We start from the raw sequence: 57,274 nt of genomic DNA, 5'->3' as shown, positions 1-57,274 counted from the left end.
GGCACCCTGCTGCTGATCCGCCAGCCTGCCGACGCACGCCGCGCACTGTGGCAGGCCGAGCAGGTACGGCCCGACGCCGCTGCCCGCAAACGCCTGCGCCGGGCCGGTGCCGAACACCCTGATACCCCGGTCCGCTACATCACGCTGCGCCAGTCCATCCGGCCCGCCCCCAACGACGATCGCGGGGCCCGCGACACCGCCGGCCGCGTCTACCGCCACCAGTGGTTCGTAAAGCCGCACCGCCGTACCTACCCCGACCAAGACGACCCGACAGGCTACTCCCGCAAGTGGGTCGGCCCCTACCTCGTCACCCCCGAAGGATGCGAGGACGCCCCGATCCTGGGCAGGGAACGCGTCGTAAACGTTCTACGCCGGTGACGGACCACCAACCGACACTGATCCGCGCAACGTCTATGTCGCGTGATAAGTCGAGACGTTAAATCTCAAGGTGAGATCACCCGCGGCGGCGCTCGCCCCACCACGGCAGGATCGGAGGCAGGTCGCCGAGCCCGCGCGCTGGGCGCTTCGGCATTGGCGACTCACCGTCGTCCTCGTCCCAGCGGCGTGCGTACTGGTCCGGAAGGTTGCCCCAGCCCCAGTAGGGAACCGGGCGGGCAGGTGCCGCGCCGAGTTCGTCGAGAGGATCGATGCGTTTGTCTGCCACCGTGCACAGGTGGGCCCAGTCGTCGCCCATGTCGAAGACGTAGGCAAACTGCTCGCCGGCCTGCAGCCTGCTCAGCGTGGTGGCACGGCCATCGACGGTGCCATTCGGGGCCTCGTCGTCCCACCAATCAAGGGGACTGATCTCGGCGCCGTCGGACAACGTGAACAGGTGCAGGTGGGCCAGATCCCAGCGGCCGAATGCGAGATCGATGGCCGTGGCGAACTGAGCGAAGGAGTGCGAGCGCGCGGCGGCGAAGACACGGCCAGGGCGAGGCCACAGGTCCACACCGTGCCCAGAGACCAACTCCACCCTGATGGACAGCCAGGTACGTGCCACGATCGCAACCTCTTCAATCGTCAGGTCCCCGGTTCGACTCCGGGGAGCACACGTAGACCCGCCGCATCATGTGATGCGGCGGTCAGCAGTGAGGGAACACTATGCAAATGGTTCACCCCTGGCTCGTAGTCGGGTGCGTTGGTGTTTCCGTCCCCGCGCACGGACCGGACTGTAGGCCGTTCGTCATAGCTCCAACGCTAACGATGCCGATGGCGCCTCGTACCGCACTGCTGACACGTTCGGGGGCAGTGACCAGGGCTCACTGCGAGGGGGCACACATGCGGTGTATTGACTGCACGGAGCCGGCGACGAGCCAACCCGTGACGCTACGGCACGGCTCCGCCGACGCGTGCCGTGTCCCCAGCCGAACTCAGGAGCCGAGCTGAAGCGATACGCGCCGGCGTACCCCATCAACTTCGAATCACCGTGGCATGAGCCGTTGCGTCCACGTGGCCGCTTCGGCTCGCTGGGAACGGGGTGTATCTCCCCATCTGGCGTGGTCGAAGACAGGGGTGGTTGTGGGAGGCAGTGGGCAGCACCACCTGAGACCTCCAACGCCCAAACCTCAGGCAGCAGTTGTCCCGGCCTGCCCCTCTTCCGGAGTCAGTTCGGAGCCAGAACAACGTGTGCTTTGCGTGAGCGCGAAAGTCGGAGGCTGCACCATATCCGTGCCGTTGAGGAATACCGTGGCCGCACGGTGCCCATGGGTTATGAAAGAGGAGAGGGGCTCAAGGCGCCCCTCTTCGGCGAGTTCGATGCGAGGGAATCGTGCGAACAACTTAGGAAGTGCAATCGATGCCTCTGCGCGAGCCAATGGTGCTCCTAGGCAATAGTGCACGCCGTGACCGAAGGCCAAGTGACCGGTGCGCGCACGCCGTATGTCAAAGGCGGCGGCTCCTGCGCCGTGCTGGGCGGGATCCCAACCGACGGTACCGAAGGTAGACAAGATTGCTTCGCCAGCTCGTATGGTGCGTCCTGCGACGGCGATGTCCGTAACGGCGAACCGCAATGGAAGGTTTGCGATGGATGGTGCCCACCGCAACGTCTCGTCGATGGCGGCGCTCCACGGAAGAGCTCCACCTCGGACCAGTGTGAGTTGGTCGGGGTGCTGCAGCAAGGCGATGACGGCATTGGCGATCAGATTGACCGTTGTCTCGTGGCCGGCGACAAGGACGAGGATCAACGTGTCGACCAACTCCTCCTCGGTAAGTTGATCCCGACCATCGCGGGCGTCAATCAACACAGTGGTCAAATCATCGCCGGGGAAAGTGCGCTTGCGGGCAACCAGCCGAGCGAGGGCGGCCCGAGCGGCCTCCAACGCCTCGATCGCGGTGGTCTGAAGAGCGGAGGTGTCCATCATCGTCGAGGCGAGGGCAGCAACGTCAGCGCGCTCGCCTTCGCCAAGCCCATAGAGGTCACAGATGACCTCCATGGGCAAGGGGTGAGCAAACGCCGCCCGAAGATCTACCACTTCCCCTGCCGGTCGCCTGGCGAGATGAGTGATCAATTCTGCAGTTATACGCTCTATCGCTGGATGGAGCGCCTTGATTCGCCCTGCCGTAAGTGCCGGAGCGACCAACTTGCGTAGCCTAGTGTGATCAGGTCCGAATGCGGTGAGCATGTTACGGACCCCGCACCACGCGTATATCCATTGTGCTTCAGGGTTTTCCTGAAGCCAGCCGCTACGCCAAGCGTCCCAGTGCTGCGTGGCGTCCTTGCTCACCCGGTCATCAGTCAGAAGGAATTTGAGTACGCTGTGGCGAGTTGGTGCCCAAGCCTTTATGCTGCCAGGAAGTTCAACTGCAATGAGGTCCCCCAGTTTTCGGAGATGGGCCGCCTCCTCCTGAATGGCGCGCCCATACGGGTCGATTCGAATGCAGAACTCTTCCTGCAGCGATGGGGTTGCCATTCGGGATCTCCTCGCATGGTGAGTGAAAACGGATCAGGCAGGGAAGCCGCGGTGCATGCAAGCGCGAAGCCGGCAGTTCGGGGCGTGATGAGGCCGAGTCGGTCCGCTCCGCGTGGCAGTAGTGGGCACGAAGGAACAGTGCATCAGGGTGGATCGCAGAGAATGGGTTTGGTTTTCCCACCTGAGCTATGGGTCGGGCATGGCGGTCGCATCACCTTGCAGAACGTTGGTCGCTGGCTGCCCGCTGACCTCTTGCAGATTTGATTTGAGTGCTCCCGCTCAGAGCCCAACGGAACGAAATTTATTGCAATTTGGCAGAGGGAACCACCTAGCCGTCCGGAAGCATCTAAGAGCTACGCCCAGGTCAGACTCGGTCATTGGAGATGTGCAGAGCAACAGTTGCCCGTTGTCGTCGACGGGTGCTCTTCGTTCACTGAAAAACGGCATGCTCCAGTTTCGCCAGTCGAAAACCGGAGGGATCTCGACGCGCCGCATTGTTACAGCCCTCACGAGATCGCCGAGTAGATCAACCGTCAGGAGTCCACAGAGGAATGCTGTAATGTCATCCGTTGACCTGGGCTACCAATTCCAACGGGCCCTGGTCTATGGGCCGAGGGGGTCCGATACGCGTCCTCGTAGCTGGTCAAGAGGAAGGGCGACACGACCGAGGGCCTTGACCCAAGGCCGGGTAGGGCTTGCCGATCAATAACTCGCCGTCTTGATCTCCGGTTTGAGGATGCCGAGGTGTGCGGTGAGATCGTCGAGGGTGGCCAGTTGCGTCTCGGCGGGTTCGATGGCGTGTCCGATGTCGTGGAGGAGCCGGCGGGTTTGGCTGATTGCCCGGTTGAGGGTCACGGGTGTCACGGTGAACAGCGGGGCGATGACGACCTGGGGGAGCTTGAACCTCTGGTAGAGGATGGTGGCCAGGAGCCGGTCGACGAGGGTGAGGCCGGGGCGTCGACCGGTGTAGAGGCCAGCGGCAGGGGTCTTCTGCCGGTCGCCGCCGCGTCGCTGATGGAGGTCTGCTTCCCGCTGAGCCGCGCGGGCCGCTGCCAACTCGGTGACCAGCGAGTCCCACTGCTCGTGCGGGATGCCGGTGAGGGCGGGATGGGTAAGCCAGTCACGGCCGGGGCCGGCTTCGTTCTGGGGCGGGATCGGAAGGACGCCGTCCCGGCGGTGTTCCTGGGGGCGGAGGGTGTAGTTCCAGTCGCCGTGCCAGTCATGGCGGCTCAGTGGCAGGGCGTTCAGCTGCCCGTCACTGATGCGGACGCCGGTCTCGTAGCTGGCGGTGTCGAGTTCGGCGCGGACTGTCAGTCCCGCGCGGGTGGTGGTCGCTGCGATGCTGTTCACGATGACTTCATGGCTGGTCAGCGGCCTGCCCCGCCAGTTCATCGTGATGTGGGAGAACAGTCGGTGCTCGATTCGGTTCCACTTAGATGTGCCCGGAGGAAAGTGACACACGGTGATCTCCAGGCCGGTCTCGACAGCCAGCGCGGCAAGCTCGAACTTCCAGGCCCGGGTGCGGTAGCCGTTGGAACCGCCCGCGTCCGCAGTGATCAGCAGACGGTGCGAGCGCGGGTAGGAGGCATGGCCGACCGCGTGCCACCAGCGGCGGACGGAGGCGACTGCGAAGGCTGCGGTGTCGTGGTCAGTGCCGACGTTGACCCACCCCGTGTCCGCGGTCAGGTCGTAGATCCCATATGGGATCGCCTTGCCCAGATCGGCATCGGGAAAGTCGTGGGTGCGAACCCGGACCGGATCACCCTCGCGACGCCACTCGTGGCCGGCGTTCTTGTAGTTGCCGACCAACTCCTTCTTCTTGGTGTCCACGCTGATCACCGGGTCTCCGGCGGCCTGGAAGTCCTTGGCCTGGTCGTTGATGTAGCGGAACTGCGCATCGCGGTCCGGGTGTTGGGCACCTTCGATGGTCTTGGCGTTGCCCTGGAGGCTGAAGCCCTCCTCGCGCAGCACGGCCGCCACGGTGTCCGCCGAGACCCGGTGCCCCTGCCGGGTCAGCTCGGCAGCCAGTTGCCGGGTCGACTTCGTCGTCCAGCGCAGCGGCGACATCGGGTCCCCGCGTACATCCGATTCCACCAAGGCCAGCAGCGCGGGCCGAAGGCCCGGATCCAGGTCCACGGCACGCTTGCGGCCCCCACCGGACCGGCGCACCCGCCCCAACGGCGCCTCGCCGGACTCCAGTTCCGTCACCCCGCACGACACGGTGCCCTCCCGGACTCCGGCCGCACGAGCGACGAGCCTGATGCCTCCATGGCCCAGCGACCGTGCTTCTGCTCCTATGGCCAGCCGCCGCTGCCGCTCGTCGAGATGCGGGAACAGCGTCGCGAACTTCGCGGCCAGGGCCGCCTCGATCCTCTCCGGACTCCCCATACCATGGCAACGAGCCTCGGAGCCGGAAGCGACGGCTTGTTTCCCGGCAAGCCCTTTAAGGGCTTGCCGATCAATAACTCGCCGTCTTGATCTCTGATGGGCAGGTGATGCCTGCCGCCGCTGCGAAAGCCTGGAGGTCTTCGAGGGCGGCGAGACGGGTGTCGGCGGGATGAACGGTGTATCCGGCGGTGTCGAGGAGCTGGCGGATGTCGCGGATGCGCCGGTTGATGGTTTCGGGTGTGACGGTGAAGAGGCGGGCGACGGTGACCTGCGGGAGCCCGTGCCGGTAGTGGAGGAGGGCGGCCAGTAGGCGGTCGGCGAGGGTGAGGATGGGACGACGGCCTGTCAGGGGGCCACCCTTGATGCGGGGTCGGTGGCCACGCCGCTTGTCCAGGTGCGTTTCCCGCTGCTCCTCATGGAGGGCGGTGAGTGTGGAGATCAGCGCATCCCACTCGGCGGGCGGCAGTCCGGTCAGGGCCGGGTGGCACAGCCAGGCAAGGTCGGGACTGGGCTGATCGAACGGGTCCGGGACATCACTGACCTGGGCATACGGCTCGGGTCGGAGACTGTAGTTCCAGTCGCCGTGCCAGGCATGACGGTCCAGCGGCAAGGCTGCCATCTGCCGGTCGCCGATGCGGACACCGGTTTCATAGGTGGCGGTGTCGAGTTCGGAGCGGATGGTCAGGCCGGTGCGGGTGGTGGTCGCCGCGATGCTGTTCACGATGACTTCGTGGCTGGTCAGGGGCTTGCCTCGCCAGTTCATGGTGATGTGGGAGAACAGCCGGTGTTCCACTTTGTTCCATTTTGATGTGCCTGGAGGATAGTGACACACGGCGATCTCCAGGCCCGTCTCCAGGGCCAGCGCGGCGAGTTCGGCCTTCCAGGCACGGGTGCGATAGCCGTTGGAGCCGCCCGCGTCCGCAGTGATCAGCAGGCGGCCTGAGCGCGGGTACGCGGCGCGGCCCACCGCGTGCCACCAGCGGCGCAACGTCTGGACGGCGAAGGCGGCGGTGTCGTGGTCGGTGCCGACGCTGACCCAGCCAGCATCCGCGGCCAGGTCGTAGATCCCGTATGGGATCGCCTTGCCCAGGTCGGCGTCGGGAAAGTCATGGGTACGGACCCGGACCGGATCGCCTTCACGACACCACTGGCGGCCGGCGTTCTTGTAGTTGCCCACCAACTCTTTCTTCTTCGTGTCCACGCTGACCACCGGATCTCCGGCTGCCTGGAACTGTTTGGCCTGCTCGTTGATGTAGCGGAACTGTGCGTCCCGGTCCGGGTGCTGGGCGCCCTCGATGGTCTTGGCGTTGCCCTGGAGGCTGAAGCCCTCCTCCCGCAGCAGCACGGCAACCGTGTCCGCCGAGACCCGATGGCCCTGCCGCGTCAGCTCGGCCGCCAGGTGCCGGGTCGACTTCACCGTCCAGCGCAGCGGCGACATCGGATCCCCACGCATGTCCGGCTCGACCAGGGCCAGCAGCGCGGGCCGCAGCCCCTGATCGAGATCGACCGCGCGCTTGCGCCCGCCGCCCTCCCGACGGACACGTCCCAACGGTGCCTGGCCGGACTCAAGTTCTCTCACGCCGCGCGAAACGGTGCCCTCCCGGACCCCGGCCGCGCGGGCGACGAGCTTGATCCCGCCGTGTCCCAGTGACCGTGCTTCTGCTCCTATAGCCAGCCGCCGTTGACGCTCGTCGAGATGCGGGAACAGCGTCTCGAACTTCGCGGTCAGTGCGGCTTCGATCCCCTCCGGTCTCCCCATACCACAACAACGAGCCTCGAAGCCGGAAGCGACGGCTTGTTTCCCGGCAAGCCCTAACTACCCGGCCTTGGGTCAAGGCCCGGTCTTTCGCAGGGTGCCGTGCCCTTCAAGCATCAGCTGGGCCCGGTGGCCTGCTGCCCCAAGGAGAGCGAAGCTGTCGTACCCGGCGACTTTTCCGGCCGGGTCAGGGGCGTTGCCGGTGGCTTGATCGTGGTCGGTGATCAAGGCGATGAGACGCAGGTTGTCGGGGTGGGGTTGAGTCATGTGGTTCATCATGGCGTACTCCTCCATCCGGTTGTGGCTGCGCCGAGGTCCTGGGCGGTCCGGCTCGGTCTGTTCGATGTCGTCAGGCGTTGCTCCTGTCGGCTTCACGCTGCCGGCCTCCGGTCTGTCTTTGTCCCTGTCACACTGGGTGTGGGACCTGTTTGTTGCTGCGATGAGGTCGAGTGTTCTCAGCGACGACTGAGCGCCCCATGCGGGCACCGAGCCTTCCCCTCCTGCGCACGACCGCTGCCGCATGAGCAGGACGTCGGCGGCCGCGGCAATGCGCCGGACGTAGCCCTCCAGTCGCTCACTCGGGCGGGAGAGGGGAGCGGAAGGGATCCGGTCGGGAGGCGATGCTGTCGGCCGGAGCGGGCGGCGGCCGGGCTGGCGGGCGGTCTGGCCTCCCTTCCGGCCATTCTGGTGCATTTGCTGGTCACGGTTCTGGTCGATTGTCATCAACTCATCTTGATTCAGGGCGAGTTAACAGAAACGCGGTATCCGGCGCCCGGTGACCCGCACAGCCGGTGGAAGCGTCAGTGAATATCGGAGCCCGGATGCCTGCCACGAACGTCCCGACTTGGCGGGCGCAGGAGCGGGGTGGCCCGTGCTGTCTTCTCCCATAGGGTCCTCGCCACAAATTCGGTACCGAGCACCTGGCGGGGCCGCCCGGGTGCGTCCCAGCCGGTCCGAGGCGCCCGGTGCGCGATTGCCTGCCATCCCACAGCACGAAGGCTGGCCCCGCTCTCGCCCTCCTGGGTATAGGTGATGATCCGGTGGTATCCAGCCGCTTTGGCCGTCCGCCAGGCAGCCGCATAGAGAAGTGAGCAGGCATTCCGCGTGCCGTCGGTTGCCAACCGGGTTACCTCAACCGTCACTCCGTCATCGAAGGCACGAGCAACGGGTCTTCCCACGATCGCTACACCAACCAGATCGCCGCTGGCAGTAATCGCTCCCAACGAGAACTTGTGACCTTGTGGCCTGCGATGATGCCGATGCATCGCGTCAACTACCTCGCAGGCATGCCGGAAGCTCAGCGGGCAAATGGATAGGGTCACCGACGACTCCCTCAGCTACTACTTCCAACGCAACGTACGGATGTGGACCTGAAACGCACCGCCCCCTGCTCATGGCAGCCGAACCCGCAGGCGCTGGATACCCCGTCCTCGCGCTCCAGCTCCGGCAGGGTCGCCACACGGGAGGGGCCGCCCGATAGCCAGCCAGGTCCAGGGACGGGGCGGGCAGTCAAGGGTGGGCATCGCCCAGCGCGTAGCGCCGCCGTAGGCGCCCTTGACTGGCCGGCACGGCCCGCACACTCCACGAGCGGGCGGCCCCGTCCCTTTGGTTCGCCGCTTAACCAGATCGTGGACGGAGTGAAGCCCCACTCCGGGAACCGATCGGCATTGTGCAGACTCTCGGTGCACACGGCTCACTTCGTATTCAGCTAGCGCCGCTTGGCTGCAGTGCTCAGACAGTCGAGGATCACTGTCGCATCCGGAACCGTCACGAAGTTCGTGCAGAACTTCCCCACCTCGGCTGTGCCCAAAACGACCTCGAAATCAGCGCCTGTAGTCTCACAGTCGTAGCTGTAGGTCCCGGGCCCGCACTCTCCGAGAGCCTTCTCCGCACCGTTGAACCTGGCGATTCCGAACGCCGCGTCCATCGCCTCAGCGATCACACCGTTGGGCAGGTCACCGAAGTCGATGGTCACTCGCCCGTGATCGTCGAGGCACAACTTCCCCGAACCGAGATCGGCATGGTCGTACTCCAACGTGATAGCACAGCAGTACGTCGGAGTCTTGGCTCGCGCCAGCGGAATAAACGCAGTCTGCAACGTTTTGATCGCGGTCTTCTGGACGCGGTCCCATTCCAGTTCCCAGTCGTTCAGAGCAGTGACGACATCTGGTTGCATGGCAGATTCCTCCGATCGTTGACTCACGTTGTCGAGGTAGAGGTCACAGGCCGCTGCCGGGAATACTGAGCGTCGCCAGCACAGGTGCTCGCTCGCCAATGTCCCCTTGAGCGGAGCTGCACGGAGATCCCCGCAGTGCTGGAGAGAAACGAATCCCAATGGGAGTGCAGCGCCGTACCAGGTAGGCCCGCCCGCCGGCGGGCGCCGGCGCAACGGGGGAGACGCTGCATCTTGTCGACCCGTGAAACTGGCCTGCGGCTGGGGCGGCTTCCGCACCAGCGTGCGCTGCATCGACGGGGGAAGGCGGGAGAGACCGGCCCCTCGACCTAGCCGGCGAATACTGCCCAGGCGACCGCTTCCAGATTGGTGGCAGCCGCGGTCTGCCACTACCTGCTGGCATGCACCGGTGGGAAGGCCGGTTCACAGCTCCATCCAGCTGCGTCGGCCCACACGGTCGTCCAGGGGCCACCACACCGCCGCCGAAGCACCCTGGGTCTCCAACTCCTCCAGCACTGCGGCACCGCTGGGCACTTCCTCGGCGAACCGAGCCGTCGCGGGATGCTCACGGACCAATGCCCGTAGATCCGCCACGCGATGCAAAAGCGCCTTCCGGCCGGCTCCGGTCAAAACGAACAGCAGCCGAGGAAAGACAGGGTACGTACGCTGCCACGCACGCATCCCGGACACGTCTGCTACCTCACGTCGCCCCGAGACTGAGACATGGTTGTGGAACCTCGCATAGGTGATCACCTTCGACGCCAGGCGCTCGGATGACTCGGTAGCTCGATCTACCTCGACGAAGGCCCGCAGCATCGCCCGTGTAGGCGCCGTTCGGGTATATCGAAGCAAAGCGTCCGCGATCAACGCGCGATCCCCGTCACCGGCCCCATCACGGACGGGATGAGCCACCTCCGGAGACCAGTCCAAGGGTGTGACCTCGTCGCCCCGGCGACGAGCATCTTCGACAAACGCCAGCGCAGTCCGTGTCACGGCCAGCGTGTGTGCCGTGCGTGCCCCCAACGCCGTATGCCGGCGAACCCGCCGCTGGCCGGCAAACTCAGGCCAGTTGGCGACGAGATGGGCGCCGTCTTTGGTGAGTGACCAGACGCTCGGATGGTGCGCCCGTTTGACGCTGCTGAGCACTCCTTGCCGTTGAAGATCACGGAGGCAGTGCCGAAAGTACCTTAGCTCAGGAGGAGGACTCAACAGACGCCGCAGTTGATCCGTTTCCGCGGCGCGATGGACGAACAGCGCAGCAAGGGCCTGCTCGCGCACAGGTGTTGGCCGATGGGAGAAAGCCGTGGGGGACGAGGTAAACATCAAGGTTCCCGGGCATGGAGGGCCCGCAGCCATCGGCCGCGGGGAGGGTTGGTAACCCTCGCCTTAAGCTCACCCGCAACCGCTTACCACGCTACCTACCACGACGGCTCACCCTCATTGCGAAGCAATCACATCCACCATGGTTATGGCTCCACCTGACTGCGGTGAGGCGTGCGCGGCAGCCGCTCACCAACCTCACGGTCGGTCGCGATTGCCGGATGCCTCAGGGAAGGCTTTCCGAGCCTCACGAACCGCTACGCTCCACAGCGTTAGTGATCCTCCGTTTCTCTGCGATAGTTCAGTCGCGATCCCTCGATACCACCCACCATGCTTCTGCATCTGCTCGCGTGCAATATCGACTCGGTCGGTAGCCTTGAGCCCTTTCGGCTCGGTGACAGAACCCTCCGGTCTGCCGGTACCGGTGCCCGGTTGGACACCCTTTCGTTTCTGGTCGAACTCTTGAAGGTCACTACGGAGAAACGCAGGTAGAGGATGTCCAGTCGGCCCCTCCACCTCTCCTACGGGATCAGGGAAATACCCTGGAAAGTCAACCAAGTATTTCTTGATGGTGGCGTATGGCGATCGAGCCGGCATGGCGAAATTCAACCACTCGGTGGCTTGACGAATGGAGATCAAGTCATCCGGATCGCCGTTGTACAGCTCCGGGTCAGTGGGAAGAATGGCGTCACGTTTGCGCTGCTGATGCGCAACATAAAACCGCTCAAATTCCTCTCGGTCGAAGTAGGCGGCGCGATCGAGTGTGATCTTTTCCGGGTGCCGAAACCCCTCTGGCTGCTGCTCGCGCTCCGCGTACCAGAGTTTGACCGTGGACAGGCCAGCGCCGGTTCTCTGCCTGATCCAGTCTCGATTTACCACCGTACGGCCCTCGTATACGGCAGTCTTCGGGTTCAACTGCACCGCGACCGCAACCTTTCTCCTTGGGCCGCATGCCTGCCAATGCAGCTCGATGCCCGGTCGGTACTGCCATCTTGGGAAAACGCCGCCTGTTACGGCCGCGACGACTCGCAACTCCAAGAGCCAGCACTCCTGCATGGTTAATCGTACATGCGAGGTACGGGGCCCTCTGCTCCGGCCATACGGGAAACATGACAGTGCTGTCGCTGAGGCGACGGGAGGCGTCACTGTCGTCGGCATCTGGACTACGAGAGCGGCCCCAAGACCGGCATCGACGTCGAATGGATACTGGTTGCACGAGGCGGCCGCCCTCGTTCCTGCGCGGCGGGAGGGCGCCAGCAGCACTGGGTTGAGACGCCATCCTCGGCCGGAGCGGCGCAGCGTCAAGCAGTCGAGATCCTCGGTGTCCTCATGCGAAGCCACGCCTATGAAACACCCCAGCGGAGTCGGACACGTTCAGGCCGAAGGCCACCCGTTCGTGTACGGTCCTGGCCAATGCCCGTCCGCAGGCGGCACATCGCGCCGTACGGTGACGTCCTGATCGTGGAGGGGAGACAGCGCGTGTCCGAGGGGTAGCAGACCGCCGCCGAGTCCGGCATCGACTACAGCAGGCTCGGCCTTCGGTGACGACATCCCCAGCGTGGTGCCGCTGGTGGAGGCCAAGACCCCGCACAGGGTCGTCTTCGGGATCGACACCCTCGGCCAGTGGCGGATCGAGGCGCACGCCGAAGACGGCACCTTGCTGGAGGCCGCCTGGTGGTGGACGTACGCCGTCGGTGACGGCACCGAGGACGATTAGGAGGACGCCGTCGGCTCGGTCGTGCCCGACCTATCGGCACCTCCCACCGCCGCGGTGACCGCCCCCTGCTCGATGCGGACATCCTGCGCGAGCAGGCTGGCGACCTCACGGAGGTCGCGGTGATGGCCGACGACGCTGCCAGCAGGGCGCTCTCGAACAGGCTGGACCGGCTCAGCGTCTGGGCGGCGCGGTGCGCACCTACCTGCCAGACGCCGACCGCGCTGGTCCCTTGCAGCACCATCCGCTGACCCAGGTCGATCCGGCGCTGCCCGAGGCCGCGACCGGTCACAGCCCACCTGCGCACCGCCGCCGGTCGTGCTCGTCCAGCGCATCGAGGAGACCCCGGCCCAGCCGGAGGGCGAGGAGGATGTCCGGCGCGAGGCCGAACTGGACCGGCACACCGCCCAGCTCGCCGAGAAGGAACGGCTGCTGTGGGAGAAGGACGACACGAGCGCTGACCTGCGCCGGCAGGTGCAGAAGCTGTCCAAACAGCTGCGCGCCGAGTGTGACAGCGCAGAGCCGGAGCAGGTTGCGGTGTACGCCGACCCGGAGCGGCAGTTTAGCCACGAGGTCACCCAGCACTGGCTCACCACCCTCCCACAGGCCGAGCGCAAGCAGCATCCCCTCGCGCCGTACCGGCTCGGGCGGGACTGGCTGGCTTCTCTGGAGGCGATCGAGTTGGTCGACCACTGCAAGGCCCTCGACGTGGCGGTGGAGGTCTTTCACCGGCCGTGTGGTCGACAACGCCGCCCGCCGGTGCACCGGTTCCGCTCCAGCGAAGGCGGCGACGCCGAATCCCCCATCCGGGACGATGGGGCGGTGGCCTGGCGGTGCGACACCATCCATCAGGGCACTGGCCGAGGTGACGGGCCGGTCGTATGGCAGCGCGCACCGCCTGCTGACCGACGCGGGGGTGGCCTTCCGTTCCTGGGGCAGCCGGGAAGGCGGCGTCGTGACCCGGCTACCGTCGCACCGCACGAAGGTCGGGGTAGTCCTCGGAGCCCGGGGCCCCGGCTGCGAGGGCCCGTTCGGCCGCTGGGCCGACGACGGCCGGTCCGCCGACGAACGCATGGTGGACGAGGCCGATGACGGCACGGGCCCGAAGCCTACGCACCGCCGGTATCCGGCTCGGGCGTTCCGAACATGAGTGTTGCCAAGTCCTGGATATGTACGGCGAGTTCACGGACATGCGTCGCGCCGGTCTCGCTGTCAGCGAAACGAGTGTCGGAATCGCCGAGCTGCGCGGCGGGGTCGGCCATCGAGTCGCGCCATTGCTCCACCAGGCCGATCAGGCACTGCAGGATGCCCCGCATCGGATCTGCGATGGTGCGTCCGCTGAACCCGTCGACGGCCGCCAGGTGCGCCTCGGTCCACCTCAGCCGCTCAACGATCATGTTGGTATCGATGAGCGGAGCCTGCCCGGGCGCCGACGGTGACAACGACACCTCGGACTGGGAGGACTCCACCAGCAGGTAGAACTCCTCTAGGCCGAGCTTGGCCTCCTCGATCGCGGTCATCGCGTACGCCTGAGCCCACGCGTTGAGGATGCCGGTCAGGACCGCGACCTTCCGGTCCTCGGTCATGTTCTCCAGGATTGAGCCCTTCAGCGGGATCTGCAGCTTGGCCAGGGCCTGCGTGAGCTCTTTGGACGTGGGCAGCCCGTCGCGTACGGGCACGGTGGAACGCGTCATGCAGGTCACCCTAGCGGCCTGCACGGGCAGCCAATTCCGTCATCCGCGTCGAGATGACGGCCGGGCACGCCGGCCTGCTCCGGCGAAGCCTCAGCGATCGGCCCGTACACCGCGCCGGCAGCCGCCGCGCAGTCGCCGATCAGAGCAGTCAAGGTGGCGATCAGCCGAGTGGCGTGCCGACGCGACGCGCCGGTACTTCCAGTGGTGCGTTCATCAGAGCATGATGGCGCGCGTAGCCGGGCTGCGAGGGCGTTCGCCACATTGCAGTGAACACACGACAAAGTCCCCAGTCGCCCGGGGCCCGTCTTCCTCCGCTTGCGCGGAGAAGGGTGCTGCGTTTGCCAAGCCTCTGGGGCCACACACGGCTTACACCCACTCAGGCAGGCAAGAGACTCGACTCCGCCGAGCGTAGTCAGTGCGCGTGGCCCACCGTCAGCGCTCGGGGCGGGCACGCTAACTGATGTGGACCCGGCCCCGGCCGAACGCCGGGCTCGAAGAACCACCGCCCTGCCACCTGCCATGACGTGGGCCGCGTCCTTGCCACCGGCGAGGCATTCAGCCGCCCCGCCCACGACTGGGGCTGGACTGGTCATTCGTCTACACCATCTGACCTGCGATCGCGCACTTCCGCACAAGCACTTCGGCCCCCGAGGCGCATACCCCGGTTCTGGTCCGCCACGACAGGTCGGAGACGGCTGCCGGGGCCGACCCGTAGGCTCCGCGTGTCGGGCGGGGAGCGTGGCGGCCCCTGCCCGGCGCCCGGACTGCTGCCTCGGGCGTGTTCCGCCCCCAGCATCGAGCCCATGACCTGCCCATCGGCACCGATCCAGTCGCAGGCTTCGTTCTCCTCCCATCCGGCGCCGCAGCCATCCTCGTTGAGCAGGCAATTCAACTCGTCCTCGGTCAGGACCGGCTGGCCACTCGACAGGCATCGAGATCGCTGTCGCAGGTCATCGCGGCGATTTGTGCACGTGACGAGATGTGTTTTCCGCGGCGGAACGGCAGACTTCGAACAACCAGTTCGGGTTCGTGACTTTCATCGTCTGCGCCGCAGGGAAGGAAGGAACGCGAGGTGCGGGGGGGGGTGCCTCTATGTCCTTCGGCAAGGCGGAGTGGGTCATGCGGGGGCGGTTTCGGGGGTGCGTAGTTCGTAGAAGGTGCCGTCGGGGAGCATGGCGAAGAGCACGCTGATGCGGTGGCGTGCGAGGCGGAGGAGGGCTTGCGTGTGGGTTTTCCTGCGGGCTCGGCATTTGTCGTAGTAGGTGCGGGAGGCGTGGTCGTGCAGGGCGGCGAACGCGGAGAGGAACATTGCGCGTTTGAGCTGCCGGTTTCCGCCTCGGGGTGCGTGTTCGCCGTGGATCGAGGTCCCGGAGGACTTGGTGGCCGGGGCGAGGCCGGCGTAGGAGGCGAGGTGGGCGGCGGTGGGGAAGCTGGTTCCGTCGCCGACGGTGACCAGCAGGACGGCGGCGGTCCTGACCGCGACCCCGGGCATCGAGGTCAGGACCGGGGAAAGAGGGTGGGCCTCCAGCAGTTCGCTGATCTGGGCTTCCAGGGCCCTGCGCTGTTCGTGGACGGCCGTGAGGGAACGGGCCAGGGACGGGATGACCACGTCCAGGGTGCCGGTCCCGGGGACGACGACGGTCTGTTCGTCCAGGGCGTCGAAGATGTCGTCGATCAGTCGGGTGGCCATGCGCGGGGCCTTGGGGCGGATCACCTCAACGAGTCTGCGGCGTCCGGCTTTTCGCAGGGCGGCCGGGGATCCGTAGCGTTCCAGCAGCCAGGTCACCGCGACGTGGTCGAGGCGGGGACCCAGGACTCGCTCCAGGCTGGGGTGGAACTGGGTGAGCAGGCCGCGGATGCGGTTGGAGGTGCGGGTGGTCTCGGCCGCGAGGTCCTGGTCGAAGCCGACGAGCACGGTCAGCTCAGCGGTGTTCTCGTCGGTCACCTCCAGCGAGCGCAGGGTGTGCGGCATGGTGCGGGCCGCGTCCGCGATGACCGCGGCGTCTTTCGCATCGGTCTTGGCCTCGCCCGGGTAGAGGTCGGCGATCCGCCGCATCGCCAGTCCCGGCAGGTAGGCGACCTTGCAGCCCGCGTCGCGGGCGACGGTCAGCGGGAGGGCGCCGATGGAGGCGGGCTGGTCCACGATCACCAGGACGGTGCCGAACTTCGCGGCCAGCTTGTCGAACACGGCCCGCAGTTTCGGCTCGCTGTTGGGCAGGGGCTTGTCGAAGACCTTCTTGCCGGCCGGGGTGAGTCCGTGGCCGTGGTGAGCGGTCTTGCCGACGTCCAGGCCGAGGAACACGCCCACGTCTTCGGTATCGAACATCGCGCCCTTCCAGGAACGTTGCCGGTGTCGGCCTCGGCGTCGGTGTCGTACGCGCGCATCCACGTTATGCAGACCTGCCGCCCGCGAGCGGCCGGGCATTGCACCCGGCCAGGCGGCGGTCGGACCTCTTATCAGCGTCTCCGACGGCACCTCCCGGGCCCGGTGACACCACCCCCCAGGTCATGCCTTCGACAGGGGGGAACAGTCATGCCGGGCCCGGAGGCCAGCGGCCCTCTTGCAGGACCGCGAAAAACATAACGGGGGGGCGTAGGGGGCTGTGGAGGAATCCGCGGTGGGGTTGCTGGGGGAGGAGGTATCGCAGGAAGGGGTGCTGCACCGAAAGACACGGCAGGGGCCTCGTGTGGTGTGGGGAGTCTCAGCTTTCGCACGTCGTAAGACGCTTTTGGGTGGGCGGACTTGGCGGGTTCGGTGCCATTTCGCAGGCTGATCGCCACGTCAGTGAGGTCGAGCTCCACGTATCCATTATCGGTGCCTGCCAGATGGCCAGTAACGGTTACCGGAAAGCTGTCCCGGAGGACTTCACACATGTCGAGTGCCAACTGACCCAGCGCGGTCCCGATCGTAAGTTGAGCCTCGTCAGGGATCCAACGGTGGCTTTAATGGTCCCACTGCCGACATGGCGTCACCACCAATATCCGTGCTGCCGGGGTGCCTTTGGGAGTGAAACGCAGTTTGGGGTCGGAGGACAGGTACCCCTCAACCGTGATCTTTATCTTGCCGGACACTGGTGTTCTCCTCGTTGGGGACGGGACGTTCCGTTCCGTAGGCGCGGTTTGCATCGGGGCGGACTGCATCTTGCGAAGAGGCGCATCCAATATGGACTGGTGTGGCGATCTTGGGATGGTGAGGAGAGACGCTGCCGCCGCCGGCTGGCCGTACCCTCGTAGTTCATCCCCGGGTGGCCGTGCTCGTTCGTCGTGGTGCTGGAGATGGGCGTCACGTCGCGGACGCAGGTGCTGGGCGTGGTCCGGTTCGGCCCAACCGACGATGCCACCGCATCACGCCAAGGACGATGGCGGCGAGCAGAATCAAAAGGCAGCCTTTGGGCGTGAAGCTCATGTTTCCCCCTGAAATGTCTGGTCGAGTGGGTTAGTTGAGGCCGAAGTCGGTGGGGCGGCCGCACGCAATGCGGGCGCCGGCCAGCTGGCCGTTGCTGGCGGCGACGGCCAGGGCCTCGCGCAACTGGTCCGGCTCGTCGTCGTGGCGGCCGCCGATGTCCCCGGCCAGGAGCAGCACCTGGCGGACGTCGAGCACGCTCTTGATCCATCCGGGGATGGGCTTGGCAAGTGTGCCGTGGTAGAAGCGCTGGCCGGACGGATCCAGCACGATGAGCTGCAGGTTGCGGCCGTGCGGCTGGAACACGGCGACCCACTGTCCTAGTGGTGGGGCGTCCAACTCGGCCGTGACCAGGTGGAACCCGTTCTCCAACAGGCTCTGCATCAGGATGTTGCGGGGCTCGGCGCCGTGGGTGCCGGAGTCCGTCAGTGGCGTCATGACCATCCGGGCAACAAGCATGGGTGTGCCGTCCACGATGTCCGTGGCCATCGTCATGTCGAGCCCGCCCTCGGGTTGGACGACCGCGGCCGTGGCCTCGGCGTTCAGCGCGATGACCCTCGACGGCGCACAGCGGTCGTGGGCGAACCAGATGCTGCCGGCGGTCGCCACGGTGCTCCGGCCGAACACGACGTTGACCGGCCCGCTGTCGAGCGGCTCCCGGCACTCGATGCACGTCCCCTCGGCGATGCTCCGGGCCTGCAGGGCCATCTGCGGACCAAGGGCCGCCTCGACCTCCGGGCTCATCCGTACGGCCAACGCCATGCCTGCTCCCCTCCCTCGTGCCGGTGGCCTCGGTGGCTTCGGCTTTGGCTCACCGTACCGGCGTCAGACCTGGCACGAGTCGGGCATGGGCTGTCCTCCCAACTGGTCTGTGGTTCCAGGGAGATCAGCCTGGCCCGAGTGTGCTGGAGGGTTCAAGGTCCTGTTCCTCGGCCAAGGTGATCGGGTGGCCAAGGGAAGTATGCCCGTCTGACCGAAGTGGGGACGTCTGTTCGGGCGCAAAGGACTGGCCTAAAGGCCAGGCTGAACATGTCGGAGGGCCCGATCCGGGCCTCTGTCGTCGACCACCCTCACGCTCGTGCGGGGCCCGGATGCGGGCCGGGCGGGGGAGTGGTGCAGGTCAGCCCAGGAGGGCGAGCAGGGGCGCGGGCGGCAGGGCCTGGGAGCTGTCGGACGCGGCAAGGTGTTCGGCCCGCTCGCGGCGGAGGCCGTTGAGGTGGCCTACTCGGGGAGCCGGGGTGGGAGTCGTCGGCGAGACACAGCAGGTCCGGCAGAGTGCCGTCGTCCCATCCGGCCTGTTCGGCGAACCACTCGCGGAAGAAGGGCAGGTGCAGCAGCGTGCGACCCGCGTCGGGCAGGTCGGAGTCGTTGATGATGAAAAGTGCTCTGATGCCTGTTCTTAGAACAAGCGCTGCTGCCCGGCGCTTTCCAGTGCGGCCCTTGCTTTGGCCGCTCGCCGCTGAGCGGCCCGCTTCTTGCGGTCTCGTTGAGTATCTTCCTTGGCCGGCTCGCGAACCTGCGTATTCCCTTTCGTTCGAGTCGTGGGCTCATCCAGGTCAAATGCACTGACAACCTCAGCGAACACGGCGACTGGGTCGGCGAGCTGCAGGGGGGCCGGGCCGTGGGGCGACGTCGACGGCTCGGTCCTGGTGGCAGGAACCCGCGCCAGCCGAACCACCGTTGCGTCGTCGTCCAACTGCACAGCCACGGCGCCGTCGAGCTGACGGCGCCGAGCGCACCCTGCGTGATCCCTACAGGGAGCCGGTTCGCTCGTCTGCCGGTGCCGACACTCCGTCACCTCACACTGCCTCGGCAATGCCTCACCCGCCGATATGCCTTCGATAGCAAGACGTGGGGGCGCAGTTACGCTTTGAAATCCAAGGCCACAATCCTGCGATGCCTCACCACCCGTCACTGGATCTATCGCGAACACCCGCGGACCCGGAACATACGGTGGCGCCAGCACCCTCCACGGCCCCACCTGAGCTGCCGCCACATGAGCACGCCCCCACCCCACGCACGCGCCCCACTCATTACCGCCAGCCCTTGCCGACCATCCACACGAGCACGTCACCCACGCGACCACATCGAGCGTGGGGTCATACCCCGCACGCCGCGACCGCGCCCCCTGACCCGGCACCGTGAACACTCGCGTCACATGCTCCGGCGGCGCCACGTCGGCGCTCGCCTCCCGAGCCGGCACGATCACCGGCGAGTACTCTCCGTCCTGGAGCACCCACGCCCGCCCGTACGTCTCGTAGCGGTCAAACGTCCCCCGCCACGGCAACCCCTGCACCGTCACCCCGCCGTGCGTCACCGGCTCGGGCGTGACCATCACCCGCTGACCCTTGACGTACCGCGGAGCCGGCAAGGCCGCCCGCACCAGCGCCCCCTTGATCGCTGCCTGCAACTCCGCGTCCGCGGCCGCCTGAACCACGCTGGCAACCTGGTGCCGACCCCTGCCGAACGTCGGGCACGCCGCGCACCGCTCACCGCGCACATAGTCCCGGTCAAAGCACCGGGGGCACGACTCCGGGAACCGCTCCACCTCCGCCACATCCCACACCCGCCGGGGCGTCACCCCCAGCTCTGCCAACACCAAATCGAACGACCCGGTATCGCGCACCCACCTCCAGTCCTCACCTTCGACACCGGGCCGCTCCGTCCACGCCAGGAAGAAGGACCGCCCACGCGTCGCCGCATGCGAGCAAAACCGCTGCGCCTCCTCACGCGTCACCACCCACAACCCGCGCGCTCGCGCCGGAGCGCTCTTGCGGGAGGCGATGAACACCAGCGCCGGACCGTCCCCCCACCGCGCCGCCGGCACCTTCTCCACCTCGGCGCCCGCGCCCTGGACGACGCCCGCAGGCGCGGCGACACCAGGGCAGTACCCGCCGTCATCCGCCCACCCCTCCAGCGTCCCGGGACCGGTGACAACGTCGGCCACCTTCACCGGTACCAGCACCCCTGACTCGAACAAGCAGCGCCGCACCTGGTCGAGATCACGAATGTCATTGATCGCCACATGGTCACTGGCCGCACCACCGATCATGTACCGCCAGCCGTCAGCCCCCTCGTGCTTCCAAGCGGCCTTGACCGCCAGGCCGTCCGGCTCCCGCGTCGCCAACATCACCGCGTGATCCGACTGCACCTGAGTGCGCACCGACCACCCCTGCTCCTCAGCTTCGGCCACCAGGTCCACAGCGGCCGCGGGCAGAGTCTCGCGCTCCGCCTCGATCCGCGCCGCCTCAGCCGCCGCCGCATCCCGCGCGGCCTTGAGCTCCGCGACTGTCGGCCCCGCCTCCTCCCCCTTGAAGAGCCGATCTTCACTCAGCAGCGGGTACCGGCGCCGATCCGCCGCCGACACCCCGAAGCCGTTGTCCGCGACCGCGCACTCCACCGCCTCGATCTGCCGCGCCCGGCGCCAGAGGTCCCGCGTCCGGCGTCCCTTCGCCGTCAGCACGATCTTTCGGCATCCCGGACCGCCCGCGGCTGCGCCCACGATGCCGGCCGCCCACAGCGTCAACACCCGACCCTTGGCAACCCTGGTGTTCACATCGAACCGCGTCGCCGACGTGTCCTCGGCCACGAACCCGTCCGCGGTCTCGAACAGCTTCCCGTCGTGCGCCCACCACAACACGTTAGATTGCGCGCTGCTGAGCGCCAGCGCGGCCGCCTCGTCGATCTCTTCAGGCGTCATCACTCCCGCATCCCGCCGCTGGTGCTCGTCCAGGTGTAGCCCGGCCGCGTACTCCGCATCCTCCCGGCCGGTGAACACTCCCGCCCGGTCCCTGCGTTCCGTCGGCTCCCCGAACTTGTCCACCAGGACCGTCATCGGGCCGTGCCGGTCACACTCCACCGCCCACTCCCGCTCGGCCAGGTCCAACGCCGTCGCCCGCGCCGCCGGCCGTGAGATGTAGTTCCCCTCCACCGGTACCGGTACGGGAGCCGGCGCCACTGCCGCCTGGTCGCCCTCCTCTCCGTTGCCTACCAGCGCGTCGCTCACGGCACCGCCGGGCACCTGACCAGCCGTCGACACATCGGCCTGATCGCCAACAGGACCACTGCGAACACCTCCACAGCTGCCCACACCATCGGCCACCACCTCGGGCCCCGCTGCCGAGAAGAACGCCTCCGAACCCCCAGACTCCGAATCCACAACGTTTCGCAACGACTCGACACGAAGCACATACGCCCCTGCCTTAACGAGTTCTGTATGCCGCTCGCCTCGATGGTTCTTCGCCGTCATCATGTCCCCGGAGCGCGCCGTGATCGTCCACGCCACCCCATCCAGGGGCATCCCAACAGCGACCCCGGTCCCGCGCACCACCCCATCCGACAACTCCTCGTACGCCGTCCCCACCCCAGGCACCACGAAGACATCACCCACCTGGCCATCCGCGGCCGGCCGTCGCCGTACGTCCGCCCACGTGTAGCCGTGCTCCCCGCGCGCTTCTTCCACGGCCGGTGCCGGCTCGTCGTCCAGGTACGCCCGCACCAACGCCCGCACGCTCTCCGCGTCCGGCTCACCGTCCGCACCGATCACCGGCACGCCGATTCGTGCATCATCCGGAGCGACGACGACCCACCCTGCCGACTCTTTCGCGACATTGAAGACCTCGCCGCGTGTGGTCGCGTGCCACATGCCGTCAATGATCCGCGTGAGCGTGATCCGCCGCTTCCCCGCGCCGCTCATGTCCTGCTGCTCCTCGTCCTCCTCGACCTCGGCGCATCCGGCGAACCGTCGTTCCCATGCCTGCGCTTCTCGTTTGGCTCGCGCAGCTTCCCGCTCCGCAATCTGCCGTTCCCGCCTGGCCGCCCGCTCACGGTCCCGCAGCTCACCTTTGGCGGTGATCGCTTCCAGCTCTGCGCGACGCTTCGGGGCGTCGGCTACCCACTGCTCTAGCTCCCGCATCTGGGCCGCGCGGTGCGCCTTCTCTGCCTCGCCGCGGGGCAGGAACGGCAGCCGCTCGGCTTGGTCTCGCGCTTCCTGTTTCGACACACGCGAGCCCGAGGCGGCTTCCAGGCGCGCCGCTTTCGCCTCCTTGTCCGTCTTGTGGAGCCCGGATGGCTTCGTTCACTTCAAGCGACAGCGTTTGTCCATCGGTTTTGGCGGCGGGACGCGGTCTGCGGGGGCGTGGATGTGCATGAGAAATGACGTCACTTCGTGGGATGGCCCGCCGCCCGTGAGGGCGGCGGGCCATCGAGTTCGGGCCTGCGGATGTCAGCCGGCCTTAGCGGGTTCCTCGGCCCGGGCCCGGGTGGAGGCGAGCCGGTAGGAGTCGGTGCCGGTCTCGATGATCGTGCCGTTGAAGGTCAGGCGGTCGACGATGGCCGCGCAGAGGCGGGGGTCGGTGAACGTCTTGGTCCAGCGTGCGCCGTGCGGCGCTTCGTTGTATCCCCGACGCAGTCGGGATGAACTTGGAGGGAGGTTCTTGGGTCGCCGGGCTTACTTGAGCGCGAAAGCGTGAGGGGACAACAGCATGCTCGGAAAGCGGTGTCCGTCTGGAGGCGTCCAGGGCGGGGTGCCGCAAGACCCGCGCGATATGGCTAAGGCTTGATTACTTGAAGCCCAATTCCCAGCGGTGCGAAAGACACCCGTCGAAACGACGCCTGAATTCGACGTCACGCCATGCTTCGGTCGCGGTTGGAGGCTGGAGCAACCTCCATGGCGTTGAGCGCCTCCCAGCGAGGGCGGCCAAGGGAATGAGTGGGCGGCCTAAGTCGCGCTAGATACGTACAACGAAGACGTACCACGGGATCGCCTACGGGGCGCGAGCTCTATGGCGACGGAGTGCCCGTAGTAGTCGCAGGAGTGACGACCTGCCAGGGAGGCCGGGAAAGCCGGTCACAGGGCGAAGGGGCACAGGTGATTGAGGCGTCCGGCGATGGGAGGTATGCGTAATGCAGAGCGCCGCAACGGTGCTGGGCGTCCTCCGGGAACGCGGCAGGCAAGGTCTGCCGCTGGCAAGACTGTATCGGCAATTGTTCAACCCGCAGTTGTTCCTGATGGCTTACGGGCGCATCTACGCCAACAAGGGTGCGATGACGCCCGGGGCCACCGGGGAAACCGTGGATGGTATGTCCCTGGAGAAGATCGACACGATCATCGGTAAGTTACGTGCCGAGACGTATCGTTGGACTCCGGTTCGGCGGACCTACATCCCAAAGAAGAACGGGAGAAAGAGACCGCTCGGACTGCCTACGTGGTCGGACAAGCTGGTCGCTGAGGTGGTCCGCCTCCTTTGGGAGGCGTACTACGACGTCCAGTTCTCCCGTCACTCCCACGGCTTCCGCCCCGGTCGGGGCTGCCACACCGCGCTCAACGAGGTGGTGGAAGTCTGGAAGGGAACACATTGGTTCATCGAGGGAGACATCTCCGATTGCTTCGGCAGTCTGGATCACGGGGTGATGCTCGCAATCCTGGGAGAGCGAATCCACGATGGACGATTTCTGCGGCTGATCCGCCAGATGCTCAAGGCCGGGTACTTGGAGGACTGGCGATGGAATGCCACGCTCAGTGGTGCGCCACAGGGTGGCGTGGCCTCTCCGATCCTGTCCAACATCTACCTGGACCGGCTGGATCAGTTCGTTGAACAGCGCCTCATGCCGGACTACAACCGGGGCAGGCTGCGCCGGCGGAACCGGGAGTACTGGCGCGTCGAAGCGAGGATTAAACGGGCAGGCCAGCGTGGAGATAAGGCGGCAGTACATGCGCTTCGGCAGCAGCTGCGACGCCTTCCCAGTGCCGACCCGGATGATCCGGACTATCGGCGGCTGCGGTATGTCCGCTATGCCGACGACTGGCTGCTCGGATTCGCTGGGCCAAAGCGAGAAGCCATGGAGATCAAAAAACGGATGAAGGATTTCCTGCATGACGAACTCAGGCTGGAACTCTCCGAGTCCAAAACCTTGATCACGCACGCTGCCAGCCAGGCGGCGCGCTTCCTCGGTTATGAACTGAGGACTCAGCTTGCCGACACGAAGATCACTCGGGGGCGTCGAGCGGTCAATGGCTGTATCGGCCTATACGTGCCACGGGATGTAATCCGGAATCGGTGCGCGTTGTATATGAAGCGCGGGAAATCCAAGTTTCGCGGGGCACTGATACACGATCAGGACTACTCGATCGTTGCGAAGTACCAAGCGGAATATCGGGGACTCGTCCAGTACTACCTGCTGGCCCAAAACGTGGGACGTCTGGGCATACTGCACTGGGTCATGGAGACATCCATGCTCAAGACTCTGGCCAGGAAGCATCAGTCCACCGTCACCAGGATGGCTCGCCGACATAGGGCGACCGTCCAGACGCCCGACGGGCCACGGACGTGCATGCAGGTCATAGTCAAGCGCAGTGACGGCAGGAAGCCACTGGTCGCCCGCTTTGGCGGAATCCCGCTGAAGCGGCAACGTTTTGCTGACCTGGTCGACAGGAAACCGTCAACGAGATACACCGGCAGCAACGAGCTGATTCACCGGCTCTTGGCGGGGCAGTGTGAGATGTGCAGATCGCGGAATGGTCTGCAAGTCCACCACATCCGTAAGATGGCAGATCTCAACCGGCCTGGTCGGCCCGAACCTTCTCCCTGGGTAAGGCTCATGGCGCAACGTCGACGCAAGACCCTTGTGGTCTGTCACGACTGCCATTGGGAAATCCATAGAGGACGGGCCACGGTCTCAACTCGGAGATGACGTCACTGGAGAGCGGTATGCGTTGAAAGGCGCCCGTACCGTTCGGGAAGGGGCCGTCGGAAAAGGACCCCAGCCAGGGGCACCTCGTCGGCGGCCTACTTCACCGCCGAAGGACTCGTTGGAGGCGATGGCGACGCTGTTCTTCTCCTCGCGCTCGGTCAGGACCTGGAAGAGCAGTTCGGCGCCGTGCCGGTCGAGTTCCATGTAGCCGAGTTCGTCGATGCAGAGCAGGTCGACGCGGCCGTAGCGGGCGATGGTCTTGTTCAGCTGCTTCTCGTCGGCGGCCTCGACCAGCTCGTTGACCAGCTTCGTGGCGAGCGTGTAGCGGACCCGGTAGCCCTTCATAGCGGCCTCCGTGCCGAGGGCGATGAGCATGTGGGACTTGCCGGTGCCGGAGTCGCCGATCAGGCAGAGCGGCTGCCCCTTCTTGATCCACTCGCAGGAGGCGAGGGTGTGGACGGTGGCCGCGTCGATATTGGGGTTGGCGTCGAAGTCGAACGTCCGAAGGGACTTCTCCCTCGGGAAGCCAGCCGCCTTGATCCGCCGCTCCGAGCGGCGGCGGGCCCGGTCGTCGCACTCGGCCATCAGCAGTTCGGCGAGGAAGCCCCGGTAGCTCATCTGCTCCTTGAGCGCCCGCTCGGCGATGTCGGAGAACTCCTTGCGGATCGACGGAAGCCGCAGCATGCGGCAGGCGGTGTCGATGGCGGCGTCGGCGGCCTGCTCGGTCAAGCCTCGCTGGCGGGGCAGGGTGGTCATTGCGCTTCTCCCTCACGGTGGTCACCGCCGCTTTCGCGACGGCGTCGGAGCAACTGGTCATAGGGGGTCACCGAGGGCAGCGGCCTGGTGTCCGGCGGAAGGTGGGCAAGACGCCACTCGTGCAGGAACGTCACGTTTCCTGGCGTCGGTCCCGGACCGGTGGCCGGTGGTTCGTCCTCGGCCTGGGCGGCCTTGCGGGCCTCCAGCGCGACCGCGTCCGCGGTCAGGGCTCCGGCCCGCAAGGCGGTGGCCAGCCCGGCGACCAGGTGCTCGTGCGGGATGTGCCGGCCCAGCAGCAGCACCTCGATCAGGGCCCGGGTGCCGTCCCGCTCGCCGTGGACCTTGCGGGCCTGGGCCCACCAGGCGTCATGGACGGGGGTGAACTTGCCTGCCGAGCGGGCCTGTTCGAGGGCGGTGGCGCCGGGGAAGGCGCCTGGCTTGCGGATCAGGGCTTCGAGGTAGTGGTCCAGCTCCAGGCGGCAGCCGGCCTTGGCGATCAGCCGCTCATGCCGGGCGACTTCCACATTCTGGTCGTAAACCACCAGGTGGGAGGCGTGCAGGACGACCCGGACCCGCTTGCCGATCAGGCGGACGGGCACCGAGTAGCGGTTGGTGCGGACGGTGATCTGGCTGTAGCGGTCGACCCTGGGGGTGAACACCCGCCCGGTCTCGAACGGCTCCTCCGGCAGCGGCAGCAGCAGCGGCCGTTCGAGCTCGAAGTACTCGTCGATGGTCCGCGGCCGCGAGCCGATCCGGCGCCGGCCGTCGTGCAGGTCCCACTGCTCGACCATCTCGTTCAGCTCCGCCAGCGAGGAAACCTCCGGCACCGGGGTGAAGTGGTTGCGGCGGAAGTAGCCGATCTGCCCCTCGACCCCGCCCTTCTCGTGGGCGCCGTCGATGCCGGGGCGGCAGTAGAAGCTCTCGATGCCGAAGTGCGACCGGAAGGCGATCCACCGGTCGGTCTCCACCCGGGCCCGGCTCAGTCCCAGCACCTGGGCGACGGCGGCCTTGAGATTGTCGTAGCGCACCCGCCCCCGCGGGACACCGCCCAGCGTCCGCAGCGCGTGCACGTGGCCCTCGAAGAAGGCTTCCTGGCCGGCGGAGGCGAACACCCGGTGGACGGCCTTGCCGGAATACGACAGGCGGAAGGAGAACAAGTAGCAGGTCACCAGCTCGCCGGCGAGCCGCACGGCCACGTCACCGAAGTCGACCTCCGCCTCCATCCCCGGCGGATGGGTCTGCGGGACGAACGCCTCGATGGGCGCCTTGCCCGCCTCCACCGCGATCTGCGGCTTCCGGTCGGCGACATACCGCCTGACCATCGGATACGACACCTCGGCGCCGTGTTCCTCGACCAGCCGGTGAAAGATCCGCGTCACCGTGTGCCGCTGCTTGCGCGGCGCGTCCAGGTCCGCCCGCAGGATCCCGTCGATCACCGCCTTGTACGGATCGAGCGCCGACGGCCGCGGCGGCAGCGGCTTGCGCGGCTCCGGCCAGGCCGAGTCCAGAGCCTTGCGCACCGTCCGCCAGCCGACGTTGTACTTGCGCTCCAGCTCCCGCATCGCCAGGCCAGCCCGGTGGTCCCGCCGGATCGCCGCGTACAGCTCGACCTTCGACATCTGCGGCATGACCAGGACCTTTCACCGGAAACACCCCGATGCTGTCCTGGCAAGCCCCCCACCGCCGTCAAAACTCGTGAACATCACCCGACCGTGGAACCGGGCGCCTCCAGAACCCGTGTACAACCGCCGTCACGACTCATGAACAAAGCCACCCGGAGGTGTGCAGCGTCGCCAGGTACGCTGCGCGCTTCCCGTCTGCTGTGGCTTGGACCGGCCCGCAGTGCCCCTGCACGGGGAGCCGCACAAACCCGCCGGTGGCCAACAGCCGAACCCGAGGCCCGCTCACCGCGCGGCCTCCATCGAGCCGTACCACCCCGTCGGTGTCCATGGTCAGCCGTCCCGCGGCCGCCCATCCGGCTACCTCGGCAACCTTCTCCGACCATCCCAGGCGCGGAACGATGCCCACCGCGTCCATGTAGTCCGGGTACCACCGCTCACGTTCGGCGATGGACTGTTCCGGTGCGCCGGTCTCGGGGTCGGCCGGAAGCATCTCGCTGCCCTCGTCCCCGTCTTCGGTTTCGGCGCCGTCGCCCACCGGTCGGCCAACGCGTTCAACGCCGCTGTCAGCATCTCGAACGGGTCCGTGCTCATCGTCCCCGCAGTGGCTGCCGGGGGAGTGTGCAGGAATGGGAGTCACTACCTCCGCCGCGTCATCCGCTCCCGCCTCGGGAACCTTGACCGCTTCCCGCGCCTTACGGTCCTGCTCTGCCAACTCCGCCAGGCGCGCCCGCGTCGCGTTGTACGCCTGCACCACCAACTGATGCGCCGCCGGCTTACTGTCGGCGATCCCCACCAGCCGCCGCGTCTTGGGATCGTGGCCGTACCCGGGCCCTTCCCAGACCACGAACTGTTCCCCGTACCGCTCCATCCCGTACGACTGCCATCCGCCGTAGGTGATCTCCCAGCCCTCATCCGACTTACCCTGCGGAGCACCCACCAGGGCGCGCTGCACGTGGTCGTCTGCGGCAGCCAGCATGCGCGTTTCGGAGTCCTGGCGCACCATTGCCCACACGTTGCCACGGTCCGACGCCGCGCCCACCTTCCTGCCGTCGCCGTTCTTGACCACGAACGGCTTCTTCAGCCGGTGGTTGGTCTCGATGCGGTACGTGTGGCCGTATGCCGTGGTCATGATCGACGCGTACCCGTCCGCCTCCCCAGTCCGGGTCATCTCCTCGCCGCATCCCACCGCGGGGGTGTCCATGGCATCGGCGGGGATGGCGCGTACCCACCAGGCGACATACGCCATGCGCTCAAGGTGCACCCATTCCCGCTGCGCGGCCGACGCTTTCCGGCTGCTCTCCACGATCTCGCCCCAAGTGCGACCGGCGAAGGCCACCGCCAGATCTTCGTGATCGTCCGCGCCCATCTGCGCAGCCTGGGCTGGCGCGTCGGTGTACCGGCCAAGGCACCACCGGTCAGCCTGGAACCGTGTCCCGTCCTGCTCTCCCTCGATGAGGAGACCGAAGCGGCCGTGGCAGATGTCGCACCGGCCCCCCTCGTTGGCGCCTGTCACCACGCACCCAAGCGCGATCAGCTCATCTGACGGGGCGCCGGCGAACGCGTGGAGGGGGACTGCCTGGCGGCCTGGCCCGGCCGGCGCCGTCGACTGCGGCCCCTCGGTCTCCTCAGGTTCGCTGGTTTCCTCGGACGCCTCGGGTGCCGGGACCGCATCGCGATCCGGAGCCTTGACCACGATCCCCGGGTGCGCCCGGAACGACCAGCCCTGTTGCTGCGCCACCTGCCGCAGCTGTACGTACCCCGTGGGCAGGTCGTACCGCGCGGCGTCCACGTCTTCCGTGACCACCGCTTCCGCCCGCACCGGGACCGGAGCCGGCTCAGGGGCCGATTTCACCTCAGGTGCGGCAGACAGGCGTGCCGTGCGGCCCTTGAACGGCCCGTCGTACCCGGCATCCCCCCATTCGGCCACCAGCCCCAAGGAGGCAAGCGCCGCGTTCGCCGCCTTCACCGCACCGGGATCCATCGCACCGCGCACGAACCACCGGGCCTCCCCAGGCGGCGTCAGGTCCACCGCGTGAAGTTCCTTCCACCGGCCGTCCGTCAGCCGCAGGACCGCCGTAGCAGCACCGCCGGCCGCGTTGATCACCGCGCGCTTACACCTCGCCACGTCCACCCTCGGCGCCCCTTGTGGAGCCGGCTCGGGGCCCGGTTGCGGAGGCTGGTGTGCGTCCCACACCGCCAACGCCTCATGTCCCTTGGTGGTCAACTCCACAGACAGCGGCGCGGCGTCATCCTCAGGAACCGTGATCCCTGCCAGTCCGTGACCGGTCGCCCACCCCATATCCCTGAGCAGGACCGGGGCGCCCTTACGGATGCGCCACTTGCCCGACGTCGTGACTTTCACGGCGCCTGCGTCGATAGCGCGGAGCACCTCGGGGAGACGGGCTTGCCACCGGAGGACGTTGGCGCGTTCACGGTCGGTCATCACACCCGGCGCCGCGCCTTCGGGACCGGCCACGGGAGCCGGCGCGGCGTGCTCGGCGAACGCGTCCCGCGCAGCCTGCGCGGTAGCGAAACGCAGCACCCGATCACCGTCCATGAACTGCCCCCTGGTCCCCATGCCGGGGCACCTGCACATCACCCGAAACGGACCCTCCCCACCACGCTGTTCGTGGTACTCGATCAGTCCTTCGTGGCCGTTGCGCTCCACCGGCGCCGCAACCTCCACCGACCCCAGCACCGCCCCCGGCACCACTTCGCCCAGCCAAGCCCCTACCTGCAGCGTGGCTTCGGCCCGGGCGTTCGCCGCCGCCTCCTCACGCTCCACAGCCGACCGCTTCTCGCGCTGCCGAACCCCCCACTCAATCTCCCGGCTAGAAGACGACACCCACCGCGGGAACGTCGGATCGTGCTCCTCGCCCATCGGCGCGGCAGCCGCTGACGCCCACACCTGCGCCGCACGGTGCGCCAGCATCCCCGCCGACACATCAGCACCCACCGGCGTCACCACCACCCGACGCCCCTCCACCCGCACCACAGGGCACGGGAACGCTGCCTTGAACCATGTGATCCGCGCCCACCCCGCCCGCAACTCCCGCCGGTACGTCTCCACCGGCCCGCACCCAGCCGCCAACGCCCAGCCGCGCGCCACGACGTTCACCGCCAACGGCTGTTCGCTACGCCGCTGCTCCCACTTCTCCATTACGACCCGGGCCTGGCGGCGTGCTTCGCTCCGATTCCGTTCGGCCACCATCAGCAGCAACGCCCGTCGCAACTCGGCCGCCTCAGGGCCGGCCGGCACGCGGCCGTCCCGGAGCATTGCCTCCAAAGCCCGCATATCCCGCCACGGGCGGAGCGTGTACATCCCGATCCGGCTGCCGGTCAGAGCCCGCCAGGCGGCAGCCACCATGTCTCCGCGCTCACCGCGCCGCACCCTGGCGCCCGGAACGTCCAGCGCACGCCCCTCCTCCGCCACCTCCTCATGCCCCGCCGCCCCCGCAAGCTCGATTACCGCGCGGTCCCGCGCATCCCACAGCCCCTCCCACACCTCACCTTCCGCCGTGGACTGCTCAAACCGTCGCTCGCGCTCGGCGTCGAACACCGCGCCCCACTGCTCACGCGCCACCCCCACAAATGCCGGAGCATCCGCGTACCGGCGCACGTACTCGGAGAGGATCCCTCGCACCTGCCCGAGGAACGTCTCCAGGTTCATACCCGGAGCGGCAGCAAGACGTTCGGCGTCCCGCCGCGCCACCTCGGCCTGAGCGGCCGCCAGCAACGGAGCGAACAGTTCATCCGCCTCAGGCGCCAACAGGGCCTTCTCCAAACGGTCGGCCGCGTCCACGGCCAACTGCGCCAGCCGGGCCACACGCCGCGCCATCTCAAACGCCCGACGCGCATCCGGCACCAGGCCGCGAGCCTCCGTGTCCGACACATCAAACATCAGCGCCTCGACCACATCCCGAGCCCGGCACGCGATCCGATACGCCGCCCGGTAATGCGGGCCCCCCTCCAACTCCGCCTGCGCCACCCACGCAGCCTCGCCGCGCCGTGCGGTCACCGCATCCAACGCCACCTGCGCCCGCTCCAGCGCCCCCGCCGCATCCGCCGAACGCTCCCCAGCCACCTCACACCAGTGGCCAGCGTCCCGCCCCTGCGCCGTACGCTGCTCCCGCTCCCCCGTGCGGTCCACCAGCGTCCATGCCTCATCTCGGACGCGGGCAAGCATGTCCCGATACCCGCAGCCGGAGTGCACCACCGTCACGGAACCATCGGGCTCCACACACCCCATCGTCCCCGACCCCCACCGACTGCCGTTCCACACAGCCTCGGCCACCACATCCGTCATCTGAAGATCACCACGCCCATCCGGCGCCAGCCACAACCCTTTCATCACCAGACGCCAGCACCGCGCACTGTCACGCCACACGGAGCACTCCCACCCCCGCGCCTGCGCCTTACGCCCCAACGACCCCAGATTCCGCGGGGCGCCATCCGATACCGCCTGCGCCACCATGTCCACCCCAGCCACCTCGGCCCCCTCCGCCGACACCAACACCGGCGCAATATCTGTCTGGTCCTGTTGCCCCTGCGGGCCGTCATATCCATGTGCTGCACGATCGGAGTAGTCGCTCACTTCTGCATCCTTTTGGTTCAGCTGGCGGAGTACCGGGCACAATGCAGCCCCGGCCATGTTCCGGCCGGGGCTGCGTCGAATCCGTCTGGTTCACGGCGTGGGTGGTTCAGTTCGATTCCTCCCCCTTGATCTCCTCCAAGGCGAGTTCGAGTTTTCCGAGGGCGTAGTACTTGAGGCGCCGCAGATCCTTGGTGATCTCTGTGGTATTGACGGGAGCTTCGGTGACCGTCGGGTCGTGTTTCATCAGCACGTCCAACAGGGTCTTCTCCGCCTCCTCCAGCATCTCGACGATGCTCTGATTGATCTTGGGTCGCTTGCGGGCCACGGTCAGCCTTCCTTGTACGCCGTGATCGAGGCGTGCCCTGCGACCGCCATTTCTTCGGCGTGCAGGACAATGGGGTGAAGGTGCTGGTAGCAAGCGAACTCGTTCCTGCGCTCGCCGAGGCCGGGAATCCCTGTACGGTTCACCGTGTACGTCACGACGTGATCCGGTCGCATGATGCAGCGCGCCTCGTCACCCGGAAATCCCCCGCAGGTTGGGCGGGTATCCTGCTTGATCTCGATCTCGGTGGCGGTGGTACTAAGCCACGCCTTTGTCGTGTACTTCATGGTGATTCGGATCCTCCTTCTGCCGGGGGTTACCGGACACAAAAGCGGGCCGTTCCCCGAAGGGAGCGGCCCGCCGTCGAATTCGTCTTGTCCTACGCGTCGGTGGAAACGGAATTTCCGTCGATCCGGGTTCCGTCGGGGTACACCTTGGGCAACAGTTCGAGATCGCCACTCAGCTTGTTTTGCAGCTCTCCGAGAAAATTCCGAACTGCCTTATCAAATTCTGTATCCGAACCGTCGACCTCGCTCGCGCACTTCGCGCATACGCGGTTGAGGAGATCCCCTCCGATACCCCGGATCTCGAACGTGGGCGTGTCGGATGCATCGACGTCGATGAACACAACGGGCGCCATCTCGAAGTTGGTGCTCGTGCACCCCTTGAAGCCACACTGCATGCTCTTCTCCTTCCTCGTTGCGGGCGCCTGTTGGCCGCCACGGCGACTCCACGTCGCTGACGCGGAGCGCCGAAGCAGTCAGCAGGTGGTGGCCTTCCGAACGTCGTTCCAGCCGTAGAGGCCGGTGGGTACGCCCGCGTTCCACTCACACAGTCGGGCATCGACCGGGTCAGCTTCCTGATCAGTGATGAAGTGGGTGATGGCCACCTCACGCGCGTACGAGAATTCGCCGTCGGCCACGTAGGAGTACCGGCCTCGTGCAGGGTCGTTGGGGAAGTCGAAGGTGAATTCCCAGACTCCTTCGCCGTCCGGTACTTCGGTGGTCCAGGGGTCGGACTCGGCCATGAAGGCGGCTTCCCTATTGAGCCAGTCGAAGTCCTTGAAGTCGTCCTTGTGCACTAGGCGTGCGATGAAGAACTGAGCCCGGTCCAGAGAGAAGGTGGACACGAGTTCGTCGGCCGGAATGAGTTCGATGCTCTCCCCCTCCCATACGTAGAAGGCGGCTCGCTGCGGGTCCTCATTCGGCTGGCCCTGGACGGTGAACACGTGGCCGGCGTCCTCGACCTTCCAGACCTTTCGTTCCTCCATTGCGAGCATGCTGCTGAAGATGCCCGAAACGGGCGGCAGTTCGGTGACGGTCTGGCGTTCACGCCAAGCGGTCATGATGTTGTTCTCCCGGCAGGAGGAGCAGTCGTCGTCGCACTCGTCGACGTGCGGGACGGTCAGTTCGTCCCGGAAGGCTCCGTACGTGACGCCCTCCGCGGTCGGCTTCGAGGCCGCCTCTACGGCAGGCCGCCGGCCGACATCCTGGAGGTGGATGGTGTTGGTTGAGGTGTGGCGTGCTGGGGTGGGGCCGTACCCGGGGCACGATCTGGCTCGGGTACGGCCGGACGGCCGGGGCTCAGCCAGGTACGTCCGACGTCGACGGCGCGGTGGTGGTGAGGGCGCCGCCGCCTCATTCGGCCAGACGGCACTGGGCAGGGTCAGGAACTGGCCTGCGGCTTCTCGGCCAGCGGGGGCGTCACGTCCACCCGCAGGGCGCGCCGTGTCGCCGTGTTGCTGCTCTCCACCCGCCACACCTTCCAGCCTGCCTCAACGAACGCGGCGGCGACGGTGTCGAGAGCAGAGTTCCGGGCGGTGCGGACGGTCCGCGACTTACGGGACCTCATGCCCCGCTCGTCCTGCGCACCGTCGATGAACCAGAAGAGTTCCAGCGTCCGCCCCGCCCCGGGCCACATGAACGCGCCCTGCGGCCCCTCCGGGCTGTGCCACTCCCGGTACAGCATCTTGCGACCGGGAACCGTGGCCACCGGAACTTCGGCCGCCCGCAGGATGTCTATCGCTGCGATAACGCCCGGGTCCTGCGCGTACTCCGGCAGGACTCCCACCGCGTCCAGCTCCGCACCTTCACCGCTCACGGCCGGGCGCAGCTCCCCCACCTGGGACTGCCGCACACCCCCCTCGCCGTGCTTGTCGGGCTCTACCGCTCGATGCGCCGCCTCCAACTCGATGCGCTCCGGCGTACCGCCGTTCACCATCCGCATGGCGTACGCCGCCTGCTGCTCGCTGCTGCTCATCAGGTGTTCCTCTCCTTCGGGTACCGGCCTGCTCTCGCCGGGGATTGCGCCGGGCAGGCCCGGCTAACGTCGCCGCCCAGCAGGGCGAACAGACGCGGTTTCTGGACTTTCTGAACCGGTCACACGCACGTGGGCGCGTACGGGGCCGCGGGGGCGCCGCCCGACCCGATCGCCGGGCGGCGCCACGGTGCGGGATCAGACCTGGCTCAGTCCGGCGTACTCGACGGGGACCTCGACGCGGAACAAGTGGTTCAGGGCCTTACGGGCGTTGTCCGCCGCGTTCAGGCGGCCGTCGAGCCGGGCGATGCGCACGATCAGGGGCGGGTGCGCGGGGATACGGCCCATGGGCGAGTCGACGACCGCCGTGATCCGGACGAACACCTGCTTCCCGGTCGGCAGCACCGGCCGGCAGTCCACGCGGATGCTGGGCGTGCCGGTCTCGATGGCGGCACGCTCGTCGGGCGTGCCCATGGTGGCCATGTACGCGCGGGCCGCCGTCCGGATCTCCTCGGCCGTGGCGGGGACGTACGTGCCGCGCATCTGCTCGGCGCGCGGCTCGACAGCCAGGACTGCCGCGCGGGCGCGCTCGATGGCGGCGCGCGCCTTGTCCCGGGCGGCGGTGCGGCTGGCGAGCCCTTCGGCGGTGCGCAGGGCCTCCCATGCTTCCTCGGTGGCGTCCCGTGCCGCGCGCAGCTCGGGGTGAAGGCCGGCGGGCGCGGCCAGGGGCAGCGTCTCCAGGTGGCAGGCGATCGTGTGCAGGTCGCGCGGGGACTCGCTCAGGGACGCGTCGCGGATGGCCTCGTACGCGGCGAGCGCGGTGAACAGGGGCGCGGCGGTGGCCGGGGGCATCTCGGCGGCGATGGCCTCACGGATCGCGGGGTACAGCTCCGGCCGAGGCGGCTTCACGCAGTGGGCGAACGCGGCGCACAGTGCCTCGTCGGTCGGCTCCTCGGTGTGCTGGTCGGCCCACCACTTTCCGGCGAACTGCACCGCGTGGCGACGGGTCTTGACGTCGTCGGCCGGGCGCTCCTCGGCGGTGGGGACGGAGCGGCCACCGGTGCAGGGGCCGTCCCCGTTTGTGGCGTACGGCGTGCCGCAGCCGGGGCAGAAGTCGACGGAGTGGTCAGCGATCAACGCGGTGGGGATGTACCGGGCGGCCTGGTAGCCGTTGGACACGTAGACGGTGCCGTCGGTGTCCAGGGTGGTGCGGGCGCGACCGGGGGTGTTGTCGAGCATGCGGCGCTGCACCATAGCGACGCCGCCGCGGTCGATGTCGGCCTGGTCGTCGTGGTTGGGCAGGATCCAACGGCCCGCGTCGCGGAGCTGGACGACGTAGTCCGTGTGAGCGAGGACTTCGGCGGGCGTGCGCAGCTCCTCGCGGGTGAGTTCGCGGCCGGGCATGCCTTCGAGGACGGAGGCGCCAGCGGGAACGGGGTCGGCGGCGAGGACCTCGGCGGCCGAGCGCGCGGCGGGGGCGGGGGCGGTGCCGTACAGGCGGGCGAGAGAGTCGACCGCAACGATCAGGTGGTGTCCGGGCTCGAACACGCGGGCGTCGCCCATGACGCTGTCAGCGTGGGTGCGGGTGGTCCACGTGATCTGAACCCACGGGGTGCCGGGGCCGTTGTACGCCTTCACGGTGCCGATGGTGCGGTCTTCCAGGCGGACGGCGGCGATCACGTCCATGCCGGGGCGGACCATGTCGGCGCGCACCGGGATCGCGGTTCCGGCGGCGACGGCGGCGTACGTCTCGGCGAAGTAGGCCAGGAGGGCGTCATCGATCGGGCCGGTGAGTTCCTGGGCGGTCGGGCGCTGCTCCTGCACTGCGTTTGCGCCGTGGCCGTCGGTCCATACATAGCCGCTCGGTTCGCTGTCGGCTTCGGCCTGGACGGTCACCGCCCGGGCGGTGAAGTGGAAGTCGTCGGGCATCACTGGTGCCCGTATTCTTCTCTGACCATGGTTAGGAACTTGACGCTGAGCGTGTTGTGCACGACGCCGAGGATCTTGTCCCCGTGCCGGTCGTGGATGACCTCGTGGCCGCGCTTGGCGATGGACGCGGACAGGTAGAACCGCCGGCCCTGGTACTCGCGGTAGAGGCAGTTCGCCGACTCCGGAAACGGCTCGCAATTGCAGATCGGGTCGACCGTATCGAGGATGACGTCCCCCGGTCCCTGGCCGATCGGCAGGAGGCTCGCGAGCTGGACGCGGATGATCTGGTCCCGCTGCTCAGGATCACCAGGCCGTGTCATGTCGGCTGAATCGACGATGCTGCGCGTCCTGCGCACGATGTCGGGGCGCTCCTTCGAGTGCCAGTTCACGGCATATTTCGTGAGGACCGATCCCGCTTCCTCGGTGTCAGCCGGCTCGGGCTCATTGGGTTCCATTGCGTTGTCCTTTCGTGGTTCCTCGGTCGGGCGGTTTCCCGAGCATGGAAAAGCGGCCCACCCGGATTTGGATGAGCCGCCGCTGTCTTGGGGCGTACGTCGCGCCGGGATGTCAGTCCTCGGCGCGTTCGACCGTGACGATGTAGGCCATGTCCTCGGCGTCGCGCCACTCGCCGATCACGCGCCACCCGGCCTCGCTCAGAAGCTGCTCGGCCTCGTGCCGGCCGTCCTCGGGGTCCCCGTCTTCGGCGGTCACCGTGGTCAGCGCGCGGAAGGCAGCGGGCGTGGGGTAGTCGGGCGACCACGCCCGCTCGTCGCCCGGATGCTCGCCAATCAACTTGTCCTGCCACACGGCGACTTCCATGCGCGGCTGGGAGAGGTGACCGATGCCGTAGGTCATCCAGGCGCTGAAGTGAGGGCGGCTGGACCAGTCAGCCTCGCGCTCGTTCTCCAGGTCCCAGCGCTTGAACATCGCGCCGAGCTGAGCGTAGACGTGGCGGGCTTGCGCCTCGTCCAGGGACAACGTCCCACCTCGGGGCCGGCCGTCCTCGTCGGGGGCGATCGGCGCGTAGTACTCGAAGCCGGAGCGGAAGCGGGCAATGTCGCCGATGATCAGCTCATGACGCCCGTTCAACGACTGCTCCAGCGGCGGCAGGTGGCTGCGGTCGATGTCTCGGATGCTCGGCAGCGTGCGCAGGTCGATGATGCCGCGGTCGGTCTGGGGCTCCATCAGTTGAATTCCTCTTCCTCGTCGGGGTCTATCGGACCGAAATGCGGGGCGTTGGGGTCGCCGAGGGTTACCAACTCATCGTCACCGCAACGCCAGTTGGTAGTGCTGGAGTCGAACCAGGGCTCCTCGTCACCGAGCCAGCGTGGGTCCCACACGACCTCGTGATCATCTCGGGTGTAGTGGATCTTCGCCTGCCGCTGGATTCCGTCCTTGTCGATCCAGGTGTGTATCCACGCGTCCCACCGTACCGGCGTGCTCATCAGTCCTCTTTCCGTGGTTCCTTGGTCGGGTGGGTCAGGATGCGTATGCGCTGAGGACCGTGTACGCCTGGGCGACGGAGGCGTTGCGCAGCCACACAGCAGCCCACGTCCGGCTCCGGGTTCCGGTTTCTTCACGCGTCACGGCCAGGGCATGCCGGATGGTGAGAACGCCACTGACGTCTTGCAGGTCGGTGTACCTGGGCATGTCGCTGACGACATGCTTCGCGATCAGGCCCGGGAAGGTCACGGCGAGCGTGGCGCGGTATTCCTTCGGAAGGTTCTCGACGCCCTTCATGGGAGTGCCGAGGACCGGCCGGATGCCCTGCGTGATTCGTGCCGCCTCCCGGACGGACAAGTGCGGGAGGCGGATCTCCACACGGGTGCTGTCGTCGGTCGGGGCGGTGATGATCACATGGAGGGGACGTCGTTCTCCGTCTTCGTACTCCCGGATTGATACATTCAGCCGCTCTCGCTTGTACTCGATAGTCGTCCGCTCGGTGTGAGGCCGGGCGATGGCGTTGATTCCCGCATCCCGCAGCGGCAAGGAGAGCACCCGCAGGCCGGCCACTGCGTCCTCCCGTCCGAAGTGCGGCAGGATCTCGGTGCGGATGGCCTGCACCGTCCGCTGGACACTGACTGAGCGGTCGTCGGCCGTCTCGATCACGGCGGTGACATCTTCCAGCGGCCTGAGCTTGTCGCGGCTGATCGACACATGCGCGGTGAGAAGGACTCGGTCCGCGCCGTCGTCCAGGGCGATTCGGAATCCGATGGGGTGCACGACGATCGCGGAACTCAAGATGCCCTCGACCCGCCACTCCGGGCCGAGCATGGCGGCTGTCTCATACGCGATCAGGCGGAGCGGTTCAGAAACGAGCCGCATATCGTTCCAGATGGGGTCGGACATGGGTTCTCCTAACTTGCGCTTCATCCCACTTGGTGCACGGGCATGAAAAATGCGGCCTGCCGATTGGCGAGCCGCTGCGTTTCTGCTGCGTCCATGGCTGAACGCATGGTGCCCCGCGCCGGAATTGAACCGGCTGCATTCTTCTGACGGGGCTGGCCGGTCATCGGCCAGGTCACTGAACCTCTTTCATCCTGTTCCGTGGGGGTGAAGTGGCCTGGTCAGCGGGGTGGTGGGTGACATGGCAGAGCCCCTTGTCGTTGGGGTGTTGATCTCACTCGACACCGGCGCCAAGGGGCTCTGTTGGTTCCGTATCCTGCCATGCTCGATGTCCCGTACGAGCTCGTTGAGCACGTCTCGTGGCTGATCCACGCCCGTCGGCGCGAGCTGAAGTCGCCCTGGCGGAGGCTGGGGTGCTTCAAGCAGGCCCTGCTGGTGCTGGTGCATCTCCGGAAGAACGAGACGTTCGCCCAGGTCGGAGCAGGTTTTGGAGTCTCGGAGTCCACGGCCTGGCGATACGTCGACGAAACCCTCGAGATCCTCGCTGCCTGGGCCCCAGGCCTGCGCGAGGCCCTGGTCGGGCTGGGTGAGGGCGACTTCGTCATCGTTGACGGCACGCTCATCCCCACCGACCGCATCAAGGCGGACGAGCCATACTACTCCCAGAAACACAAGCGGCACGGCATGAATGTCCAGGTCGTCGCGGCACCGGACGGGACCCCGCTGTGGTTTTCCCGCGCGCTGCCGGGGCGGGCGCACGATCTGACCGCTGCCCGGGCCCACGGCATCGTCCAGGCCTGCCTGACCAGGGAAGTCCTGGTCCTGGCCGACCGGGCCTACCAGGGGGCCGGCGCCACCGTGCGCACTCCGTACTACAGACACCGCGAACTCCCCGAGCACTACCAGCAGTTCAACCGCGTCCACACGCGACTCCGAGCGCCGGGCGAACGGGCCTTCGCCCGGCTGAAGTCCTGGCGGATCCTCCGCCGGGCCCGATGCTCCACCAACCGCATCAGCCGCACCGTACAGGCCATCCACACCCTTCTCACCTGCAGCTATTCAGGATGAAAGAGGTTCACTCGGTAGGCGTGAGCTTCACGTCGTAGGTGGTCTCGCTCGCCTCGTATTCGGTGTGGCCCTCGATCACTGCCTCGGCCACCTCACGGATCCCCTCGGCGGCGGCCTCGACGGTCTCACCTCGGAAGGTGATGACGCCGTTCACCCACGGATCGTGCTTCGGGTGCGTCGTGAAGCCCTTCACCAACCGTGCAAAGAACTTGCCGCCGGTCCAGGCACCCAGGCACGCCCACATGCCTGTCTCAGGCTTCTCGGCGATGCCGATGCTCGTCGGGCCTTCCCGGACATCGAAGCGGCCGTCGTCGCGCTGTTGGAGGTAGCCGATCCCCGACCCCGCGCCCCGGGTGTTGCAGTCCACCAGAAAGTCGCCGCCGTTGATCGGCATGAGGGAGATGAGTACGCCGTGCTTCGGCAGCAGTTCGGGGTTGAGGGGGCGTGGCCGGTCCGTGGGGTTGGTGCGGTCGGACTGCTCGGGCGGCTTGAACCAGTACATGAACTCGGCGGCCAGGTGCTCGGTCTTGAAGCCGTGCACTGCGCCCTGCGTGCCGGTGAGGCCGGCGTGCTCGGCGACCCAGCCGGCGCCCTTGGTCAGCCAGGCGCTGCCGAGCGCTTCGCCGGTGTCCTTCAGGCGCACGCGTAGGCGGTTGTCGTTGTCGGGGTCGACCGGTTCGAAGGTGAATTGCGGCACGGTGTTGCTCCTACTCGTAGATGCGGGTCTGGAGGACGACGTAGCTGATGGAGCCGAAGGCATCGCAGATCGCGCCGGTGGTCTCGTCCCAGCCCCGCAGGCCCGGGACGCGCAGGACTTCCACGATCTGGCCCTCGGGGGCGTAGAGGATGATCAGTTCCCGGTCGGTGACGTTCGTGTGGCCGGGCGTCCAGGTGGCGAAGTACGCGGAGCCGGATTCGGTGACCCGGTTGTGGAAGTGGAAGACGGCCTGCTTGTACGAGCGGTCGAGTTCGGGGTTGACAATGTCCGGCTTGGGGCGCCCCCGGTTGGGCAACTTCTCGGCTCCGAACCGGCCAGCGGGCAGGTCGTGCCGCAGGCCGTACTCGCGGTCGCGGAAGGTGAAGTAGGCGCTGTACTGGTCGTCGTCGGTGACCACCCGCCAGTCCTCGATGTGCGTGTGGATGAAATCGACGGCGTACTCCCGCCACTCGGCGGCGGATGCCGTGGCCCGCTCGTGCAATTCGGCGTGCACCATGTCGCGCGAGAAACGCAGAACCTCGATGGACTCCGGACGCCCCGGGCACCCGTTGGTCTGGAAACGGAACCAGTTGACGCGGCCGGTCGTGCCGCAGTCGAAGCACCGGGCCTCGTGCTCCGCGTCCTTGAGCAGCCGGTGTCCTTCGACGATCTCGATGAACACGCTCTCCGGCATGTGCACGTGGAGCGGCACGAGCCGGGCCTTGAGTGCGGGGCGCCGTACGTAGGACTCGCCGCAGGGCTTGCACACTGGGTCACGGAACGGCTCCCGTGTACCGGCCTCACCGTCGAGCATCGAGCCCAAGAGCATGTGGGTGGCCTCACCGGCGCACGGGTCGTCGGCGGGGACAACGGTGGACTGAAGAGTGGAACAGCGCATGACGCTCCTATGAGAGAGGGCCGGGGTTGGCCGGGTCCGTTTCTTTTTCGGGGGCGATCAAGAAGTAGTCGGCCATGTCAGCGGGCTTCAGCTTCCGGCTTTCCCCTGTGGTCTCGCCGCGCAGGGTGTACGAGAGATCGAGAGACCGGGGGTATCCGTTCTCCATGCGCCATCCGTTGTGCTGGACGCTGACGACTTCCCACGACTTGTCGCCGGGCCCTTCGAGCCGTTCTCCGACTCGAAGGGCCCGGGCAGGTTGCGTTTCCGTAGTGCTGTTCATACGTCGACCTCGGCGGCGAGCCAGTAGGTGTTGTAGCCGTACTCGAACCGGATCGGGCCGGTCGCTGCGGTGACCAGCTTGACGGCCTGGTGCCGGTCGATGGTCACACCCTTGGTCAGGTGCGCCTTCGCTCCCAGCTCGGTGCTCCGAAGGAAATGCAGCAGGTAGTACTTCGCCTCGTGGAACGGCAGCAGGATCGTGTGACCGCGCGCCGGGTTACGGTGGCCGGCGTCGCTCTCCTGCCAGCCGGTCGCGAGTTTGGGGGCGTCGGGGGCCTCGGGACCGGACCAGTGCCGGTCGATCGCTTCACCCACACGCTGTTCGAAGATGCGGTCCCACACGAACGTCTTGTGCGACATCTCGACGTACGCCTTCAGCGCGGCGTCCGCGTTGTCCGTGGACCGGGGCCCGTCGAAGTGCTTGGAGTAGGCCCACTCGCCGTCGCGGAAGCCGTCGTCCTTGCTCTTGCCCGGGTACATGCGGCCGACGATCCATTCGGCGGTGCCGGTCTTGCCCTTACGGGTGCCGAGGAACTGGCCGTAGTAGCGGTCGTCGTAGTGCTTCTGGCGGGCCTGGTGGACGATGGTCCACCCCAAACCCACGGTGCCTACTGTTTTGCCGATCACGTGGTTTCCTCTCGAATGCAGTAAGCCCACCGCTTCGGGCTGCATCGCGGTGGGCGTCGAAGGGGTCAGGAAGCCTGCGGCCTCCCGCACTTGGAACACTTCACGCCAGCTCCAGCACCTGGCGTAGACCGTCCTCGGCTGGCACACGGATCGGAGCACCCCCGCCGGCCGGCCGGCACACCAGGTGGCCGGTCGCGTAGCCGACAATGTCCATCTCGTACGGCTCGCATTCCAGGCCGAGCACGGCCTGGACCTGGCCCTTGTGGTGGATGAGATCGCCGGGCCGAATTCCGAGGTTATGCATCCACATGTCGGTGATGTAGAAGCGCAGGATCTCGTCGGTGATCTGGCGCGGGTGGGAGTAGACGTTGTCCTGGCCCGGGATACCGAAGTAGTTCCCGCACGAGTCGAGGAACGTCCATTCCTCCGGACTGTCCCAGTTCTCGTCGGTGCGCGGCTCGATGATCGCGATGTCGTATACCACGATTTCACCGGTGCGAATTGCCGTTGCGTCCTCGGCCTCGTACTCCTTAAGGTCGACATCCGAACGCAACTGAATCCAGATCTCAGGCAGCGACACTCGCACTCTGCTGCTCCTTCCACTGTGCGTACAGCTCGGCGGCCGGGGCCGGCACGAGCCAGGGGAAGGTGTCAGCCCAGGACCGGTACTCGTCGGCCGGTGTCTGGTCCCAGGCTTCCCGGGGATCGCTGGTCGGGCCGGTGATCAGCTCCGGATTCGCGCGCAGCTCCAGAATCGTGGTCTTGCAATTGCGTTGATGCCACAGCGCTTCGTTCGCGAGCCGGGCCCGATAGTCAGGGATGTTGCAGGCATCGCAGAACCGCTTCTTTCGCCCTGACACCTTGTGGACCACCATCACCGTGGCGGGTGGCGGGTAGGGCCCGTGACCTCCGATGCACGAGTAGACCCCGTAGTTGTGCTTCGGGCCGCCTTCGTGGACCTTGGGCCATTCGGTGATGATCTCGAAGTCGTTGATCTCTTCGACCAAATCGGCGAGCGGTACAACGTGGCTGCGGGTGTGCTCCGGGTGCAGGAAAGCCGCGTACGGCTGGGTGACGTTGCGCTTGTAGAAGTTGCCGTCAGGCTTGCGGAAGTTCTCGATCGGGCCGTAGTGGTGCTCGGTGAAACCGTCCTCAACCTCCACCGTGATGCGTACCCAGTCACCGACCATGAAGCGCTTGTAGTGCTTCTCCACGGCGGCCTTCCACGCCTCGTCCGATCCGTTGCCGGTGACCCAGGCGTCCCGAACGATTCCGTCGATGTCGTACCGCTCCGGGTCGCGCTTCTCCCAACCCAGATATTCCACGGCCTGTTCGCGCATTTCGCGCATGCTTGCGGCCACCTTTCCCTCCCTGATTTCGAAATTGAATCCCTGAGTGCCCGGCGCGGGAATCGAACCCGCCGAATACCGCATAGGGGAGGACGGTTTTCGCTACTCGTCGACCGGGCGGGCCGTCAGAACCAGACGAGACGGATGCTGCGTTCCTTCGCCGACTCGTGTGCGTCCTCAGTGGGCACCTCGAAGCGCCACAGCACCGCACCGCCGCCCGTGTAGGTCTTGGCCGTCTTCAATTCGAGGCCCCCGACCGGCCAGCCCTTGCCCGTCAACCATTCGCGGGCCGCCGCCCAGCCAGCCTGCTCGCTGTCGACCACGTCGTACGGGCACGTCGTGCAGCCGAAGAACTCCGGGTGCTCGTGCTTGTACAGCCGGAACTCGATCCGGTGCGTGATCTTCAGCGTGCTGCCGGGGTAGATCTCCTTCGTCCAGTGCGGCGACGAAAGGCCCCAGTCCTTCATGGACTGACCACGGCCGTCCGCACTCTGACTGAACTCGACGTACGCCTGCTTGATCTCACCGGCGGCGTCGTGGCGCACGTCGTACACCGACCACAACGTCCCCCTGGAATCGGTCATGGTTCCGATCGGCTGCCGCCTGTCCATGCCGTTGCGTTCCATCAGCATCAGTACGCCCCCAACTTCCTGATCTTGTTCGTGCACTTCGGGCACAGCAGGTCGCCGTCCCCGTCCTGGTCCAGGTCGCAAAGCCGGTACTTCGTCCCGCGCGGGCCCACCCCTTCGACGTAGAACTGCCAGTGGAAGGTGTTCTGGGTTTCGTACGCGTGACCGGCGTCGCACTCCATCCACGCGGAGCTGAACGCCAGGAAGTCCTCCGGCTCGGCGGCCGTGATCTCGAAGAACTCGGGGTGCTCGACTGTGTGGGCCTCACTTGTCGCGACGTAATGCGCGTCGCCGAGCTGGAACACCGTGTAGTGGAAGTCCTCGTCCAGCCACGTGACCTGGTTCTGGGTGTTCGCGGTTTTCAGGTCGCCCCAGTGCGGGGGCTGAACGGGCACACCGCGCCGCTCCAGCCAGGAGAGGAACTGCATCGGGCCGTACGGGTACTTGCCGTGGATTTCGTACCACTTCTCGAAAAGCTCATCGAGCCGCACGCACGGTTCGGTCTTTTCGTCCATCCATGCGGCTCTCTCGCCGAGCACGGCTTCCGAGTCGACAAGAGCTAGAGAAATTCCCACGGTTACGCCCCCTCAAATTCGGTGATGCCGTCTTTGCCGCAGCATCCGGCGCACTCGCATTCGTGCACCTTGTGCAGCTCTGACACCTTGAATGCGCCGGTCGGTGTCCACGGGGCGTCCTCGGTCTCCCACGTGTACTTGACGAGCACCATGTCTCCGCAGCTCTCGCGGACCACGCGGGCCTCGTAGCACCACGGAGAGCGCACCGTCCGCAGGCTGGACCGGCCATCCGGCACCTTGAAGTGCGGCCGGACGCGGACCAGTTCGCGACGCTCGGCCAGAGTTTCTGGTGAGTCCTCGGCGTGCGTGATCGGCTCCCCGACCGGACGCACCTCACTGTGGAAGGCCGAGCGTCGTACGTATGTCTCCGGCTCGGCCGGCTTCGGGGCGTCCGGCTCGTTGGGCTCTGCCGGTTCCCCCTCCAGCTCCTCCTCAGGGTCGGGAGCCGAGTCGAGATCCTCCTCAGGATCGCTGTCCGGCAGGGCCTCGATCGTGATGGACACCCACTTCAGCGCGCCCCCGGTCAGGTCCGTACTCTCACCGGGCTTCAGCTCACCAACCGTCGATTCCACATACTCCCGAGCGGATTCGATGTGGTGTGCCCGGCAGTCCCCGTACACTCGGCACCGAAGGCTGATCGGGTTCAGCACGCACTCGCCGGCGCCGAATTCCTCCATGCCGGAAAACACAATCTTCGGGTTTTCCTCCAAGAATTCGCCAACGTAACGCGCTACGGCGTCCGGCCAGTCGAATTCGTCAGTCTCACTCCTGAGCTTCTTCTGTGACGCCTTGCCTTGCACGTTGCGCTGCTGGTGCCACTCAGTCGTGACTTTGAACATTTCCTCTCCCCTGGTTAATTGCACGACCGACAAAGAAGGGCGCGGACCGGAAAACCTCACCGATCCACGCCTTTGCTGCGTCGGGAATGTTCAGTTGGTGGCGTGACCTCGCAGCTCGGCGAGGATCATCAGGCATTCGGTGACCGTCTGGAGATCGTCCACGTTCGCGTCCGGGTTCAATTCGCGGATCTTGGCCCGCAGATCTTGGACGGATGCGGGCAGGTACCTCATGATCATGAGGTCGAACGCTCCCGCCCTGGTCCGGTACCAGCCGTGACCGGTGAGGTTCCGAATCTCGATCTCGTCGTGAGCAGCCATGATTAGCCCCGGTTTCCGCGATAGATGTCGCCCTCGATGTAGGTGATGACGTCGCCGTTCGGCGCCCGCATGGCCCAGTAGTAATGGGCCTTGAACCACACCGTGGTCCATCCGGCCTCGTCCAGGGACTCCGTCACGCGCCCGTCGCCGCCGGACCCCGCGAAGAAGCCTTCGGCGGCACCGTCCATCCCGTCCCAGTCAGGGCCGTACGGATTACGGTCCGGACTCAGGATGCGGATCACATCATCCGCACTCGTGGCCGACTCAAGCTCCTTGAGCTGGTCCTTGATTACGGCCCAGAAATCGTCTGTCACGGTCATCTCCTCTTGCTGTCACTTCTTTCGGGACTCCTGTCGGAGCTTCCGGCGCAAATCGGCTTCATACTCGTCTGCCACGCGGCCGTGCACTTTCTCATACGCCGCTAGGTCAATGTCAGGTGCCGCGGCTTGGGAAAGTTCAGGCACCGACCTGTCGAGTAGGCGGAAGTAGAGGCAAGCGGCGCCGGATGTCATGGGTGCGACGAGACTCGCCTCGTGAATGCCGATGATTATCTCCGCGTCCGTGCCCGGTCGGGTGTCCTCGTCCCTGGCGACGCGGTCCAAGATCTCGCGGCAGTGCGCGCGGTAGAGCACTTCGCGGAAAAGCTTGTCGTGCGTAGCTTGGAGCAAGAGGAAGCTATTCCAGATCAGGCCCTTTCCTCGCTCGCCGTGACGGTCCTGCGCCTTGTCTATCTCCTCGTGGGCCCACCCCGCCGCACGGAGTATGGATTCGATATAAGGGGCCTCCGGGAGAAGCGCTTTTATCAGTTCATGGGCGGTCATGAGCATACCTTTGCTGTATCGATTTCGGGTGAGTGAAGACTCCTGGCGTGGCAGCGAGACTGATCTGTCGCCGTAGCGAACTGTCCGCCGATCCTTCGTAATGGAGGATTCATGCGACATGAGGTACCTGATCCAGGATGAGCTCGTCATCCAGATTGAGGCGCGTTGTCCCACCCGGTGAGGGAGTTCGATTCGGCTGGTTCGAATGTGATCTGCAGGAGTGGGCGGTAGTAAAGGGCCCTCGTGGGTAAGGCTGATGCCGTTTATGGCGACGGCACTTCGGTGCGGGCATGGGGCCTCGATGTCTTTAGTTGATGCCTTTGTTGTGGGCGTCGCGGCCGGACTTGGTGATGCACCAGCTCTTTCCATCCGGGGTGGGAGTGGCCCAGCCCTGGCGGATCAACGTGTGCAGGTCGCTCGATGAGATGTCCATGCGGTACACGCCGTGAGCGTTTTCGATGGCTTCGGCCATCAGAGTCCTGGACGAATTGTTCCGGGCGCGCTGTCGGGATTTCCGACTCTTGCCGGACATACAGACTCCTTCAGATGTGGTTACAGGAAAGGGCTGCGCGGCGGAAGCGTGACGCTCCGCGGCGCAGCCCTGTGAATGGAAGGGGTGAACGGCTGCCGTCTGCTCTTGCCCTGTGGGCCTTGTTGATCACCAGCCCCGATCACCACGGTTCGTGATTGGTCGGCCGTCGTGTTCAGTGAGTGAGGGACCACCAGTTGATGGGGCGTGAGGGCTCAGTGCCCGGCGGCTCATGCTCGTGGTCCAGGTGCACGGTGGGGGAAGCCGCTGGCTTCGGGGGAACAGGGCGCGGTATGTGAGACGCCGGCCGTGGTGGCAGATTGACCGGATCCACGATGACGTGGTGGTTACCAAGGTCCGGTCCCACTGCGGTGAGACGAAGGTAGGGCGTCTGCCCGGCTCCGTCGCGCAGGGTCAGATGGCCTTGGGCGACGATGCTCATGCCGTCCCGCAGGGTGGTAAGAACGCCTTCACCACGCTTACCAAACGCGTAGCAGACTACGAAGACGGGTTCGGCCTCGCGCCACCGGTGGGTCTTGTGGTCGAACTCTTCCCGCGGGGTTATCACACCGAACCCGACCACGCGTTCCCCATTGGGGATGCGTATCTTCTCTGGCGCTCCGTGCACGATTCCCTTGACCGCGATGATGGTCTCGCCCGACATGGCTCTCCTTGGGCCAGGCAGGATCGGCCCTGCTGGGCCACTTACACCTGTGCGTCAAGGCTGAAAGGGGAGCGGGGTCCCGTTCTGTCTTCGACGGTCCGTTCGTGCGCATGGAGGGCGTAGTTGTCCTCGAACAGGACCAAGCCGTCGACCTCCTTGTTCGTCGCGGGCCGGCGTCGTTCCCGTGGACGGCTCCATTCCCGCCAACCGGGGCATCACGCTGCTGGTAGAGGCTTGGCATTAGCTCGCAGCAAGCCCAGTCAGCGGGTAGAACCCCAGCGCCTCCAGCCGGGCTACCTCTGCCTCGTGCCGATTCTTGACAGCTGCCGGTGGCGCAGCGCCGGGCCCGCAGTCGATCACCAGCACATGGCGCAGCCGAGCTGGCGTCTCCAAGGGCCAGTACGCGGCCCGCACGATCAGCCGCTCATGGTGCTCGAAGTTCTGCTCACATACCCGGCACGTCCACAACAACAGCGACGGCTGCAGCTGTGCCCTGTCTCGGATGATGTCTCGTGTCCATACCGAATCGGATGCATACGTCGCCGCAATGGCGTTGCCGAGCCAGAAAGCCTGACCGGCAGCATCCGCCCGCTCGAACAGGCAGTTGAAGACCTGCCGTTGGGTGCGCAATTCGGTGATGTGAAGTGCCACCATGCCCGGTCGACATCATGAGAAACCCCCAGCGCGAAGCCGACCGCCGGCACCTGGCTGATCGTCATTGACCACGTGGACGCCTTCGGCTGGGGCTCGGGCACGCGATCGCACGCTGCCACCTTCAAGCCGTCCGTCTCGCCGCGGCCGCCGTCGCTTAGCTCATGCCGGATCCAGACGTGCGCGTCGTTGCGCACACCGTCCAGCACACAGAGCATGGCTCCACACTCGGGGTGGCAGGTTGCCATCTCGACGATTACTGCCTGGTCCCAATCCAGGCGCAACGGATGCCGCACCACCTCGTTGTTGCCTATCACGCTCCTCCCGTGAAAGGGGCCGGCGGCCGCCCCGAGGGCGGCCGCCGCAGGCCGATCACTGATCACTGTCAGACCCAGCACGTGCGCGTCCCGACCGCAGGACGACCACGGCCGACTTTCCTGTCGCCCGGACGCACTTGCACTTAGGGAAGATCGGGCATCGCCGCACGAATCGCGGCGATCTGCCGAGGATCTTCAAGATTCTGCAGAGCCACGCGAGCGACGACCGCGCTGCCGGGACGGCCAGCAAAGGAGTCGCCTTCCGCGGCCTCCTCGGCTATCAGCTGCTCACGTAGATCCGAAGGGATCACCGCATATGGAGCGATGAGGCCCAAGATGACGTCCACGTCAGGCACTTCGTACGGTTGGCCACCTGTCGACATCAGCGCAACCGGCTCGTCGGCATCGCCGATGGGATTGTCAAGGACATGGGCGAAGAAGGTGGCGAGCGGGGCGTCCCAGCCGACACGGATCGTGCGGTCGGAAGGGGCGCCATCGAGCGGGATCAAAATGTGACTCGACATAGGTAGGGCTCCGTTCTCACTCGTGGCCATCCGGGGCCTGGACCTCTGCGCCAACTGTGCCGGCGGCGCGCCCCTAGTGGGCGCGCCGGCTGAGCAGAGATCGCCAGATTATTGATTAGTCGATACTTAGGGAATGGGTGCTCAGGGCCGGACCGTGGCGGGATGACCAACAGCGTCCATCGGTCTCAGGGGTGTCGGGACCCGGCCTGTAGAAGAACAGAGGTATCGCTGGCCCGCCGGCCCTGGAGGGCCGTGATCAGGCGCCCGCAATCGTGGTGTCGTCGTAGCACTCGGCCAACCAGGGCTTGGCAGCCGTGGCCTCGGCCTTCGAGTCGCGGCTCTGCCAGCCGGCAGCGTCAGCGATCCAGCGGGCGACCCAGGCGACGCGTTCCCAGTCCTTGACGCCGTCGTGCCTGGCAGACAGTTTCAGAGCATCTACGGCGAGGCGGATCTCATCAGGGGTGGCGTCGCCAGGGAAGCGGCCGGTCGGATCCGTGTTGGTCACGTCAGACTCCTTCGAATGGAGGTCAGGCGATGGAGAGCGGTGGGGCTGTGGCGTTGCACGCGGCCGTCCCGGTCGAGCCACCGCTTCAGGTGACGGTGATCTTGCCCCGGTCGCGGGATCGGGCGGCGGACGCTTCATCGATGCGGGACGGGAGTTCCGTCGGTGGCCCGATTCCTCCCAGGTGTAGACGCGGTTGTACGTGTCACGCCCGGTGGTGAGGGCCGGTGGTTTGCCACGATAGGTAGATCGGCCAGCTGACAGGACGGGGAGTCCCCGCGGGTGCAGGCGCAGGCCGACAAGCCATGTGTACGCGGCCATCGCACCCACAGATGCCCTGCCAACTTGAAGTCGCAGGTCAGCGAGGTGGCGTGATCGGTGAAGGGCATGCTCACGCGGTTCGCGAGCGACAGTCTGTGCCCTTGATCGTCTGTCAGCGGTTGACCTCGAGGTTCGTCAGCACGAGCAGGGCTCGCACAAGGTCGGTGGCGCGGGCCGGATCGGTACGGAGCTTGGCGAGGGTGCGCCACATCTTGAGGTGGGCGAAGCCGTGTTCGACGGGAGCGCGTGAGGCGGCCAGGACGCGGTTGGCCTCCTTTTGGCCGGGGGTGAGCTTGCGGGCGCGGGTGGCTTTGTAGCCGGTGACGACGACGGGCTGGGCATCGTCGTCGTCCAGCCCCAGGAAACCGAGGTCGGCCAGGGTGCCGAGACCGGCGGTGCGCAGATGCTCGAGGATGTGGTCGCGGCGGGCCGCGGTGATGTCATGGGTGCGGCCGGGGCGCGCCGCGGAGATCCAGATGAGGCGGCCCTTCTCGTCGGTGAGCGCAAGAAAGTGCAGGCCGTGACGTCGGTGTTTGCCCGAGTAGTTGGGCCGGTTGTCCTTGCCGGTGCGACGGACTGTGGGGATGAGGGTGCCGTCGATCAGGACGACTTCCCCGCCCCGCTGGGCGATGTTCTTCAGGGCTCGGTCCAGGCGCGGTGCACGGGCGGCGAGCAGGGCAGTCAGCTCATCTCGCCAGCGTCGTACGGTCGTTTCGCCGACCTGGTTGCCGCCGGCCATGTCGGCGATGCGCTGGTCGTGGCGGAGCATGGCGAGGACGATGACGACGATCCGCCCGGGCGCCCGGCGGCGCCAGCGTGAACCGATCGTCTTGAGGTGGCGCCGCAGCAGGTCCGCGCAGTATTCGTTGGTTTTCCGGGACACCGGCAGACGGCACTGGTAGATAGGGAAGCCGGTATCCCCGGCGGGCTCGTTGAGCTTCTTCATGCACACGTCGAAGTCAACGACCGCCGAGGGAATGCCGGTTACGGCCCGCGGCCGTGGCTACGGCATGCGCTGGAAGCGCCCGTAGGGCAGCTTGCGCAGCCAGCCCCGGCCCGACAGCTTGGTCAACTTCCCGCGCAGTGGCTCCAGCCGACCCTTGACCTCTACTTCGAGGCCGAGCGCGGTGCCGACGTCCTTGGCGCGTACCGGGCCTCCCGCCTCCCGGACGATCTTCATGATCTGCTGGTAGTCCGGCGGCAGCGCGTCCTCGGCGATGCCCGCCTCGCGGTGCCGGACCAGCAGCACGCCACGGCCGCCGACCTGCGCAGGCACCGCTTGCGTGGCGGCCTTCTCCGTCTGCAGCTGAGCGTGCATGCGCTCCGACACTCGCATCGCCGCAGCGAGATCCTCGCGCTCCGCGCGGACCTTCTCAAGTCGTTCGACCAGGAGCTTCTCCTCCTCGTCGAGTTCCGCCCGGCGAGCGGCGACGCGTTCGGCGACTTCGCTGATCTCCGTCATCCCGCGAGCCTAGAACCCGCTCAGCCCTCTGACCTGGAAACGGACAGACCGCCCGTGACTCTCGCCCGACGATCAAGACGATGGACTACCGCCCACCACCAGCCCAAGGCCCCCGCGACGGCATCACACCAGCCCGCCTGACCAGCCCGAATCAAGTTGGCGCGGCTTCACAGATGAAGTGCGCCGCATCGCCGAATGATTCGTGCCCCAGGTCGCCGATCCGATCCGGCAGCGGCCCGCAACGTCTGAAGTTGAAACCCTGCCACCCGTGGTGAGCCTTGGCCCTTCAGCAACCAAGACCCACCATGGGCGCAGCTGCGCCCGTCAGCGCTGCTCCATGCGAATCGGCTTGCACTCTCCGCACAGCCAGACCGATTCGTGCAGGGGGCCAGCAGGCGGCTCCTCGGCGGGGTCGAGAAGGGCCGGCACCTCTTCAAGAACGACGTCGTCCTTGGCTTCGCGGCACTCACAGCAGGTCGGACGGAACGACATGAAGCCTCCTAAGGGAAGTCACAACCGCTGACCGGGAGATCAGCGGGGGAGTGCCCCGGGCCCGATTCGAACGCGCTACGCACCCCCTCGTTCGCTGGGTGCTCCGGGGCGCCTGGCGCTACTGCTCCGATGCAAGGTCCTCAACGACCGCATGCATGACAACCGGGGCAGCCTCCAGCGCCGCGGCGGGGGTGCCACTGGTCGCCACCACCAAAGACCGTCGTTCCGCGTACCGCCACACCACGGACCACACATCGCCCGCCAGCCCGGGCGTCCACAGCAAAATCAACTCGCCTCCGTTGGGGGAGTCTTCCACCGTCCACCCGCCATGTTCCCTGGGCTTGATCGTCCAGCCCTCCACCGATCCCAGCAGCCGCGGCACCTGCGCGCAGCGTTCTTTGACAAGGGCGTGATAGTTCTCGGTGGGCGTCAGCGTGATGCAGGCGCGCATCCGGCTGTCCGTCTCCTCGGAGGCCCAACCGCCGACCGTCGCGAACCCGTTCCGCCCAATCACCCGCGCCGCCTCGTCCTCAAGCTCACGCGGCGTTGCCTGGTAGCGATGAGGGACATCGATCGCGGGGGTGAACCAGCCCCCTTCACTGGTCAGGCGCACGAAGGAACGGCGCACACGGAAGCTGCGCACCAGAATTGCCTTCCCGGCCGCGTGTGTTCCTCGCAGAGCCGAGCGGCCTGGAGATGAGCCGCAATGGTGGTGTCCATCGTTTGCACTTCCTATGAGATATCTGCGCCAGCCTGATTGGCTGGCGCCGAGTGCCCCGGGCCCGACTCGAACGAGACGCACACCCCCCGTTCGTTGGGGTGCTCCGGGGCGCCAAGTGCACTGCTGGACGTCGGGCCGCGCTTCGTTCGTGCTACGGCCCAACGCCCAACGGCTCAACTGCCGATCCAACTCCTACTGCCCTACCCGCTCCGCCACGAGCTCGGCCTCAAGCGCCAGCCACGACGGCTCAAAGCCGGCCAGACGCTCTTCCGGCACTTCCGTGAAGCTTCGCACCCAACTGCGGTTCCAAAATCCCTGGCGTGTTCGGCCGTCAGAAAACCTCACTTCGACCCACCACCCCCAGGACCAAAACGGCGGCAGGTTCCGGGGATACGACGCCTCTTGCTGCGCCCACTCGCACGAGATCACGATTCCCGCCCAGTAGTCGTCGTCCTCGGGCTTGGCCGACACCCAACCACCGACTTTGACGGGGCTCCTTTTCGGCTTCGGGGGGCGCCTCGGCCTCTCGCCCTCCAGCCAATCGCATGGCTGAATCGCGGTACCCGTTGCGCACTGCTCATAGACCTGGCGGACCTCGCTCTTATCGGCGAGCGCCACGACGCGCATGGGCGTGCCACGGCGGTCCCGGAAGTTGTAAAGGCACCAGTCGAGCGAGTTGGACACGTGCTGACCGCGAATGTCGATGTTCGCTTCGGCCCCCGACAGGCTGACGGCTCGCCAACTGTCCAAGGGATCGAGTCGGGTTACCTGATTCCTCATGCTGCCCTCGCCCCGACACCTCGACGGAAGGGGACGACGGTATGGGTACCTGCGGCCTCGCGGTCACGTGTAACCCCACCCGGACGGGCGGTGGTTGCTGCGTCCTCGTTCGGGGCCGGCACCGCGAGCGCGTGGTTAGTCTCAGCCCAGGCGTACGCCTCCATCACGCTGGGGAGAACCTGAATCCACGCTGTGATCCACAAGCGACCCTCGTCGTCGACGACGGGCATGGTGATCACTCGACCAGTGCCTGTGATCCGCTTGCTGACAATCTCGAACACTTCACGAGCGGAGCCGTAAGTGACAATCACGGTGTCTTCCGTGACCTGGACGTCAGGCATTTCACCTCCAAAGTGGTTCCACCTGAGCGCAGAAACTTGCAGCGCGGCGGGGCCGCCACAGTCGGCCCCCGTTGGTTTTCGTGGATCCCGGGGGCGCGCCGTACCCCCGGGATCAAACTTAATGGCTAACTTTACATAGCTTGGATGCGGAACATAGGGGTGAGTACTACATAAGAAGGCCCCGAACGGAATCCCAACTGGGCCACCTGGCCGCGCGTAAGCCTATTCAAGGCAAGGATGGCCACCCTAACCGGAGCATCCTCGGCGAGAACATCACCGCAGATCGTCCAGGAACACCACTTGGGGGGCGCGTTCTTGAGTCCGGGATGCTGAGACAGAATCTCGCCTATCCCAGTGAGATAGGCGATTCGCTCAGCGAAATACGGGGGTGCGCCCATGCCCTCGGTAGCCTGAATCTGATTCGCAATGAAGTCCATCACCGATTCGGCGGCTGGCATTTCAGCCAGGTATGACGCTGAGTACTCAACGACCGAGGCACACCCGTGCTCGACCCACCTTGCAACAGTATCGACCCTGCGTGCTAGTGCGACAGTCTCTCGCGGACTCTCGCCGCTCTGCTTGGGCCTGTCACTTCCGGGAGCGTACACGGAATACACGTACAGGCACTTCCTACGAAACCCCTGCACCATGAACACGGTGAGCTTTCCAGGGGAGGAAACGCACTGGAAGTTAAGGCGTCGGTGCTCTCGGCGTATGAACCATTCAGACACGGGTCGCGGGAGCCGCTGTACCACCGGAGGAATACCGGGAACGTACGTCGCGACGTGAGTAAATAACTGCGGAAGTCCATTCATTGGCCACTCCAATTACTTTGATTCGCGGACGATGGTCCGGCAGGGGAGTAGCTCCCCTGCCGGACGAAAATTGTGGCGAATTCCTACACTCGCTGTTCTTATGGGAAGGGTCGTCATGTAGGTCATTCGAACGCAAGTGAGTGATGCCCAACCTGCGTGTACTGCTTGCGTCCTTGATCTCTCCAAGATGGGTCATCAATCAAGCCGCGTTCCGTGTCGTCCAGTCCAACTATCAGGATCGCTAGACACCTGTACTCCTGTTGCTGCCAAGCCTCTCCAAAACGGGTCTTCGACCAAGCTTGCAGGTTTCTTTCCAGGGCCAACGAAACGAATGCAGACCTTATTCACGGCTTATTTTAAGACGGTTGCTGTTGCGTGTCTCACTTACTCCGGCGCCCTCTCGGACCCTTCGTCGCTCGCGGCACGTTTCCGCCGTCTCTCGATCACGGTCAAGACTGACCGCGTCCCGACATTACTGCCAGGCATTCAACGCCCCTACGCGATCTTCGGATACCATCCCCAATGCCATTCTGACCGGTCCGCCAGCGGGCCGTACAGATTCAAAGAATCTCGCGGAAGTCCACTGGAAGTGCAATCAGACCTGGGAGAGGCTGCAAGTCACACATAGGTGCGCGCTGTTGAGTTGTCAAGGATCGGCACCATGCCGTCATATCCGCAGTGCGTCAGCTTTTGCCTACGTTCACCGGGTACAAAAGTGGCCCAGCTATCTAGTAGGGACGGGTAGTCGCTCCGTCTCGGTCTCCACTGATCACGGATTCATGCTGTGCATTTGTCAGGAATTGCACAGTAGGCATCTAAGGGTCGACTTCCGTACCCCTTATCGCGGTGCGCTACATGTCCTTTCGGACTCCTGGCGACGCATGGCTCCCAAATGGGTCTTCAGTTGTTAAAGCTAGCGTCGAATCTAGGGTTCCTCTGGCCTCTGAGGACTCATCCCGCACTACGCGGATTGTTTGCCCTCGTCGCCCCGGGTTCCCCCGTTCCGACATGGCTAACTATACATAGGTCGGGGGGTGGGGGCAACCTGCGACAGATGGAGGAATCAGAGACTCCCTAAGACATCCCCTAGGGCATCCCCTACAGCACCCCCTAGAACACTCCCTACGGCACGTTTTACGACGGAGGGACCAACGAGGGAAACCCCTGGTCAAGGCTGCTGGTAAGTACTCCGGGGGCTTCTGACAACCCTTCGTGCTGTCCTTCTTGTTGGTTGGTGTGGGGTGGTGTTGTTGGTGGGTGTGGGGTGGGGGTGTGTGGTTCGCGTGTCGGGTTTCTGTGTGTCGCTGGCGCGCTGTGCGTGGTGGGGGCTGGCCCTGGTCCTGTGGGGTGTGGCCCTGTCGGGCCCCACCGGCCCGTACGGGGGTCTGTGTGCCCCTGTGTGGGCTCCGTGGGGCCCGCCCCGGGCCGTCAGGCCCCTCGGCCCCGGATCGGCTCCGGTCCGGCTCTGCGTGGTGCTCTGCGGGCCCGTGGGGGGCTGTTCTGCTTCTCCGTCACTTCCCGCCCCTGTACGCCCTCGTGTGGGGGCGCGGCAGCGTCCCCGTCCCTTTTCCTGCTGGTGTCCGTCTCCGGGCTTGTGGTGGCTGTGTGTGGGCCCGTCAGGGCCCGCCCAGCGTTCCCCCGCCCCCTTTGGTCCTGGTTTCTCTCCTCCGGGCCCTGAGGGGCCGTCCGGTCCTGCGTGGTGGGGTTGTGTGGCCGTGTGCGCCACTGTGCGGCGTCGCGTGCGACTGTGCGGCTGCCCCGACCTTTCCTCTCTCTTGTTCCCGTTGCGTGTGGTGTGCTGCTAGGGGCCGTCAGGGCCCGTTCTGGGGTTGTGTGTTCGGTCGGTCCGGTGGTGGGGGTTCTTGGGGGTGGGGTGTGGTTCGGAGGATTCACGGTCAAGGTGTCCCCGGTATGGTGACGCCAGTCACCACACGTGCCACAGTCACCACACGTGATGCCTGGCATGCCAATGCCAGGCATACATACTCGTTTGACGCCCCGTCAGGGGCTTACTCATCTCCACCTGCACTGTCGTGATATGACGTCGCGTCAGCGACGGGGCTTGGTGCCTGGCGGCCCCAACCCAACTCCGTCCCGCACCAGTCAAACTGACGCGCCGTCAGGCGCGGGGCCCTGACGGGCCGTCAGGGCCGGAGCAAGGGCGCCAGCCCTTCCGCCCCC

The 57,274-nt window shown here is 66.3% G+C and carries 55 protein-coding genes and 1 pseudogene (1 of these 56 cut by a window edge); 5 read left to right on the top strand and 51 right to left on the bottom strand.

The window, feature by feature from the left end:
• Positions 1-378: the end of a hypothetical protein gene (locus tag SNOUR_RS00240; RefSeq protein WP_159425710.1), read on the top strand. The gene continues 624 nt to the left of window position 1, outside the view; 378 of the gene's 1,002 nt are visible here — the last part of the coding sequence; its start codon lies beyond the left edge, outside the window; the stop codon is at positions 376-378.
• 76 nt (positions 379-454) lie between these two features.
• On the opposite strand, the gene SNOUR_RS00235 is transcribed toward SNOUR_RS00240, so the two are convergent.
• From SNOUR_RS00235 to SNOUR_RS45785, 9 genes are all read right to left on the bottom strand, one after another.
• Positions 455-1,000 (bottom strand): IS1096 element passenger TnpR family protein, encoded by a 546-nt coding sequence (locus SNOUR_RS00235; RefSeq protein WP_067342872.1) that lies wholly within the window; start codon positions 998-1,000, stop codon positions 455-457.
• A 565-nt stretch (positions 1,001-1,565) separates the two neighbouring features.
• Positions 1,566-2,909 carry a cytochrome P450 family protein gene (locus tag SNOUR_RS41990; RefSeq protein WP_079141900.1) on the bottom strand — a complete coding sequence of 448 codons (1,344 nt, stop codon included), beginning with the start codon at positions 2,907-2,909 and terminating at the stop codon, positions 1,566-1,568.
• Positions 2,910-3,611: 702 nt separating this feature from the next.
• Positions 3,612-5,297 carry an ISAzo13 family transposase gene (locus SNOUR_RS00225; RefSeq protein WP_067342868.1) on the bottom strand — a complete coding sequence of 562 codons (1,686 nt, stop codon included), beginning with the start codon at positions 5,295-5,297 and terminating at the stop codon, positions 3,612-3,614.
• A gap of 70 nt (positions 5,298-5,367) precedes the next feature.
• Positions 5,368-7,056, bottom strand: a complete 1,689-nt coding sequence (locus tag SNOUR_RS00220) for an ISAzo13 family transposase (protein WP_067342866.1) — start codon at positions 7,054-7,056, stop codon at positions 5,368-5,370.
• 72 nt (positions 7,057-7,128) lie between these two features.
• On the bottom strand, positions 7,129-7,776 hold the full coding sequence (locus SNOUR_RS45065; protein ID WP_107407272.1) for a hypothetical protein: 648 nt from the start codon (positions 7,774-7,776) through the stop codon (positions 7,129-7,131).
• Positions 7,777-7,853: 77 nt separating this feature from the next.
• Positions 7,854-8,375, bottom strand: a complete 522-nt coding sequence (locus SNOUR_RS49060; RefSeq protein ID WP_079141898.1) for an XF1762 family protein — start codon at positions 8,373-8,375, stop codon at positions 7,854-7,856.
• Positions 8,376-8,761: 386 nt separating this feature from the next.
• Positions 8,762-9,229, bottom strand: coding sequence for a hypothetical protein (locus SNOUR_RS00210; RefSeq protein ID WP_067342863.1), 468 nt, complete (start codon positions 9,227-9,229; stop codon positions 8,762-8,764).
• Between the two features lie 420 nt (positions 9,230-9,649).
• Positions 9,650-10,504, bottom strand: coding sequence for a replication-relaxation family protein (locus tag SNOUR_RS00205; RefSeq protein WP_312631433.1), 855 nt, complete (start codon positions 10,502-10,504; stop codon positions 9,650-9,652).
• 240 nt (positions 10,505-10,744) lie between these two features.
• Positions 10,745-11,584, bottom strand: coding sequence for a hypothetical protein (locus tag SNOUR_RS45785; protein WP_159425709.1), 840 nt, complete (start codon positions 11,582-11,584; stop codon positions 10,745-10,747).
• A 520-nt stretch (positions 11,585-12,104) separates the two neighbouring features.
• Between SNOUR_RS45785 and SNOUR_RS45780 the strand changes: the two genes are divergently transcribed.
• Positions 12,105-12,263, top strand: a complete 159-nt coding sequence (locus tag SNOUR_RS45780; RefSeq protein WP_159425708.1) for a hypothetical protein — start codon at positions 12,105-12,107, stop codon at positions 12,261-12,263.
• A 285-nt stretch (positions 12,264-12,548) separates the two neighbouring features.
• On the opposite strand, the gene SNOUR_RS00200 is transcribed toward SNOUR_RS45780, so the two are convergent.
• Positions 12,549-13,109 (bottom strand): hypothetical protein, encoded by a 561-nt coding sequence (locus SNOUR_RS00200; RefSeq protein ID WP_159425707.1) that lies wholly within the window; start codon positions 13,107-13,109, stop codon positions 12,549-12,551.
• Here SNOUR_RS00200 and SNOUR_RS49055 point away from each other — a divergent pair.
• Complete coding sequence (locus SNOUR_RS49055; RefSeq protein WP_376738479.1) at positions 13,075-13,410, top strand: helix-turn-helix domain-containing protein; 336 nt, start codon at positions 13,075-13,077, stop codon at positions 13,408-13,410. The two genes, SNOUR_RS00200 and SNOUR_RS49055, sit on opposite strands and share 35 nt — an antisense overlap.
• Here SNOUR_RS49055 and SNOUR_RS00195 read toward each other — a convergent pair.
• The 5 genes and pseudogenes from SNOUR_RS00195 to SNOUR_RS47645 all read right to left on the bottom strand — a co-directional run.
• Positions 13,370-13,954 carry a hypothetical protein gene (locus tag SNOUR_RS00195; RefSeq protein WP_159425706.1) on the bottom strand — a complete coding sequence of 195 codons (585 nt, stop codon included), beginning with the start codon at positions 13,952-13,954 and terminating at the stop codon, positions 13,370-13,372. The genes SNOUR_RS49055 and SNOUR_RS00195 overlap by 41 nt on opposite strands.
• A gap of 1,117 nt (positions 13,955-15,071) precedes the next feature.
• The gene (locus SNOUR_RS00190) at positions 15,072-16,280 is read right to left on the bottom strand and encodes an IS110 family RNA-guided transposase (protein ID WP_067342856.1); all 1,209 of its coding nucleotides are present in this window, start codon (positions 16,278-16,280) and stop codon (positions 15,072-15,074) included.
• A gap of 1,110 nt (positions 16,281-17,390) precedes the next feature.
• Positions 17,391-18,119 carry a DUF8842 C-terminal domain-containing protein gene (locus SNOUR_RS00185; protein ID WP_067342854.1) on the bottom strand — a complete coding sequence of 243 codons (729 nt, stop codon included), beginning with the start codon at positions 18,117-18,119 and terminating at the stop codon, positions 17,391-17,393.
• Between the two features lie 637 nt (positions 18,120-18,756).
• Positions 18,757-22,359: a hypothetical protein gene (locus SNOUR_RS00180; RefSeq protein ID WP_067342852.1), complete on the bottom strand. Its 3,603-nt coding sequence runs from the start codon at positions 22,357-22,359 to the stop codon at positions 18,757-18,759.
• Positions 22,360-22,581: 222 nt separating this feature from the next.
• Positions 22,582-22,728 (bottom strand): annotated as a pseudogene (locus SNOUR_RS47645) (ATP-binding protein); the annotation flags it as partial.
• A 533-nt stretch (positions 22,729-23,261) separates the two neighbouring features.
• Here SNOUR_RS47645 and SNOUR_RS00175 point away from each other — a divergent pair.
• A complete protein-coding gene (locus SNOUR_RS00175; RefSeq protein ID WP_174717825.1) occupies positions 23,262-25,049 on the top strand; it encodes a reverse transcriptase/maturase family protein in 1,788 nt (595 codons plus the stop codon).
• Here SNOUR_RS00175 and istB read toward each other — a convergent pair.
• The 13 genes from istB to SNOUR_RS00110 all read right to left on the bottom strand — a co-directional run bounded on the left by istB (position 25,035) and on the right by SNOUR_RS00110 (position 38,877).
• Positions 25,035-25,805, bottom strand: coding sequence for an IS21-like element helper ATPase IstB (gene istB / locus SNOUR_RS00170; RefSeq protein ID WP_312631428.1), 771 nt, complete (start codon positions 25,803-25,805; stop codon positions 25,035-25,037). The two genes, SNOUR_RS00175 and istB, sit on opposite strands and share 15 nt — an antisense overlap.
• Entirely contained in the window at positions 25,802-27,424 is a 1,623-nt protein-coding gene (gene istA, locus SNOUR_RS00165) for an IS21 family transposase (protein WP_167739084.1), read from the bottom strand. Before istA ends, istB begins: the two co-directional genes overlap by 4 nt.
• A gap of 139 nt (positions 27,425-27,563) precedes the next feature.
• Positions 27,564-32,021: a hypothetical protein gene (locus SNOUR_RS00160; RefSeq protein WP_067342849.1), complete on the bottom strand. Its 4,458-nt coding sequence runs from the start codon at positions 32,019-32,021 to the stop codon at positions 27,564-27,566.
• 106 nt (positions 32,022-32,127) lie between these two features.
• Positions 32,128-32,346, bottom strand: a complete 219-nt coding sequence (locus SNOUR_RS00155) for a hypothetical protein (protein ID WP_067342847.1) — start codon at positions 32,344-32,346, stop codon at positions 32,128-32,130.
• 2 nt (positions 32,347-32,348) lie between these two features.
• On the bottom strand, positions 32,349-32,630 hold the full coding sequence (locus tag SNOUR_RS00150; protein WP_067342845.1) for a hypothetical protein: 282 nt from the start codon (positions 32,628-32,630) through the stop codon (positions 32,349-32,351).
• A 92-nt stretch (positions 32,631-32,722) separates the two neighbouring features.
• Positions 32,723-33,025, bottom strand: a complete 303-nt coding sequence (locus tag SNOUR_RS00145) for a hypothetical protein (protein ID WP_067342844.1) — start codon at positions 33,023-33,025, stop codon at positions 32,723-32,725.
• 78 nt (positions 33,026-33,103) lie between these two features.
• Entirely contained in the window at positions 33,104-33,688 is a 585-nt protein-coding gene (locus SNOUR_RS00140) for a hypothetical protein (RefSeq protein ID WP_067342842.1), read from the bottom strand.
• A 320-nt stretch (positions 33,689-34,008) separates the two neighbouring features.
• Positions 34,009-34,602, bottom strand: a complete 594-nt coding sequence (locus SNOUR_RS00135) for a hypothetical protein (RefSeq protein ID WP_067342840.1) — start codon at positions 34,600-34,602, stop codon at positions 34,009-34,011.
• Between the two features lie 195 nt (positions 34,603-34,797).
• Positions 34,798-36,528, bottom strand: a complete 1,731-nt coding sequence (locus SNOUR_RS00130) for a hypothetical protein (RefSeq protein WP_067342839.1) — start codon at positions 36,526-36,528, stop codon at positions 34,798-34,800.
• Positions 36,528-36,983 (bottom strand): hypothetical protein, encoded by a 456-nt coding sequence (locus tag SNOUR_RS00125; RefSeq protein WP_067342837.1) that lies wholly within the window; start codon positions 36,981-36,983, stop codon positions 36,528-36,530. Before SNOUR_RS00125 ends, SNOUR_RS00130 begins: the two co-directional genes overlap by 1 nt.
• Before the next feature lie 112 nt (positions 36,984-37,095).
• Positions 37,096-37,713 (bottom strand): hypothetical protein, encoded by a 618-nt coding sequence (locus SNOUR_RS00120; protein ID WP_067342835.1) that lies wholly within the window; start codon positions 37,711-37,713, stop codon positions 37,096-37,098.
• Complete coding sequence (locus SNOUR_RS00115) at positions 37,713-37,973, bottom strand: hypothetical protein (protein WP_067342833.1); 261 nt, start codon at positions 37,971-37,973, stop codon at positions 37,713-37,715. Before SNOUR_RS00115 ends, SNOUR_RS00120 begins: the two co-directional genes overlap by 1 nt.
• A 34-nt stretch (positions 37,974-38,007) precedes the next feature.
• Complete coding sequence (locus SNOUR_RS00110; RefSeq protein ID WP_067342831.1) at positions 38,008-38,877, bottom strand: hypothetical protein; 870 nt, start codon at positions 38,875-38,877, stop codon at positions 38,008-38,010.
• A 318-nt stretch (positions 38,878-39,195) separates the two neighbouring features.
• Between SNOUR_RS00110 and SNOUR_RS00105 the strand changes: the two genes are divergently transcribed.
• Positions 39,196-39,942 (top strand): transposase family protein, encoded by a 747-nt coding sequence (locus SNOUR_RS00105; protein ID WP_067342830.1) that lies wholly within the window; start codon positions 39,196-39,198, stop codon positions 39,940-39,942.
• Between the two features lie 7 nt (positions 39,943-39,949).
• Here SNOUR_RS00105 and SNOUR_RS00100 read toward each other — a convergent pair whose 3' ends face one another.
• From SNOUR_RS00100 to SNOUR_RS00010, 23 genes are all read right to left on the bottom strand, one after another.
• A complete protein-coding gene (locus SNOUR_RS00100; RefSeq protein ID WP_067342826.1) occupies positions 39,950-40,639 on the bottom strand; it encodes a hypothetical protein in 690 nt (229 codons plus the stop codon).
• 10 nt (positions 40,640-40,649) lie between these two features.
• Positions 40,650-41,537: a hypothetical protein gene (locus SNOUR_RS00095; protein ID WP_067342824.1), complete on the bottom strand. Its 888-nt coding sequence runs from the start codon at positions 41,535-41,537 to the stop codon at positions 40,650-40,652.
• 7 nt (positions 41,538-41,544) lie between these two features.
• On the bottom strand, positions 41,545-41,817 hold the full coding sequence (locus tag SNOUR_RS45775) for a hypothetical protein (protein ID WP_159425705.1): 273 nt from the start codon (positions 41,815-41,817) through the stop codon (positions 41,545-41,547).
• The gene (locus tag SNOUR_RS00090; RefSeq protein WP_067342822.1) at positions 41,814-42,419 is read right to left on the bottom strand and encodes a hypothetical protein; all 606 of its coding nucleotides are present in this window, start codon (positions 42,417-42,419) and stop codon (positions 41,814-41,816) included. The genes SNOUR_RS45775 and SNOUR_RS00090 overlap by 4 nt, the downstream gene beginning before the upstream one ends.
• Before the next feature lie 124 nt (positions 42,420-42,543).
• Positions 42,544-43,023 (bottom strand): hypothetical protein, encoded by a 480-nt coding sequence (locus tag SNOUR_RS00085; protein WP_067342820.1) that lies wholly within the window; start codon positions 43,021-43,023, stop codon positions 42,544-42,546.
• Positions 43,010-43,792 carry a hypothetical protein gene (locus tag SNOUR_RS00080; protein ID WP_067357440.1) on the bottom strand — a complete coding sequence of 261 codons (783 nt, stop codon included), beginning with the start codon at positions 43,790-43,792 and terminating at the stop codon, positions 43,010-43,012. The genes SNOUR_RS00085 and SNOUR_RS00080 overlap by 14 nt, the downstream gene beginning before the upstream one ends.
• Before the next feature lie 125 nt (positions 43,793-43,917).
• Positions 43,918-44,376: a hypothetical protein gene (locus SNOUR_RS00075; protein ID WP_159425704.1), complete on the bottom strand. Its 459-nt coding sequence runs from the start codon at positions 44,374-44,376 to the stop codon at positions 43,918-43,920.
• A gap of 47 nt (positions 44,377-44,423) precedes the next feature.
• Entirely contained in the window at positions 44,424-44,936 is a 513-nt protein-coding gene (locus SNOUR_RS00070; RefSeq protein WP_067342815.1) for a hypothetical protein, read from the bottom strand.
• A gap of 62 nt (positions 44,937-44,998) precedes the next feature.
• The gene (locus SNOUR_RS00065; RefSeq protein WP_067342813.1) at positions 44,999-45,835 is read right to left on the bottom strand and encodes a hypothetical protein; all 837 of its coding nucleotides are present in this window, start codon (positions 45,833-45,835) and stop codon (positions 44,999-45,001) included.
• A 90-nt stretch (positions 45,836-45,925) separates the two neighbouring features.
• A complete protein-coding gene (locus SNOUR_RS00060; protein WP_067342812.1) occupies positions 45,926-46,153 on the bottom strand; it encodes a hypothetical protein in 228 nt (75 codons plus the stop codon).
• A gap of 2 nt (positions 46,154-46,155) precedes the next feature.
• Positions 46,156-46,467 (bottom strand): hypothetical protein, encoded by a 312-nt coding sequence (locus tag SNOUR_RS00055; protein ID WP_312631419.1) that lies wholly within the window; start codon positions 46,465-46,467, stop codon positions 46,156-46,158.
• Between the two features lie 18 nt (positions 46,468-46,485).
• Complete coding sequence (locus tag SNOUR_RS00050) at positions 46,486-46,974, bottom strand: hypothetical protein (protein ID WP_159425703.1); 489 nt, start codon at positions 46,972-46,974, stop codon at positions 46,486-46,488.
• A 307-nt stretch (positions 46,975-47,281) separates the two neighbouring features.
• On the bottom strand, positions 47,282-47,506 hold the full coding sequence (locus SNOUR_RS45770) for a hypothetical protein (RefSeq protein ID WP_159425702.1): 225 nt from the start codon (positions 47,504-47,506) through the stop codon (positions 47,282-47,284).
• Positions 47,507-47,678: 172 nt separating this feature from the next.
• A complete protein-coding gene (locus tag SNOUR_RS41970) occupies positions 47,679-48,167 on the bottom strand; it encodes a single-stranded DNA-binding protein (protein ID WP_079141892.1) in 489 nt (162 codons plus the stop codon).
• A gap of 240 nt (positions 48,168-48,407) precedes the next feature.
• Entirely contained in the window at positions 48,408-48,821 is a 414-nt protein-coding gene (locus tag SNOUR_RS00045) for a hypothetical protein (RefSeq protein WP_067342807.1), read from the bottom strand.
• Between the two features lie 457 nt (positions 48,822-49,278).
• Positions 49,279-49,659, bottom strand: a complete 381-nt coding sequence (locus SNOUR_RS00040) for a hypothetical protein (RefSeq protein ID WP_067342805.1) — start codon at positions 49,657-49,659, stop codon at positions 49,279-49,281.
• A 256-nt stretch (positions 49,660-49,915) separates the two neighbouring features.
• Complete coding sequence (locus SNOUR_RS00035; protein ID WP_067342803.1) at positions 49,916-50,164, bottom strand: hypothetical protein; 249 nt, start codon at positions 50,162-50,164, stop codon at positions 49,916-49,918.
• A 430-nt stretch (positions 50,165-50,594) separates the two neighbouring features.
• Positions 50,595-51,428, bottom strand: coding sequence for a transposase family protein (locus SNOUR_RS00030; protein WP_067342802.1), 834 nt, complete (start codon positions 51,426-51,428; stop codon positions 50,595-50,597).
• A 57-nt stretch (positions 51,429-51,485) separates the two neighbouring features.
• Positions 51,486-51,944, bottom strand: coding sequence for a hypothetical protein (locus SNOUR_RS00025; protein ID WP_067342800.1), 459 nt, complete (start codon positions 51,942-51,944; stop codon positions 51,486-51,488).
• 324 nt (positions 51,945-52,268) lie between these two features.
• Positions 52,269-52,436, bottom strand: a complete 168-nt coding sequence (locus SNOUR_RS45765) for a hypothetical protein (protein WP_159425701.1) — start codon at positions 52,434-52,436, stop codon at positions 52,269-52,271.
• A 118-nt stretch (positions 52,437-52,554) separates the two neighbouring features.
• A complete protein-coding gene (locus SNOUR_RS00020) occupies positions 52,555-53,079 on the bottom strand; it encodes a hypothetical protein (protein ID WP_067342798.1) in 525 nt (174 codons plus the stop codon).
• A gap of 270 nt (positions 53,080-53,349) precedes the next feature.
• Positions 53,350-53,937, bottom strand: coding sequence for a hypothetical protein (locus tag SNOUR_RS00015; protein WP_159425700.1), 588 nt, complete (start codon positions 53,935-53,937; stop codon positions 53,350-53,352).
• Entirely contained in the window at positions 53,934-54,278 is a 345-nt protein-coding gene (locus SNOUR_RS00010; protein WP_067342795.1) for a hypothetical protein, read from the bottom strand. Before SNOUR_RS00010 ends, SNOUR_RS00015 begins: the two co-directional genes overlap by 4 nt.
• Positions 54,279-57,274 lie beyond the last annotated feature (2,996 nt).

The sequence above is a fragment of the Streptomyces noursei ATCC 11455 genome, from assembly GCF_001704275.1.
GTDB lineage: Bacteria > Actinomycetota > Actinomycetes > Streptomycetales > Streptomycetaceae > Streptomyces > Streptomyces noursei.
Note: the sequence above shows the minus strand (reverse complement) of the source record. Positions and strands in the feature narration are given on the sequence as shown.

Excerpts from the sequence above, each read along its gene's own strand:
- SNOUR_RS00010 (WP_067342795.1), bottom strand. The coding sequence starts at position 54,278 with ATGCCTGACGTCCAGGTCACGGAAGACACCGTGATTGTCACTTACGGC.
- SNOUR_RS45770 (WP_159425702.1), bottom strand. The coding sequence starts at position 47,506 with ATGTCCGGCAAGAGTCGGAAATCCCGACAGCGCGCCCGGAACAATTCG.
- SNOUR_RS00075 (WP_159425704.1), bottom strand. The coding sequence starts at position 44,376 with ATGACCGATTCCAGGGGGACGTTGTGGTCGGTGTACGACGTGCGCCAC.
- istB (WP_312631428.1), bottom strand. The coding sequence starts at position 25,805 with ATGACCACCCTGCCCCGCCAGCGAGGCTTGACCGAGCAGGCCGCCGAC.
- SNOUR_RS00105 (WP_067342830.1), top strand. The coding sequence starts at position 39,196 with ATGCTCGATGTCCCGTACGAGCTCGTTGAGCACGTCTCGTGGCTGATC.
- SNOUR_RS00185 (WP_067342854.1), bottom strand. The coding sequence starts at position 18,119 with ATGGCGTTGGCCGTACGGATGAGCCCGGAGGTCGAGGCGGCCCTTGGT.
- SNOUR_RS00130 (WP_067342839.1), bottom strand. The coding sequence starts at position 36,528 with ATGCCCGACGACTTCCACTTCACCGCCCGGGCGGTGACCGTCCAGGCC.
- SNOUR_RS49055 (WP_376738479.1), top strand. The coding sequence starts at position 13,075 with ATGGGGCGGTGGCCTGGCGGTGCGACACCATCCATCAGGGCACTGGCC.
- SNOUR_RS45065 (WP_107407272.1), bottom strand. The coding sequence starts at position 7,776 with ATGACAATCGACCAGAACCGTGACCAGCAAATGCACCAGAATGGCCGG.
- SNOUR_RS00175 (WP_174717825.1), top strand. The coding sequence starts at position 23,262 with ATGCAGAGCGCCGCAACGGTGCTGGGCGTCCTCCGGGAACGCGGCAGG.
- SNOUR_RS41970 (WP_079141892.1), bottom strand. The coding sequence starts at position 48,167 with ATGTCGGGCGAGACCATCATCGCGGTCAAGGGAATCGTGCACGGAGCG.
- SNOUR_RS00115 (WP_067342833.1), bottom strand. The coding sequence starts at position 37,973 with ATGAGCACGCCGGTACGGTGGGACGCGTGGATACACACCTGGATCGAC.
- SNOUR_RS00220 (WP_067342866.1), bottom strand. The coding sequence starts at position 7,056 with ATGGGGAGACCGGAGGGGATCGAAGCCGCACTGACCGCGAAGTTCGAG.
- SNOUR_RS00045 (WP_067342807.1), bottom strand. The coding sequence starts at position 48,821 with ATGGTGGCACTTCACATCACCGAATTGCGCACCCAACGGCAGGTCTTC.
- SNOUR_RS00060 (WP_067342812.1), bottom strand. The coding sequence starts at position 46,153 with ATGGCTGCTCACGACGAGATCGAGATTCGGAACCTCACCGGTCACGGC.
- SNOUR_RS45775 (WP_159425705.1), bottom strand. The coding sequence starts at position 41,817 with ATGAACAGCACTACGGAAACGCAACCTGCCCGGGCCCTTCGAGTCGGA.
- SNOUR_RS00210 (WP_067342863.1), bottom strand. The coding sequence starts at position 9,229 with ATGCAACCAGATGTCGTCACTGCTCTGAACGACTGGGAACTGGAATGG.
- SNOUR_RS00195 (WP_159425706.1), bottom strand. The coding sequence starts at position 13,954 with ATGACGCGTTCCACCGTGCCCGTACGCGACGGGCTGCCCACGTCCAAA.
- SNOUR_RS00200 (WP_159425707.1), bottom strand. The coding sequence starts at position 13,109 with ATGGATGGTGTCGCACCGCCAGGCCACCGCCCCATCGTCCCGGATGGG.
- istA (WP_167739084.1), bottom strand. The coding sequence starts at position 27,424 with ATGTCGAAGGTCGAGCTGTACGCGGCGATCCGGCGGGACCACCGGGCT.
- SNOUR_RS45765 (WP_159425701.1), bottom strand. The coding sequence starts at position 52,436 with ATGTCGTTCCGTCCGACCTGCTGTGAGTGCCGCGAAGCCAAGGACGAC.
- SNOUR_RS00145 (WP_067342844.1), bottom strand. The coding sequence starts at position 33,025 with ATGCAGTGTGGCTTCAAGGGGTGCACGAGCACCAACTTCGAGATGGCG.
- SNOUR_RS00095 (WP_067342824.1), bottom strand. The coding sequence starts at position 41,537 with ATGCGCTGTTCCACTCTTCAGTCCACCGTTGTCCCCGCCGACGACCCG.
- SNOUR_RS00070 (WP_067342815.1), bottom strand. The coding sequence starts at position 44,936 with ATGGACGAAAAGACCGAACCGTGCGTGCGGCTCGATGAGCTTTTCGAG.
- SNOUR_RS00025 (WP_067342800.1), bottom strand. The coding sequence starts at position 51,944 with ATGACGGAGATCAGCGAAGTCGCCGAACGCGTCGCCGCTCGCCGGGCG.
- SNOUR_RS00040 (WP_067342805.1), bottom strand. The coding sequence starts at position 49,659 with ATGTCGAGTCACATTTTGATCCCGCTCGATGGCGCCCCTTCCGACCGC.
- SNOUR_RS00110 (WP_067342831.1), bottom strand. The coding sequence starts at position 38,877 with ATGTCCGACCCCATCTGGAACGATATGCGGCTCGTTTCTGAACCGCTC.
- SNOUR_RS00065 (WP_067342813.1), bottom strand. The coding sequence starts at position 45,835 with ATGTTCAAAGTCACGACTGAGTGGCACCAGCAGCGCAACGTGCAAGGC.
- SNOUR_RS00140 (WP_067342842.1), bottom strand. The coding sequence starts at position 33,688 with ATGACCGCTTGGCGTGAACGCCAGACCGTCACCGAACTGCCGCCCGTT.
- SNOUR_RS00080 (WP_067357440.1), bottom strand. The coding sequence starts at position 43,792 with ATGCGCGAAATGCGCGAACAGGCCGTGGAATATCTGGGTTGGGAGAAG.
- SNOUR_RS00135 (WP_067342840.1), bottom strand. The coding sequence starts at position 34,602 with ATGAGCAGCAGCGAGCAGCAGGCGGCGTACGCCATGCGGATGGTGAAC.
- SNOUR_RS00190 (WP_067342856.1), bottom strand. The coding sequence starts at position 16,280 with ATGTTCGATACCGAAGACGTGGGCGTGTTCCTCGGCCTGGACGTCGGC.
- SNOUR_RS00150 (WP_067342845.1), bottom strand. The coding sequence starts at position 32,630 with ATGAAGTACACGACAAAGGCGTGGCTTAGTACCACCGCCACCGAGATC.
- SNOUR_RS00225 (WP_067342868.1), bottom strand. The coding sequence starts at position 5,297 with ATGGGGAGTCCGGAGAGGATCGAGGCGGCCCTGGCCGCGAAGTTCGCG.
- SNOUR_RS00015 (WP_159425700.1), bottom strand. The coding sequence starts at position 53,937 with ATGAGGAATCAGGTAACCCGACTCGATCCCTTGGACAGTTGGCGAGCC.
- SNOUR_RS41990 (WP_079141900.1), bottom strand. The coding sequence starts at position 2,909 with ATGGCAACCCCATCGCTGCAGGAAGAGTTCTGCATTCGAATCGACCCG.
- SNOUR_RS00030 (WP_067342802.1), bottom strand. The coding sequence starts at position 51,428 with ATGAAGAAGCTCAACGAGCCCGCCGGGGATACCGGCTTCCCTATCTAC.
- SNOUR_RS00125 (WP_067342837.1), bottom strand. The coding sequence starts at position 36,983 with ATGGAACCCAATGAGCCCGAGCCGGCTGACACCGAGGAAGCGGGATCG.
- SNOUR_RS00050 (WP_159425703.1), bottom strand. The coding sequence starts at position 46,974 with ATGACCGCCCATGAACTGATAAAAGCGCTTCTCCCGGAGGCCCCTTAT.
- SNOUR_RS00120 (WP_067342835.1), bottom strand. The coding sequence starts at position 37,713 with ATGGAGCCCCAGACCGACCGCGGCATCATCGACCTGCGCACGCTGCCG.